We start from the raw sequence: 57,671 nt of genomic DNA, 5'->3' as shown, positions 1-57,671 counted from the left end.
CAGAGGAAGTTACAGTGATCGTCAGTATGCCCAAAATAGTGGCAACAGCACCGGCAGACATTGTACTTGGAATCACACCGCCAAAATAAATGACAAGATAGGATATTAAACCAACGACCATCGAAAGTTCTGCTGCACGGGCAGGTGCTTTTCGTTTCGCATATACCGCATGTAAAATAGGACCCATTGTACCGGCTGCAATACCGGAAATCCCAATCCACATGAGGTCACTCATATAGAGCGGTGGTTTCAAAACTAATAAAAACGATAAAAGCCCTACAATCGGTACAGAAGCACGACTAATACGAAAAGCAATTCGATTGGCTTTCTCTGTTTCAAGATTCACCCACTTCTGTTTGACAATCAGTTTTAAAAATAAATCATTCGCGAACACTGTAGAAATAGACACAAACAAGCCATCTGTCGTTGACATAGCCGCTGCTAATATAACGACACCGAATAAAGCAACAATCACAGCAGGAAACGCCCACTCTATATATTGTAGTAAGGCTAAATCTGAACTTGCGACTTGCCCACCCAATGCTACGCGACTATAAATACCGCCAAAAAGTACAAGTAAACATAAAGCCATTACAATGATATAAGTACGAATCATGCGCCCTAAATCTTTTTCACTTTTTAGACCTAAAATTTTATTAAACAAGTGCGGCGCTGACGCAAAAGCCCATTGAATAATAATCGCACCGATAATCATTGTAAAAGAATGAAAGTGAACGGATTCAGGATTAAAAACTTGGACTAAGTGATGATTTTGATGATCTAAGTTTTGTGCAATCCCTGAAAACGTATCATGGATGCTACCTTTCCAAAATAGCACAATGCCAGAGATAAAAATGGCAAGGCCAGCTACTGCCATAATGATGACTTGTATGGCATCGGTATAAATATCTGCTAGTGCACCACCTACGTAAACATAAATCACAACAATGACTGTGATTACAATCAAACTTGAAAAGTAACTCATACCGAGTAAATGTTTGAAAATCAAAGCGCCTGCTACAAGCTGACTTGCGATATAGAAAATATTAAATAATAAGATCATAGCCGTCCCAACACGTAAAATAGGACTGTCATAAAAATCGCCTAACCAATCTGGTAGCGAGAGGGATTGCTGCGTTGTATTTAATGATCTGACTCTTTTAGCGACCATTAAAACACCTGTAGGGCCACCGATAAACATCGCTAAAAACAACCATAAATTATTGAGTCCCCACGCATACGACCATCCCGGATAACCTAGAAAGGTTGCAGCACTTAAATACGTCGCTGCAAAAGACAATCCTAGCGTACGGGGGCCAATCCTTCCAAAGCCAGTCGCAAAATCTGAAATACTGTTCATCTTTCTAGAACTGACAAAGCCTACCGTAATCATGAACGCCATGAAAACAATAAAACCTATCCATGTATACACTTTAACGTCATTCATAATCATCCCCCTATATCTGTACTAAATTGGCTTTTTTATTTCGTGCAGGATGTGTCGGTTTCACTTTCGTATGGCCTTTGCCAAACATATTTTCACGTAAAGTTTCACCTTCATATTCTGTACGATATATGCCTCTTTTTTGTAATTCAGGAATGATTAAGTCCACAAATTCTTCAAATGTACCTGGTGAATAAGTCTGCGCAATATTAAAACCGTCCGCACCACCTTCATTCACCCATAACTCCAATTGATCAGCAATTTGTGTGGGTGTTCCGATGAATTTAGCCGTCCCATTACCTAGTCCGTGATTTTTCACCGCTTCTCGCAATGTCCATTTTCGATGTGGGTCTTTTGTATATAAATTGAGATTGCCTTGCATCGCTTCTGTCTCGATATTTTCGATATATTCATCTGGATCATATTGAGAAAAATCAATACCCGTATGTCCACTTAACAATGCGACTGAACCTTCATAGCTGACTTCATTTTGAAGCGCTTCATATTTTTCATAAGCCTCTGCTTCAGTTTCACCGATAATAGGTAAAACCATTGGAAAAACAAGTATATCTTCTCCATCACGGCCAAATTGTTGTGCTCTTGTCCGAATGTCTGTGACATATGCCCGTAACGATTCAATAGAGGTGTGTTTTGTAAACACAGCCTCTGCATGCTTTGCAGCAAATATTTTGCCTTTTTCGGAAGCACCTGCTTGAAATAAAACAGGCGTTCTTTGAGGGGAAGGCTCTACAAGATGCGGGCCGGGTATATCGAAAAATGTACCTTTATGATGAATCGCATGAACTTTAGAAGGATCAGCATACGTATCTGTCTCACGCGCTTTAACAACTGCATCGTCCTCCCAACTGTCTTCCCACAGCTGATAGCTCACTTGCAAAAATTCGTCAGCACGGTTGTAACGTAATGCTTTAGGCAAGCGTTCTTTTAAGCCTAAGTTCACTGCTTCGCTTTCTAAATAAGACGTCACAACATTCCAACCTAATCGGCCATTTGTCAGATGATCAAGTGTAGATAATTGACGTGCCAACTTATATGGCTGGGCATAGGTAGTAGAGACAGTAGGTGCAATACCAATATGCTCAGTTACCGCTGCAATGGCAGAAACGAGCGGAATAGGATCATGTGCGGGGAGTTGAACTGCGTGTTTCACTGCGGCGTCATGAGATTGGTTGTAAACACTATAAGTGCCCAACACATCAGCAATAAAAATACCATCAAATAAACCACGTTCTAAAGTTTGAGCAATATCCGTCCAATATTTTAAATTGTGGTGTGTCGCTCCTTTATCTTTTGGATGTTTCCATAAACCTGAAGCATGGGGAGAGGGAGAGTTTTGGACGAATCCGTTAAAATGAATTTGTTTTCGTGTCATGAACATTACCTCCTAAGAAATAGGAAGATAAGGCATAGCTGTAGTTGACTTATCTTCTAGCAATTGTGCTACTGGAATTGGCACAGTGAATTAATCCTGTTGCCGAGATTTCATCGGGCCAGTCCCTCCATCTCTCTTGATAAGACGATGATGTACACTCATGGGGTACTTTTTAATAAGTGAAAGGTAAAACACTGACCGGTAGAATAATCACTTCCTTCACATGGCGGCTTACGCTTTAAAAGCGCTCATGTCAATCTACCAGATCATGAATTTCCATTTATTTTCATTTTGTGCGACGCTTAAAAGTTAAATTTTGGCAAAGCCTTTTTCCAAATCTGCGATAATATCATCGATATGCTCAAGTCCTATCGAAAGACGAATCGTCTCCGGGGCAATACCTGCTGCTGTTTGTTCTGCTTCCGTCAATTGTTGATGTGTCGTGGATGCGGGGTGAATGACAAGTGACTTTGCATCTCCTACATTCGCTAATAAAGAAAATAATTCTAAGCCTTCAATAAACTTTTTACCTGCTTCGTATCCACCTTTAACACCAAAGGTAAAGATGGAACTTGCACCTTTTGGTAAATACTTCTCTTTTAACGCGTAATATTCACTCGTAGGTAAACCAGCATATTTAACCCATGCGACTTTATCATGCTTTTCAAGATATTGTGCAACTTTTTCAGCATTTTCCACATGACGTTCTAATCGTAATGAAAGTGTCTCTAAGCCTTGCGTTAGTAAAAATGCATTGAATGGTGAAATCGCTGCCCCTGTATCTCTTAAAATTGTTGTACGAATTTTAAAAGCAAGTGCGGCTTCTCCAAATTTTTCACTGAACACTAAGCCGTGATAAGACGGATCGGGTTCACTTAATCCTGGAAACTTGCCATTATCCCAATTAAAGTTACCTGCATCAACAATAACACCACCCATTGATGTTCCGTGCCCACCAATAAATTTGGTCGCAGAATGAACAACAATGTTCGCGCCATATTCAATTGGACGTAAAAGATAAGGCGTTGCAAATGTATTATCAACAATAAGCGGTATACCTTGAGCTTTTGTAATCGCTGCAAGTGCATCGAAATCCTCAACATTGCCTTCTGGGTTCCCAATGGTTTCTACAAATAATGCCTTCGTATTGTCTTGAATCGCATTTTCTATACTACTGACATCTTTCGTATCTACTAATGTGACATCAATCCCATATTTAGGTAACGTATGTGTGAAAAGCGTATGTGTTCCGCCATATAATGTGGAACTTGCTACAATATGATCACCCTTCTGTGCTACAGCTTGAATCGCATACGTGATGGCTGCCATACCTGAAGCAACTGCTACACCAGCCACACCCCCTTCAAGTTCAGCCACACGTGTTTCAAGCACGTGTGTGGTAGGATTCATCAGTCGTGTGTAAATATTCCCAAGTTCATCTAAGCCGAATAAATTCGCCGCATGTGCCGTATCATCAAAAGTAAAAGATGTCGTTTGATAAATCGGTAAAGCACGTGAATGGCTACTTTCGTCGACTTCTTGTCCTGAGTGCAATTGCAAAGTTTCAAATTTAAAATCACTTGTCATTTGACATTCCCCCTAATAATAAAAAATAAAAGCCTACCTGATAAAGATAGACTTTTACTAGAAGACTTATCTCTCAGGTTAAATCACCTGCAGGAATTAGCACCTAACTGAATAGGTTGCCTGGTTTCAAAGGGCCTGTCCCTCCACCAATCTTGATAAGTATGATTCAATTGTTAAAATGCAAGATGTATCGTGCAAATAGAACGGCCAATACAATAACCGTGCGGGTGTTTTATTGGCTTTTAATGATACCACAAGTCTATCTAACATCCTTAACGATGTCAATACACAAATCCGAATTTTCTTACAAATTGAAAAAATTTGAAAAATGTCTGTTCGTATCAACACGTAGCCTGTTTATTCAATGTAAATCGACTGGCTGATCATTTCGGTTTTAATAAACTGTTGGACATCAATGACACGTTGATTTAATGACCCTTTATAGGGCAAATTAGGTTGATATAATTTTTGAATGAACATGCCGTCTACAATGACATCAACTTGTTTTAATAACGCAGTCCGTTCATCATTCGCAAACCATAAATACTCAAATAAAAAGCCTGTCCAAACCCAAATTGATTTCCGGCTACCGTAGCGTTCTCGAAAAGCATGTACTAATGGGATAACAATATCTAAATTACAAAAAGGTTCGCCCCCTAAAATGCTTAATCCTGAAATATATTCCGGTGCACACGCATCTAACACTTCCGATATCAATGTTTCCGTTGCCCGTTCACCATATCGAAAATTTTGAGCTGCCACATTGTAACAACCTTCGCATAAAAATGGGCAACCTGAAACATAGACACTGCAACGTACACCTTCTCCATCGACGAAGCTTTGGTATTCGATTTTAGCGATATAACCTGCACCCTTTTTTATTTTTTGTGCAATCATGAGGGATTCGCTTTCATATGTTTCACACGTGCGCACATTTCTTTATGACGCCCTTCAATCATTGGCCGTTGCACAGGATTACCTAAATAACCGCATGTCCGTTTAACAACATCGACCGTTTCAGGATTATGGTTTCCGCAATGTGGGCAACTATAACCTTTTTCAGTTGTTTCAAAGTCTCCTTCGAAACCACAGTCATAACAACGATCGATTGGGATATTTGTACCTAAATAGCTCACACGATCGTATGAATAATCCCACACCGCTTCAAGCGCTTTCACATTATGGTCTAATTTAGGGTACTCACAATAATGAATATAACCACCGCTTGCAAAATGAGGATAATCTTTTTCAAAATCTAATTTTTCGAACGGTGTCACGTCTTTTCGTACATCGTAATGAAACGAGTTTTGATAATAACCTTTATCTGTAATATCAGGAATCGAGCCAAACGCCTCATAGTCTAAACGGCAAAATCGATCTGTCAAAGACTCACTTGGTGTGCTATAAATACTAAACCAAATGTCATGCGCTTCAGTCCAACTATATTGATAAGCTTGCATCTTTTTTAAAATTTCAAGTGTAAAAGCTTTCGCATCTGCGTTAGTTTCCCAATTAGGCCCAAAGAACACTGTCGCTGCTTCATAAAGTCCAATGTACCCCATAGAGACAGTCGCACGTTGCTTATTAAATAAAGCGTCCACCGAATCGTTTTCATCAAGACGGTATTTAAAAGCCCCGCGTTTGTATAAAATTGGCGCATTGTTTGGCACCGCTTCTTTCACACGTTCAATACGATAAGCCAATGCATCGTGTAGCACTTGCATCCGTTCATCAAATAAAATCCAAAAACGTTCAATGTCGCCTTCTGATTCAATCGCAATGCGTGGCACATTTAAAGTGACAACACCTAAATTACAACGACCACTATTTTCATATTCACCATTCTCATTTTGCCAAGCCGGTAAAAATGAGCGGCAACCCATAGGTGCTTTAAAATCACCAAGCAACTCTACAGTTTTGTCGTAATTTAAAATATCTGGATACATGCGTTTCATAGAACATTTTAAAGCCAATTGTTTAATGTCATAGTTTGGATCTGACGGTGCCAAATTCGTTCCTTTTTTAATTGAAAAGACAAGTTTTGGGAAAATGGCTGTAATTCGATCTTTACCTAACCCTTTAATTCGTGTTTTTAAAATTGCTGTTTGGACTTTGCGACTAAGTTCATCCGTACCAAGACCAAAGCCTAAAGTCACAAAAGGTGTCTGTCCATTAGATGTATATAATGTATTAATTTCATATTCTAGACTTTCAATCGCATCACTAATATCTTGTGTCACACGTTGATCGACATAAGTTTCAATATGCGCTTCGTCTACAAATTGCTGCGCAATATCACGATGTTTTTGTTCGTTATATTTCGCATATGTACTTAATAATTCGTCAACTCGATCAATCGTGCAACCCCCGTATTGACTGCTCGATACATTCGCAATAATTTGAACGAGTTGTGCGGCTGCTGTTTGTATCGATTTAGGAGATGTGACTTGCGCATTGCCAATTTGAAAGCCTTGCGCCAACATCCCTTTAGCATCGATTAAACAACAATTTGTTAATGGCTGAAATGGATGATAATCTAAATCATGAAAGTGTATTTCCCCTTTTCGATGTGCCTCTGCCACGTGTTTTGGCAATAAATAATCTAAAGCGTACGATTTTGAGACTACCCCTGCAGTCAAATCACGCATTGTTGAAAACGTTTCACTATCCTTGTTTGCATTTTCATTTACTATTGTAGGATCTTTTGTCATTAAACCAGTAAGTTCTTTTTCCAGTTGTGTCAAAATATCACTCTTTTCTATATATAGTATCTATAAATAATCATAAACACCATATATAGTGCTTTTCAAATGATAACTGACGGATTTACGAATTTGTCATTTCTTTTCAAACATTATGTGAACAAAATATTGCGTTAGATTGGATTGGAAATTATATTTCAAAGGGCTTAACTGATCCCAAGTTACTAGTCCAACTGCTATTTCAAAAGCTCGGTATGAAAAGACGAAATTTAACCTCCGTAATGATTTTAGTACGGAGGTTAAAACAATTTATGCGACTTTTGATGAATCACTATTTTTCTATCTTATTGTTTTCTTAACGTTGAATTTATCATTCATGAACCGATTTACGTTTTTGGAAAAACATCGCAATAGCACCAATAGCAATTATTGCAATAGTTAATCCAATAACTCCCAAGTATTTAACAATATTACCAAAAACAATACCAACAACTAAAAAGTCTGTATCTGAGAAAGTTGTCGACGCTAAACCAAGATCTCCTAAGAACGGTAAAAAAAGTAGCGGTAGAAAAGTAATGAGTATTCCATTCACCATTGAGCCCGCAACTGCACCTTTAACACCGCCCCGCGCGTTACCAAACACCCCAGAAGTTGCTCCCAAAAAGAAATGCGGAACAACGCCAGGTAATATGACCACTCCACCGATGAGAAACATGACAAACATCCCTAAAACCCCGGTTAAAAAGCTAACAAAAAAGCCAATTAATACCGCATTTTGCGCATACGGAAAGACGATTGGGCAATCTAACGCTGGCTTAGAATGTGGAACTAATTTTTCAGAGATACCTTTAAAGGCTGGCACAATCTCCGCGAGAATGAGTCGTACACCCGTTAAAATGATAAATACACCAGCTGCAAAAGTAACCCCTTGGATTAATGAAAAGACTAAGAAATTTTGTCCATCACTTACTTTATCATGAACATATCCCACACCTGCACACAAACTTGCAATTAAATATAACGCAATCATTGTAAGTGAAATACTAATTGTACTTTCTCTCAAAAAACTTAGTCCTTTTGGAAACTTAATCTCTTCAGTTGATTTTGATTTACCACGGAAGCATTTACCAATTTCACCTGCCGCCCAATAACTCACTGTTCCAAAGTGACCTAATGCCACTTGATCATTTCCTGTGATTTTCCGCATCGTTGGTTGAGCCAACGCTGGAAATACTGCCATAATCAATCCTAAAATAATTGAACCAAAAATAATCGTCCATGTCCCTTTAATTTGGCCAACAGTTAAGAGTATAGCTAAAAATGCTGCCATATAAAATGTATGATGGCCTGTTAAGAAGATGTATTTCAAATTTGTAAAACGTGCAATTAAGATATTGACTAACATCCCAAAAACCATAATTAGTGCTGCTGTCGTTCCATATTTTTTAAGCGCAATTGATATAATCGCTTCATTATTAGGAACAACACCTTGAACACCAAAAGCATGCTGGAATATCTTACCGAATGGCTCTAGTGATTGAACAACAACACCTGCGCCTGCACTTAAAATCAAAAATCCTAAAATTGTCTTTATCGTTCCACTCGTAATAACGGATGCGGGTTTCTTTTGCACTACTAAACCGATAAAAGCAATGAGCGCTACTAAGATAGCTGGCTGACTCAAAACATCTACAATAAAATCAAGTATCGCTTTCATTTCAAACACTCCTTGTATGATATTTAGGGTCCTAATCAATTAAATTAAAAGTTTTTAAGCGTTCAAGTAGCTTTTCTTCTAGCTCTTGCTTATCAAGAATATTATCTAGTACCAATACTTCTCCTAAACGCGAAGCATTTTCTTCAAGATCTCTACCACAAATAAATAAGTCTGCCATTTCTGGACTGGCTGTCATAATGTCACTATGTTCAACTTCAATGCTTTCATTAACACTTATGTTTTTTAATACATCCTGCACATTCATCTCAACCATAAAACTGCTTCCTAAACCATGACCACAAACAACTAAAATTTTCATTATTTATTTCCTCCTCTTAATGTTCCTAATATTTCATCTGCGTTTTGACAAGCCAATAATTCTTTAACTATTTCTGTATCGCCTAATATATGAGCTAAATCTTGTAAAATACCAAGGTGCGCTTGATGGTCGATAGCACTGATTACAAATATTAAGCGCGCATAATGACTATTTTCACCAAAGTTAATAGGCTGATTCAATTTCAACAAGCTTATGCCAACGTCATATACATCCTTACTTGGACGTGCATGTGCAATCGCTATTTCAGGGGCTATAACAATATAAGGCCCGAGACTTTTGACACTTTCAATCATTGCATCCACATAAGAAACATTGAAAAAGCCTTGCTCTAATAAAGGTTGTGAAGCCTCCCGTATGGCTTCATCCCAAGTGCTCACTCTTTCTTTTACGACAACCTTGTCCTGTGTTAGCTTTTCTAAAGACATTATTTGCCTCCTTTAATTTCTTTGTAAATATGCATATAACCCTTCTAAATTACCATTCAGCAGTTCATTTCTTATTGAAGAATGTAATAAAATATCGTTCAACTCCTTTAGTGCGTTTAAATGTATGTGTGGATGACTCGTTGCAAGTCCAATCACTATTTTCACAGGATCATAACGTTCATGTTGAAAATCGACACCTTGCTGAAAACAATATAATGTCATTCCCATTCCACTTTTGACGTGCTTAGAACTTGCATGCACTAAAGCAATATGAGGACTTATAACCATATAGGCACCAAATGCATCTAATTGATTCATAATCTCTTTTTTATATGAATCGTTCACTATTCCACTTTTTTCTAATGGAGCTATAACATGCGAAATTGCTTCATTTCGATTAAATTTCTCTTTCACGACGCCCAATCTTTCAGGTTTAAGAACCTCTCTTAGAGAAAAACCATGCTCTGAAATATCATCGACTAATCGTTCTCTTTTTTGGTTAATCAATAAGTTCAATTGATCTCTATCCTTTTTATCTAGAAAAGGACTCACTTTTATACACTGAATCGAACTTAATTCAATAGGTACTGTTGTGATGACATATTCTACACCGCGTCTTAGCAATTCCGACTCATCAATTTGATACAAAGAATAAGCGTCTAAAATATCAAATTCTGGATAGACTTTACTCAATTTTGCCTTTAACAACTGTGAAGTCCCTATTCCTGACCCACAAAGCAAAACTACTCTGATTTTATGTTCATTTTCACTCGTTAATCTTTCAAAACATGAAGCAAAGTGAATGACTAAGTATGCAATTTCATCCTCAGAAAATGAAACATGATAAAGCTCTTCAAAAATCCATATATGCTGCGTAATAACTTCAATCAATTCAGGATATTGAGTATAGATGTCATTTTTAAGTGGATTTTGTTGTTTCAAATTGTAAGTCATTCGATTCAAAGCAGGTGTAAGATGAATATATAAGCCATTAAGTAATTTACTGTCTTTAATTAAATCTACGCCCAGTGCAGCTCCGACTCTTTCGACGAATTGATAAATCAATATTTTAAGTTCGTCATTTTGTTCATCCTGATTACCAATTTTATTTTTTTTGGCTCCTAATAAATGTAGTACAATAAAAAGCGCTTCTGACTCAGGAAAATGAATTTCAAATGTTTTTTCAACTTCATTTTTAATCGCTTGTGAAATCTCGTAAGCGTCTGTGCCTTTATGAGCCTTCAAAAGGTCTGGAGGTCCTGATATTGTACAAGATGCTTTGACGCGTTGTATGGCAATTAATAGATGTATAACTAAACCGTCAATTGCAATTTGAAAAAGTGGATAATGGACTTCTTCTAACACACGTAATACAATTTCTCTAATTACTTGTAGCTCTTCTTCATCGAATAAATTTTTACGTATCAATTCACTCGTTGTTTTAAAATAAGCGTGTATAACTTCTCCATATGCTTTTCGATAACTGGCTTCTGAACCTTCAATGATAAAGCCTTTATTTTTTAAATAAGCCAAGTTTAAATGGTGTGCATATAACCACTTGGTCACATTTTTCAGATCGTCTACAATCGTGCGTCTAGATACATTCACAAGTGTGGAAAGCATTCTAGAATTCACAGGACTATTAGCTTCAAAAAGGAATAATAAGATTTGTAACTGCCGCTCATCTTTTGTATAGTGCACTTCTGGAAATATTGCTTCACTCATATGCGCTATCATATTTTCATCTAAGCACTTGATTTTGATTCCTTTTGATTTGCTTCGCTGAACTTGCAATTTCAACTTATCTTCCATAAATTCGATATATTCCAAGTCATACTGGATTGTACGCTCAGATCGATCAAAGGCTTTTGCTAAATCTGCAATTGAAATATACTCCTCGGCTTTCATTAATCGATTTAAAATCTCATATTGTCTATTAGTAAGCAAAATCGAACCTCCTATATATCTATTGTAAACGTTTGCATTTTACAGTAGATGTGCAATCTATTTCTTTAAATAAAACGAAAAATTTCATATGCAAAGCAATTTATATTATAAAGTACAAGTTGTATATGATTACTGTCATGCTTACTTATGTATAAAGTGAAAACCCTGTAGCTACTTGTATAAGTTATGCGCGTTCATATCACATTTCATCTTTTCTTTTTAATATGGGAAAGTGCTAAAAGTGTTGAACATAATAAAAAACGCTAGGACTTGTGGAGGATCCTAGCGTTTTATCTATTTATAAATTTATGGAAGGTTAGAGAAATATTGTTATTGAGAAATTATAATCTATCTTGTGGAGGGAAGCGTAAAGTGATTGTCGTTCCTTGACCATACGTACTCTCAACTTCGATATGACCACCGATTTGATGTGCCAATGTTTGAGCAATGTACAAGCCAAGTCCGGAACCACCTGTATCTTTGTGTCTTGAACTTTCGACTCTGAAAGTTCTTTCAAATATATTTTTAATATCTGATTCTGGAATACCCATACCTGAGTCAGAAATCGAAATTGCGATTTCATCATCTACTTCAAAGACCTCTACGGCTAAGGGCGAACCGTGTTCTGAAAATTTAAGCGCGTTGTCAATGAAATTCATGATGATGCGTTCTATTGCGCGCTGGTCTTGTGTGAAAGGTTTGATATTTTCTGCTATTTTTACGTCTAGTTCTCTTTGTTCATGTTGTAATCGTTGTGAGTAGACTTCAAAAATAGGGATTAATAGTTGATCAATGTGAATTTGTGTCAGTTCATTTTCTTGGTAGTTAACTGTGATGACGTCTGTGATATCATCAAACATTCTTGATAGTCGATCTGACTGATTAATTAAGATACTGTAGGCCTTTTGTGTATCTGATTCACTATGAATAATGCCATCTCGTAATCCCTCTGAATAGGATTTAATACTCGCTAAGGGCGTTTTTAAGTCGTGTGCGAGGTTTTGCACCATATTCATTTTTTCTTCTTGCTCTTCTTTAATTAAATTCATTTGCTCTTGAATTTTATCGACCATTTGATCAAAGGATTCACTCAATTCTTTTATTTCTTTAGGGGCATTAATTTTGAGTTTCTCCGTTTCAAATTGGCCTTTTGCGATTTTTTGCGTTTTTTCATTCAACTTTTCAATCTTTTTTATCATGGGGACTGTAAAAAAGATACCGATAATTAGTGTCATCATACCGGAAAGGAATGAACACAATGTCAAAAGAATGGTAAGTGGTCCGTCAAACCACATCAGTTTGTATAATGTATAAAATAAAAATGTCGTTGTAATAATCGTAACGATAAACGAATAGATTAATTGTTTACGTATCGTCATTTAAATCTGCCTCTGAAACTTATAGCCTAGACCCCATACCGTTGCGATAATATAGTCGTCATAGCCATATTTTTCTAGTTTTTCGCGAATACGATGGACATGAACATTAAGCGTGTTCATATCTTCATAGTACTCGTAACCCCAAACTTGTTCTAACAAATCTGTCTTGGACAATGCGACTGATTCATTATTTGCAAAATGCCATAACAATTCGAACTCTTTGATGCGGAATGGGATAAGTTCTCCCTCTAATTCTACGGTTTTAGTTAAATTATTTAATACGAGTTTTCCACAACGAATCGTGTCTTGTGTGGAAGGACTTGTGACGTTGACACGATGTAGAAGATTTTTAACACGTATCACTAATTCACGTGGGCTGAATGGTTTTTTGACATAGTCATCAGCCCCCAACATTAAGCCGAAGATGGTGTCATGTTCGCTTGTTTTAGCAGTTAGATAAATATATGGGATGTCGAGTCCTTTATTCTTCATTTCACGTACAACTTCGTAACCATTCATCTCGGGCATCATGATATCAATCACCATGACATCCACATGGGTATCCAACAATTCCATTGCTTCTACGCCATTAGATGCGGTTGAAACGTGATAACCTTCATATTCGAAATAAGTTTTACAGATTTCTCTGATGTCTTGCTCGTCATCAACTATGAGTATGTGCGCCATTTTCATCATTCCTTATATTTTTACGTTTGATGAAATGATTTAAACTAATTGCTGCTAACGTTTCTTTATTCATTAATAAAATGACAAAGAATAAAAGTTGCACTGGGTAAGTAAAAATCATATCAGCTAAAATATAATTTAACATAATGAACACGCCAAAGAAACTCGCAGTGTAAGATAACACACCTAAAATGAGACCTAAACCAATTGCAATCTCACCTAGTTGTACCATCCACTTGAAAAGTTCTAAATGATTTGCAACACCGAACTCGAAAAATGACTTAAACCATTGGGGGGAATCCTGGTTGTCACGTATAACTGAAACCAATCCGTCAATTGCAAATCCACCTGTTAACTTTTCAAAACCTTGCATCAGTATATAAAAACCTGATCCTAAACGAATAAGGAGAATTAAGACTTTATAAGCTATCGACATATCTTCACTCCTTTCTTATTGATGTTGCTTCTTGTTGATTACTTGATGTTATATCTTGATGATTATTTAAGTTTTGCAGAACCGAAAATAACGTGTGCTTTGTCACAGTAGATAGTTACTGTATCGTAGTCTTCTGCTTTAACACCTTTAAGATCAAAAGTTTGTGTAGATTCGTCATATTTAACTTCGTCTAATTTTTCACCTTTTTTGATGTCATTACCTTTTGTTAAGTAAACGTGTAAGTCTGGACCTTTTGATGATTCGTAGTCTGTTAACATTAACTTACCGTCTTTGATTTCAGCTTTACCTTTAACTGTTTCGTTGTTTTCGCCTTTAAAAGTACCTGATTTCATTACTTTTGAGTTATCTACATTTTTATCTTGCATAGATGTCTCAGCTTTGTTGTCTTCTTTTTTGTCCATGTTGTCATTGCCACAAGCACCTAATAAAAATGTTGTCGCTAATGCACCTGATACTAAAGCCATTTTTATATTCATAAATAATTCCTTCTTTCTAAATTGAGATTACATATATCATTGTAAATAACGCGATGGTTGATTGACATAAACTAGGTATTAATAATTCTTAAATAACTATTAACAGTCATTTCTTTTATATTTTACAATTATTTATATATATAAGAATGAAACAAAATATAAGATGATGCAGGTTATAAGTGGTGTAAATACCGCGTTTCCCCCTTTACTTGCCATGCAAATACATACACTCAATAATGTTCAGCTATTTTATTTTTGATTTATCTTATTAATTAGAGTTATCTTATGACAAAATATTTTATACTATAGAAAAAACAAACCTCACCGTTGAATGTAATGATGAAAAACTTCTGAAAAGAACACCCTATCAGTCATTACACGTCACGATCAGGCTATTTAACATTTTACTTCTTATATTAATAGATTACTTTCTCACAATAATACACTTCGAATTTTATATAAATATATTGCTAAAAATGACACTATTTTATTTCTTCAAAATACGAATAAACCCTATAAAATAGCATCATTCATAAATATTTTTAGGTTAGCCTAACTTTTTTATTTACAAAGCTAAAATTATATGCTATCTTAAAAGTGTTCAAATTGATATGCGTGAATAACAAGTGAATGTCCACTTATCATTTTTTTACAATGATTCATCTGGTCTCAAAGGCATGGTCTCATGCGTACTCTGTGATGACCGTATGAACGTTTTGAATAAATTAATGAAATCACGTTAATCTTTTGAACATGACAATTGAGATATTCATACTTTCATATTTTATGTTGGTAGTTATCTCGATTGCTATAGAAATCTAAATTTGTCGTCGTAATGACAATGAATGTGTGCACACAATTCAATTTGAAGCCATTTTAAACATGACTTACAAATTCGACATGATTTATTTTTCTATCGTATAGGTCACTTCAGCAAAGGGTCAAAATCATACACATATCAGTCATTCCTTAAAGGACAACAGTAGGCAAGAATTAATATTCCCTTAACAAGTAAAAGCCAAGTTGAACAATTTTAGACCATTAACAGATGGCGGATTGTTACAACAGAAATGTTTATCCTCCATAGCTAAAGTAAGATTAAACAACAGGTATGAACTCCTAGTGAATTGTCATAACAAAATCGCATGTCATCCCTCTAGTACATGTGATTCTACCGACAATATGATAATGTCACTAAGAGCACATGTATCATTATGTCAAATAGCCCTTAGCATAGTGATACACGATGGTCGTTACGTCATACCCCTATAAGCGTAACACCTCCAAATAATTACAACTTGATTCTATAGTAGCGCGGATTGTTGGTATATCGATACACTCCCTTTCGTATATATCAATAGTCTCGAAACATCTAGTATCATTTTTACAACTCTAGATAATTAAAAATCATCTTAAAATCTTAAAACCTTTATACCCCAGATGTGCTTCATCTCACATCTGGGGTCCCTTATTTTATCCGCCATTTGATTGAGTCGCCTTCTTGGATATTCCGACTTTTCACTTTACACCTGTTAATGACAGAGACTTCACGGTGAGAAGCGACTCGATTCTACCAACAACCTTTGAATACATCTCAATCGCTGCTATATATTGTTATTTCATGCATAAAAAAGAAGTGACACATGATCATAACTTCATTTTCAGAAGTCATTAAAAAACGACATGCCCCACTTCTTTAATATAACGTAAATTTATATTTCAAATTCTTCTTTTAAATCATCAAGATAAGGCATACCACCTTGTGCACCCATGCCAGTCACTGAATGACTTGCCGCTAAATTAGCAAATTCAATGGCTTTTGTCAGTGTGTATCCTTTTTGTAAACCGACTGCTAGCGCACCATTAAAAGTATCGCCTGCACCTGTCGTATCTTTGACTGTTCTTTTAAAACTTGGCACTTTCACAAGTGAATCTCCATTATGATAAATTGCACCCGCTGAACCTAATGTCACAATCAATTGATTAGGATATTTTTCAAGCGCTGTTTCGATAGGCGCGCCATCGAACATTTTGGCACTTTCAGTTTCATTAGGTGTTAAGTATGTCGCTTGTTCAACCATCTGTTGTGGAATCTCACGATAAGGTGCTGGATTTAGAATAGAAATCACTTCATGTTGATAACAATACGCAATAACATGTTTCACTGTTTCTTCAGGTATTTCTTGTTGAATTAACACGATATCTTTCGGTTTTAAACGCTCTAAAAAAGGTTGAATTCGCTGTGGTGTCACTTCATAGTTCGCAGAAGGCACAACAATAATACGGTTATCATTTTGAGAAAGTGTGATATGTGCGGTTCCCGTTGGCACGGAATCAATCATTTGAATGCCGTCCATCTGTACGCCATTTTGTTCAAAATTCTCTTTAAGTTGTGTTCCGAATGTGTCATTACCTACGCATCCAATCATGTGAACATGATCTCCTAACCTTGCTGCTGCGACGGCTTGATTTGCGCCTTTACCACCTGGAGTTGTGAAAAAATGCTCACCCAAAACCGTCTCTCCTTGTTCAGGTACAATTTCTGAAGACACAACCAAATCCATTGAAGCGCTTCCAATTACATATATGTGTTGCATAACGATTCCTCCTTGATGTTTCTCTTCTATTCCATCTTATCCATTTGCCCATCATTTTGCTAATATAACGATACCTATAAATTTAATTTTCAAATCAATTCTCGTGGTTTGTTTTTCCTACAACGGATATCTATATTATCTTTAGAAAGCGCCATCATATCGTCGCCTACGTTTCCGCTATTCTAGTGCGTTTTTTCCTTCATCATACTTCCAAAAACAAATTCATAACATCATTTAGTTTTACAGCACTCAAGCTTTCCGTTTTTATATTATATTCAATAATGATATATTGAATTTATATTACGACTACTTGAAAGGAGTTATCATGTATGACTGAATTTAAACTTGGCGCACAAATGCCTAACTTTGAACTTAAAGCAACAGACGATTCAACTTTTAATTTCCATCAATTTCAACAAGACCATCCAAATCAATGGTATTTTGTGATTAATTTCCGTGGTTCTTGGTGTCCAGTATGTATGGAAGAATTGGATCAATTAATTAAAAATAAAGGTTATTTTGAAGGAAAAGATATCAAAATTATCTTAACTTCAGATGATAGTGCTGAAAACTTACAAAAAATGGTAGAAGAAAAAAGCGTTCCTTATCCAGTTTTAGTAGATAACGACTCAAAATTTGCAGATACTTACGGCGTTTTCAAACACCCAGATGACTCTATTTATGATGATCACGGTTCACATAACGAGCCTGCTTATTTCTTAATATCTGAAGACAATCGTTTGTTATATCAACAAAAACAAACGAATCCATTCGGCCGTCCAACAATGACTGAACTTCGTAAAACAATTCAATATATTAAAAAAACATACCAAAGCCAATCATAAAGTATAGCTGAAGTATGCAAATACGTTTATTTTAAATTTGCACTACAACAATTGAACCGAGGCTGGAAATGACATCCCAACCTCGGTTTTTCTATTGTTTTCAATCTTTTTGTATGTTAATTACAATCTCATTAACATACATAAAAAATTCACCGTATCCATAGTTGACAGCTTGAGTGGTAAGGTGCATAGCATTCGTTTATTAATGCTTCAAACTTTTTATTGTAGTTCCATATATAGATTAGAAAATCTAAACTGATAATGTCTGGGTTATGACCAATTTGAGGCCTAAACTTATTTTTGACGTAACGATAGATTACGCGCAAAATACATTTCCATCTTGAATCAGTAAGCCAAATCAATAAATCCGCATTTTTAATCCGAAGTTCAAGCGTCTTCGAATAAGTACCGTCACAAATCCATTTTTCATTTTTAACTAAATTAACGATGCGTTGTTCTAAAACATGCGGTGCCACCAATTCCCCATCTTCCCAAGCAAATTGGTCTAAATGCGTTACAGGAATATGTAATCGCTCCCCTATTCTTTCAGCAAGTGTTGACTTCCCAGATCCCGGCATTCCAAGAATGACAATCCTTTGATACATCTCTCCCACTCCTATCTTCATATGAATAAACGTCTTTGTATTCCACATCCCGTCCTACATGTGCATATCATTATAACTCGTGGTGAAATTTCGAGTCAAAGCCATATTGAAAACGTACAGGTGGAAAATGACTTTATAAGATGGTATGCCTATTTTAAATACAAAAATTTTAAGTTTTAATTAACAACCGTACATTTATTTTCTTATCTTTTTTATTATCAAAAAATTCAGATTTATCTTTCGTGAATCCCTTGTTTTCTGATAGGAATTATTATAGTATAACTGTATCTTAATTGATGGAGGTTCTATTTATGGCACTATTTTTATTAGAAACACAAAATTTATCTTTTGCAAAATCATCAGTCGAATTAGATGAAAAGGTCAAATTTCTTTCTGAACAACCAGGACCAGAACTGATTGAAGTACAAGTGACTGAAGACCTGTCACATGGTTATTTTATTGTGGAAAGTGACAGTGAGGCAGAAGCAAAGCAATTTCTAGAAGATGCATCCATTCAAGTGAGTCTTGTTAAAGAAGTCCGCCTTGTAGGCAAAGACTTAGATGAAATTAAAAAAGGAGACGTTTCTATAGATTACCTCGTGACTTGGAATATTCCTGAAGGGATTACAATGGACCAATATTTAGAACGTAAAAAGAAAAACTCTGTTCACTATGAAGAAGTTCCTGAAGTACAATTTCAAAGAACGTACGTCTGTGAAGATATGACAAAATGCGTCTGCTTATATAACGCACCAAATGAAGATGCTGTTCGTCGTGCACGCGAAGCAGTCGATACACCTATTGATGATATTGAAAAAATTTAAAAATGCACTTCCTTACAGCCGGAGACGGCTACTCTGCGCATGACTTATTTTTTCTCGTTTTGTGCGCTTAAAAATCTCTTTACACAATTCAACTTCATAGACATTTCATTCTCAGGGAGTGGGACAATGGTTTTCATATTCAAGCCCACTCCCTCTACTCTAACTACAAAACATAGTATTCTTGTATGATTTAAGGAGGGTGTTCATGATTCAAATTCAAAGACTCAATCATTATTTTGGCGCACATCATGTGATTCGAGATTTTAATTTAACGATTCCAAAAGGTAAAATTATCAGTTTTATCGGTAAAAGTGGGTGTGGAAAGTCAACACTGTTAAACCTTATTGGTGGTTTTTTAGCCCCCTCACACCGGCCAAGTTACGATTGATGGTATACATAAAACTTCCCCTTCTTCAGACTGTTTAATGTTATTTCAACATCATAATTTATTACCTTGGAAAACCATTCATGACAACATTCAATTAGGTTTAGCACATAAAATTCCAACCGATGAAATGAATACGTATCTTGCGACGGTAGGTTTAGAAGGCACAGGGGCTCAGTTCCCAGATGCATTATCTGGTGGTATGCAACAACGTGTTGCCATCTGTCGTGCCCTTGTGCATCAACCTCGAGTGATTTTATTAGATGAGCCTCTTGGTGCTCTAGATGCATTTACACGATATAAATTGCAAGACGAATTGATTACCTTACGGACACATACTCATGCCACGTTACTTTTAGTCACACATGACATTGATGAGGCCCTTTATCTTTCGGACGAAGTTATCTTGTTAGGCGAGGGCTGTCAAATCATCAAACAATACCCTATTCAACAGTCACACCCAAGAAACCGCAATGATGATCAACTGCTTGCAATACGTAATCAAATCATGGAAGACTTTGCGATCAACCATCAGATGGCTGAACCTGAATATTACTTATAGCGAGGGATTTCCATGAAAAAGATGATATTATTTTTACTCATATGTACCCTCTTAGTCAGTGCTTGTGCACCTCAACAGCAGAGTCAGACATCGACACATACACAAAAGACAATAAAAATTGGCTATTTACCGATTACCCATGCAGCTAATCTAATGATGACCAAAGAGATTAACGAAAAAAATAAGCAGCGCAATTATAAAATTAAGCTCGTCCGCTTTAATAACTGGCCAGACTTAATGGATGCTTTGAACAGCGGACGTATTGATGGCGCTTCTACATTAATCGAATTAGCAATGAAATCAAAGTCGAAATGTGCGCCGATTAAATCTGTCGCGCTCGGTCATCATGAAGGGAATGTCGTTCTCGGTCAAAAAGGACATCATTTACATGATTTTAAATCCAATCGCGATTATTCCTTTGCGATTCCGCATCGATATTCGACACACTATTTATTATTAGAACGGATGAGAGAAAAACTTAATATACAACCGGGTCACTTTCATTATCATGAAATGGCACCTGCTGAAATGCCTGCCGCCTTGAGTGAAAAACGTATATCTGGCTATTCCGTTGCTGAACCTTTTGGCGCAATAGGTGAAAAGTTAGGAAAAGGGCAACTCTTGCAACATGGCGGTGATATTATTCCAGATGCTTACTGTTGCGTACTCGTACTTCAAGAAGATTTGATTCAGCATAATCAAAAAGCTGTGCGCCAATTTATGCGTGATTACAAACAAGCAGGGTACGACATGACGGACACTAAAAAAAGTGTTGATGTGATGGAAAAAAATTATAAGCAAAATCGTAAAATACTTGAACAATCGGCACAATGGACATCTTATGGCGACTTAACAATTAAGGAAAAGGGGTATCGTGACATCGCTAAAAGCGTCTCTGAACATCATCTATTCGAACCCCCTTCTTTTGACAGTTTTGTAGATCCATCATTATACAAGGAGGGTTAGTTCCTATGAGCAATAGTCGGTTATCTCAACGCTTTATACTCCCTTTAATTACTTTTGTACTTTTTCTTTTTATTTGGCAACTTGTCATTTGGATAGGTCACTATCCCCCTATCCTATTACCAAGTCCCTTACAAGTTGGGGCAAGCATTTGGAAATTCATTATAACCGGGGAAATTGGCATCCATCTCAGTATTAGTCTCTACCGCTTCGTCATTGGGTTTATCTTTGCGATTGTGTTGGCAATTCCTATTGGCATTTTATTAGGCCGCAATGATGCATCTTTTCACGCGATTGAACCTTTACTCCAATTAGTAAGGCCCATATCGCCTATTGCGTGGTCCCCTTTTATCGTCCTATGGTTTGGCATTGGAAACTTGCCAGCGATTGTAATTATTTTTATTGCTGCGTTCTTTCCAATTGTCTTTAATACGATTAAAGGCGTACGTACGATTGACCCGCATTATTTAAAAATAGCTAGCAATTTGAACTTAACCGGATGGAAGCTCTATCAAAACATTATTTTTCCAGGCGCATTTAAGTACATGATGACAGGGATACATATCGCTGTTGGAACGAGTTGGATTTTCTTAGTCTCTGGAGAAATGATTGGAGCGCAGTCTGGCTTAGGCTTCTTGATTGTAGATTCACGAAATATGTTGAATTTAGAAGATGTCTTATCGGCTATCTTTTTTATCGGGCTTTTTGGATTTTTAATCGATCGGCTCATTAGTTATTTAGAAAAATTAATGCTCAAGCACTTTGGGGAATCTTAATTTATAGGAGGCGTCACGCATGTCTATCGACACACTGATTGAAAATGAACTAGAACCTTATTTAATTGATATTGATTACGGTGATTACTATGCTAAATCATTCATCCAACAACTTTTCACAGAAGGCCATTTTTCAGAAGACAATCTCATAAAAAATGCACAGTCTATCGAAAAAGTCTCAGAAGCTTGTCTGACTACGGGCTTTTGTTTATGGTGCCAACTGGCCTTTTCTACTTATTTAAAACAAGCAAAACAACCCGCACTCTATCGCGATTTGCAACAGAAAATTTTATCAGGCGAAGTATTGGGGGCTACGGGTTTATCTAATCCGATGAAATCTTTCAATGATCTTGAAAGTTTTAACTTAACACATGTTGATCATGGCGATACAATCGTAGTCAATGGACAACTACCTGCCGTAAGTAATATTGGATCTGACCACTATTTTGGTGCAATTTCTCAACATCAAAATAACGGAGAACTGGTTATGTTTATTATACGTGCCAATACAGCAGGGCTCACGTTAGAAGAAAAATCAAATTTCTTTGGCGTCAATGGTTCTGCTACATATCGCATTACTTTTGATGAAGTCAACGTGACTAAAGACCAAATCATTACTAAAAAGGCCGAACAATTTGCTTCAGCGATACGTCCGCAATTTATTGCACTTCAAATTCCAATTGCACTTGGTGCGATTAAAAGTTCATTGGACTTAATCCGCCAATTTTCAAATGCACAAAACGGTATCAATGCTTATCTAGAATATGACGTTAGAGCTTATGAACAAAGGTATCGTCAGTTACATCAACAATTTTATACCTTACTTGAAAGCCATCAAGACACGTTACAAACACACCTTTTAGAACTCGTTCAACTCAAAAAAGCGCTAGGCTATCTTTTATTAGAAGTCAATCAAGCTTCCATGGTCAATGGTGGCTCTCGTGCTTATTCACCCAAAGCACCACAAGCACGTAAACTCAAAGAAGGCTTTTTCTTTGCCGCACTAACGCCTACATTAAGACATTTAGGCAAACTCGAAACCACGCTACAATCACAATAATACCGCTTCATCAACAATTTGAAGTCAACGGCTTCTTCCTCTATGGATGAATGACCATCACTGACCGGTTTGCGTATGGGATAATGTTCTACTTTACGTAAACCGAGTCATTCTTTTTAAATCACTCTTATCTCTTTATCCTCATAAATGTATGTAGATTAAGAAACATTTTTATCACGAACCCACTTACTGAATTCCAACGGAGACAAAGGCTCAACGACTCTATTTATGTCTATACTGTGACTAATATCTGAAAATAAAGTCTTTTTCTTTTTACAATTTTGTGAACTATGTTATATTTCATGTAAGGGTTTACATTATGTGTAAGGAGCTGTCGTAAATGAAACAATGTACTTGGGAAACGTTCAAAACATTGATACATGATGGCGATGTGATTGGTTTAGCTGCACTCACTGTTTCTAACCTTCCTACAGCTTTACTTTACGGATTAGCAGAGCAGTATGATGAAACAGCTTCACCTGCGCATCTCACTTTTATGTTAGCAAATGACATTAGTACAGGAGGCCATACGATTGATTTAGACCATTTCATTCAACGCAATATGGTCGATCGCATCATCATGAGTATAATGACGGCTTCCCCTTTGACAGCGCAGGCGATTCAATCGAATCAAGTTGAAGCGTATTTTTTACCACAAGGTGTGATTGCCACACATTACCGTCAAACCAATCATCTCACACCAGGTATCATTACTAAAATCGGTCTTCATACACATATTGACCCGCGATATAAAGGCGGTAAAGCTAATGAAAAAACACAAGAATCTTTAGTCTCTTTAATTAATATTGAAGGAGAGGAATTTCTTCATTATCATTTACCAGCCGTTAATATTGCACTCTTAAGAGGCACTTATGCTGATGAAAAAGGCAATATTTATATGGATGAAGAAGCGCATCTTGGTGAAAGTTACAGTGTTGCATTAAATGCCAAAGCCCATCACGGGACAGTCATTGTTCAAGTGAAAGCTATTGTTGATAGTCGTCAACAAAATCCAAATCATGTTTTTATACCAGGTTCTCTCGTTGATTATATTTATGTTGTAGAAGATATCGCCTATCACCGTCAATTGATTCAAACACAATATAGCCCTGCACTATCTGGGCAAATGCGTGTTGAATCTTTGCCGGAGCCCCCCTTACCGTTCAGCATACGAAAATTAATTTTACGTCGGGCGGCTCAATTTTTAACAACAGGCGATACGATTAGCATTGGCTTTGGCATCAATAACGAACTCACGAACCTCCTGCATGAGGAACGTGTGGAACATCTAGTCCAGCCGATTATGGATATTGGCATATTTGGTGGTTTTATCGGAAGTCGTGACTACTACGGTATGAATTTTAACGTTGATGCCCGTATGCGCCACGATTTAACTTGGGATTTTATTTATAACAGTGGTATTTCAATCGCATTTATGAGTTTTGCAGAAGTGGATCAATACGGTCATGTCAATGTCTCATATTTCGGTCATCGAATGAATGGCTGTGGTGGTTTCATCGACATTAGTCAGTCTGTCCAAAAAATTGTTTTCTCTGGCACATTAGTTGCTAGGGGTCAACTGAGCGTGTCAAATCAAGCCTTACATGTTGAACAACAAGGACAGACGCAAAAATTTGTCTCAAACGTATCCAATATTGACTTTAATGCGGATTACGCCAAGTCACTTCAGCAAGAAATCTATTATGTGACGGAACGTGCCGTCTTTCAATTAACTCAAGATGGATTGATGCTAATAGAAGTCGCACCAGGACTAGATATAGAGCGAGATGTCATTGCTCAAATGGGCTTTAGACCGCTCGTTTCCAAAAATCTGAAAACCATCGACACATCCATTTATCATCACGTATGGGGGGCGCTTTTAGATCGCATACAGACAGAAGCATGACGATCAAAAATGAAACAAGGGGGTATATTTATGAATTTCGACTGGATCAAAACACGCGCAGATTTTGATGTTGAAAAACCAGCTGTCATCGATCCATTTAAAGAGACACAATGGACATATCAACAACTCAATATTCGTGCGGATAATATGGCACATTATCTCGAATCACAAGGGATTCAACAAGGAGATGTCATTGGTATATTTGCACCTAATGATGTCGCCATATTGGATTTATTATTTGCCTCATTTAAAATGGGCGCAGTCTTTCTTCCTATCAATTGGCGACTTAATCCTAAAGAAATTGCCGGTGTTGTGTCAGATTCAGGTTTAAAAATTCTTTTTTACGCAGAAAGGCATTTGAGTTCACTTAATGAGATTAATCCTGATTATTTGCATATGGACATAGATTCAGATGCATACAATCAAATAGTTGACCCCTCTCAACATCATGTTTACAAAGCCAAAGCTGTTGAGCCAACAGATCTCGCTACATTGATTTATACAAGTGGTACGACAGGTGTGCCAAAGGGGGTCATGTTTTCATATGAATCGTTCGTCAATAACGGCGCAAATATTGAACTAACTTATAAATTTAACTCCGAGTATTTAACCATTATTTCAACACCTATGTTTCATGTGCTCGGTTTTAACGATACAGTTCTCCCTACTTTAATGTCCGGTGGCACGCTTGTTTTACAACGTTATTTCAATGGCGAGGCGCTCAATGACCTCATCGCACAATATCATCCAGACTTTTTGATTATGATTCCAACCATGTATTACAGTACATTGAACCAAAAAAACTTTAATCCTGACGATTTTAGAGCCATCAAGTTTGTTATTCAAGGCGGCTCGCAACCTTTACCTAGTATTCAACAAGCATTCAAAAAATATGGCATTAACATTATTAATGGCTACGGTTTAACCGAAGCCCCTCTTGTCATGGTCAATACACCTGAAAATGCACGTCATAAACCGATGAGCATTGGTAAATCGGTCATGTTTGTCGACGCAAAAGTGTTGGATGAAGATAAAAACGAAGTGGGCGATGGCGAAATTGGGGAGTTGGCCATTCGCTCTAAAAATGTGACACCTGGGTATTGGGGACAGCCTGAAGAAACGAAAAAATCTTTCCATAATCAGTACTTCTTAACGGGGGATCTCGCTAAAAAAGATGAAGATGGCGATATTTACATTATTGATCGTAAGAAAGAACTCATTATCACTGGTGGCGAAAATGTCTTACCATCAGAAGTTGAAAACGCCTTAGCTGAGCATCCATTAATTGATCGTTGCGTCGTCGTAGGATATGAACATCCAAAATATGGAGAATCTATCGCTGCAGCTATTATTTTACGAGAAAAAGTGCCCGACTATGTTGAACAATTGGACAAGCATATGCGCGAACGTCTTGCAGGCTACAAAGTACCACGGATGTATTTACCTGTCACACATATGCCACTGAATTCAACACAAAAGCCAGACAAACTCGTGATTCGTGAAATGATGAATTCAAAAGTGAATAAAGAAGCATCTTCCGAAGCCAATCACAATGCATAAGGGAAACATCGTATACGCAATTTTGAGGAGGAATGTCAAATGACTACTGAAAAAGAAGCAAGATTGAAAAAACTTTACCCTGAAGATATTTTAAGTATTTCCAAAATGTTAACCAATGGCGAATTGACATTACTTGAAGAGCTCAATCATCTGTTAGAAAGCAAATACCGTAAAGACATTAATCAACATTGGGTCAATGCAACTGTTCCAGAAGATTATTTTAAAGACATCGGTGACTTGAATTATTTTAGTCATCCCCTACTCTTTAAAAATCGTGAAAATGCAAAAACACCAAGCCAACTGTTCCAATTTTTCATGTCTTACACAATTGCACGCTTCGATGTTTCACTTGCTACTTTATTAGGGGTACATCAAGGATTAGGTCATAATACGTTTTTATTTGGTGGTAGCAAAGAACAAGTGGCCAAATATGTTCCTAAATTACAGTCTCATGAACTGAGAACTTGTTTTGCGTTAACTGAACCTGATCACGGTTCTGACGTTGCGGGTGGTTTAGAAACTGTCGCTGAGCAACGTGGTGATGAGTGGGTATTAAATGGTGCTAAAAAGTGGATTGGTGGCGCACATGTTTCAGATGTCATCCCTGTATTTGCGATTAATAAAGCTACAGGAAAGCCGCATTGCTTTATTGTGACACCTGATCAAGAAGGCGTCGACATTGAAATCTTAGAAAATAAAATTGCCTTACGTATTGTCCCTAATGCACTTATCCACCTTAATCAAGTGACGGTGAAAGAGTCTGACCGTTTACAAAACATTACAAGCTTTAAAGATATCGCTAAAATTCTTTACTCTACACGCGCAGGCGTCTCATATATGGCTACCGGCGCGCTTGCTGGGACATTGCGCGCCACACTCGACTATGTAAAAGAACGTCAACAATTCGGAAAATCAATTAGTCAATTTCAACTTGTTCAAGAGAAACTGGCGATGATTCAAGGTAATCTCACACACGCGATGGCGATGTGCGCACAGCTGGCACGTATGCAAGAAAATGGTGAATATGATGAGGTCGCAACATCCACAGCCAAAATGATGAATACGTTACGACTTCGAGAGTCCGTAGCGATGGGGCGCGGGATAACTGGAGGCAATGGTATTTTAGCAGACTCTTATGACATTGCACGCTTTTTCTCAGACGCTGAAGCCATGTACACGTACGAAGGGACACATGAGATTAATGCCCTGGTCATTGGCCGCGCATTAACGGGAACTTCTGCATTTATTTAAATCGCTTATGCTTCAAAATCCATCTATCACACAATGTCATATCAATTAAGTTTGAAATTGCTTAGAAATGGAGGAATGATGATGACGATCAGAAAAGTTACAATTCTTGGTGCTGGTACAATGGGCGCACAATTAGCCGCAGTATTAGTCAATGCAGGATTAAAAGTTAAATTATTAGATATCGTATTAGACAAATCCGATCCCAATCAAATTTCTAGAGCTGCATACGAACGAATCACACACCCTAAGAAACCGTTGTTATTCGATTTAGATTTTGCTTCAAATCTTTCTTATGGCAACTTTAACGATGACTTAGAAAATGATGATGCTGACTTGTATTTAGAAGCTGTTAAAGAAGACTTAAGCGTCAAACACGAAATATGGAAAAGTGTCGCACAGTCTGCACCAGCTCATGCTTACTTTGCAACGAACACATCAGGAATACCGATTGAGGCTATTGCTAAAGTTTTTAATGACGCAGACAAAGCGCGTTTTATGGGGTTACATTTTTTCAACCCACCTCGTATTATGAAATTGGTCGAATTAATACCAAATCAACAAACACGTAGAGAGATTATTGATGAGATGCATACTTTCACTGAAGATGTCTTAGGTAAAGGCGTCATTGTCGTGAATGATGTACCCGGATTTGTCGCAAACCGTGTCGGCACACAAACGATGAATGATATTATGTATCGCGCAGAACAACAAAATTTATCTATTCCTGAAGTTGATGCACTCACTGGACAGATTATCGGTCGTCCAAAAACAGGGACTTATGCATTGTCTGACTTAGTTGGTCTAGACATTGCCGTTTCCGTAACGCAAGGAATGCAACAATCAGAAAAAGAAAAACCCTACTTCAAAGATGTCACTTTAGTCAATCAACTCTATGAAGCGGGTGCACTCGGTCGAAAAACGAAGCAAGGCTTTTATAAGAAAGATAAAAAGCAGCATCAAAGACTTGTCTATGATCCAAAACAACAAGATTATATTCAAGTTGAAGCGCCTCAACTCCCAATATTGTCAGAATTCAACAAAGATTTAGCACACAATTTAGATGTCATCTTCAATGCGAAAGACCCTGCTGGACTGTTTTTATGGGAAACGTTGCGTAACAATTTCTATTATGCTGCGATTAATGTCCCTTACGCCACTAGTGATTTCCGTGATATCGATCGCGCTATTGTATGGGGATTCAACTGGAAACTCGGCCCATTTCAGCTTTGGGATTTAATGGGCTTTGAGCGTGTGAAAGCACGGCTACAATCTGAACTGGGTGACTTGCCAGAGTGGATTGAAGCACATGAAGAAGGTTTCTACCAAGAGGGCGAAACAATTGCACATGTGACACCTGTTTCAGAAATAATTGATGAAGTCATTTGGAATCGTGAGGATTCACAATTAGCAATTGTTAACAGACGTCAACTTTTATTTAAACTGCAAAGTAAAAATAACGTTATCACTGATGACTTTAATGATGATTTGGTCGAAGCAATTGACGTATTAGAAAACGAAGCCTACTCAAGTATGGTGATCTACGCAGAAGGACCCCACTTTAGTGTAGGCGCTAATCTCTATGCGATGAAAGAAGCACATGAAGCTCAAAAAGTAGAAGAATGGGTCGCACCTGCAATCGAAAAGCTTCATTCAAGTTTCAATCGCTTAAAATATAGTACGAAACCTATTGTGACTGCGGTTCAAGGCCGAGCATTAGGCGGTGGCTGTGAACTGGTGCTTCATTCTCCATTTGTCGTCGCGAGCAGTGAAACATATATCGGCTTAGTGGAGGCAGGCGTAGGTTTATTACCAAGTGGCGGAGGCCTTGCTGAATTGGCTGGACGTATTTTCCAAACTGACCACCTGTTTAATGATAAACAAGCATCTATGTTACAACTGTTACAAACAATTGGTCTTGCTAAAGTTTCTACCAATGCCTTTGAAGCACGCCGTTATGGCTTTTTAAAACCGACAGACAGCATTATTTTCAATCAAGATCGACGTGTAGAAGTCGCTTTAAAACGGGCACAATTCGAGGCTCATGCACATTACAGACCTGAACCTAAGCGTCAATACATTGCGTTAGGTCAAGATTTTCTCGCCTTAGCTAAAGGTCAACTTGACGCACAACGTGAGGGCCATTTCATTAGCGATCATGACTATGATATCGCGGTACGCATTGCAACAGTACTGTCGGGCGGAAACTTACCGCGCAACACTTATATCAATCAACGCTATATGCAAAAACTGGAAAAACAACATTTTATTGCACTTTTAAAATCAGAACCCACATATGACCGTATCAGTTATATGTTAAAAAATGGGAAGCCTTTAAGAAACTAAGTTTGTTGAGAAAGGATGATGAATATGCGTGAAGCCTATATTGTCGCATACGGACGGTCGGCAGCAGCAAAATCAAAAAACGGTGCTATGTTTCACGAAAGACCTGATGAAGTAGCAGCTCAAGTTTTATCAGGCGTCTTAAAACGGGTTAGCGGCCAATTTCGCTTTGATATGGTAGATGATGTCATTGTCGGAAATGCTTTTCCAGAAGGTTTACAAGGTCAAAACATCGCCAGAACAATTGCATTAAGAGCAGGTCTACCGGAGTCCGTGCCTGGTCAAACCGTCAATCGGTATTGCTCATCTGGATTACAAACAATTGCGCTCGCAGCCAATCAGATTATAGCCGGACAAGGGGATATTATTGTCGCTGGTGGCGTAGAACTGATGAGTGCTGTACCTATGGGGGGCAATGAACCGACAAACAACCCCATCTTAGAGGATCAAAATGTAGGTGTTTCAACTCCTATGGGACTTACAGCCGAGAATGTTGCACAAACATATAAAGTTTCTCGAGAAGACCAAGATGCCTATGCCGTACAAAGTCATCAACGTGCTGCACGTGCGCAACGAGAGGGTAAATTTGAAGATGAAATTATACCTATCGATATTCACAAGGTTGAATATCATGCTGATGGTCCACAGGTACATGTAGAAACGTTTGATCAAGATGAATTTATACGCCCTGATACGAACGTTGAAACGTTGCATCAACTACCAACCGTATTTAAATCAGACGGAACAGTCACAGCCGCAACTTCTGCACCGCTTTCTGATGGAACAGGCTTTGTCGTCGTCATGTCTGGGGAAAAAGTAAAAGCGCTCAATGTCAAACCTATCGCCCGATTTGTTAGTTTTAAAGCAGTCGGCGTAGATCCAAAACTTATGGGTATCGGCCCTGTTTACGCCATTCCTGAAGTGTTAAAATCTGCCAACTTAACGATTGATGATATTGATTTAGTTGAATTGAATGAAGCCTTTGCAGCCCAAACTTTAGCTTCTATGCGAGAAACAGGACTCAGTGCTGATAAAACGAATGTTAATGGTGGTGCCATTGCATTAGGCCATCCACTCGGTGCAACGGGTGCGATGCTTACCGCACGTTTACTCTCTGAAATGAAAAAACGACCAGACACACGTTACGGCATGGTGACGATGTGTATTGGTGTCGGCATGGGTGCTGCTGGTATCTTTGAAATGGTACGTGAATAAAGCACATTAATCACATTGGAGAAAGCCGAAAACACAAAAATAAAACGGAGTCAGGACAAGCTATGCGAATCAATCGCATAAAGTCTGACTCCGTTTGTTTATTGCATACGCCTAAGCAATTACTTTTGCCCGTATGCCAATTGATGGATTGTTTTAAATTGTTTAACTGTGATTTCGTTAGCATGTGTTTTTTGATAATTTTGGCGTACTTTAAAGTAACGCTTTTTCAAATGCACATCGCGCAATGCTTGTTTTAATTCTGCTGCTTCATCCTCTTTTGAGAATAAGTTTTGAGGTGCCGTATACGTGCGATTATGTGCAATAGCTGCATAGCCTAAAATCAGCATATCGTAATTGAAGGCTTTACGAACTGCATCGATAATTTCGCCACCTTCATTAATATCCAAATAAATGTCGCACTTTTGATATAACTTCTCGACTGTACTTAATTCAATCGCTTGATATAATCGAACATTTTTATAACGCTCAAGTTGAGTGAGTACCGACGACATCTCAGTGACCGCACCAATATGGAATGTCGCAAATGGACAGGCCTCTATGATTGAAGCGATATGATGAATTTGATCGGTGTTTGTCATTGTGAGAATTTGGGGTTGATATGTGTTCGTCTTTTCATATTGATACAAATAACCACCCTCATGAATAACTGAACATGCATCTTCATTAACCGCTTCAGTAATTGCTTCATATTCCTCTTTATGTGTCACTACAATTTGGAAATCTCTTTGGCCTGTATCGTTATTAAAAATTAACTCCATATTACCTGGGACATTTCCTTTACAATGTTCTTGCCAATAGAGGACATCTTGCCCTCTATGATTAAGATAATACAGCACTGAGAAAGGCGTTCCTAATGAGTTCACCACAAAGTGATTTAAGTCAATCTCCAATGCTTCTAAGAAAAAGGTTAAAAATGCGATATGACTTTCAAAGTGGTACTGCTCACCTTTCCAATTTAATACGACAGATTGCGCTAAGAAATTGTAATAAATTACATCTTTACCGTCTTGATCAAAATAGCGTCTAAAAATTATGTTTCTATTTAAATCATAAACCGTTTGTGCAAAAAGCACACCGTGTTGCGTATAATGATCCACGTACTGTAACTTTCCTTGCTGATTCAACCATTCAACATGACTCACATGACGGCGTTTTTCACCCGGCCTATATTGAATCATCGCACGTTTTTGACTCATATCTTTAACCCATGCTTCTTCATTATTCCCTTCTATTTCCCAAAATCTAGGGACAGGAATTTCATTGAAATAAAGCGGACGTCCATTTTTAGGTGCACGATAGTTCGCGAAAAATTGGTACGGTGTTATCATTCCTTCAGGCAAAAAACCATCATCTTCCAGCACAATTGTTGGCGCTTGTTCATCAGCTAAACTTAAAGAATCATATAATGCTTTTGTTTCACTATCAAAATGTTCGAACAAATTAACCATGTTGCACCTCTTCTACTAAATCTTTCCAATTTTGTTGAATATTTTCTAATAAGTAAGGACGTGCAATTCGATAAGAGGTATCGTGTGGCTTTTTAGGTCCATGATTAAAGTATTGCACCATCGCATCCGCAAGACGCTGAATAATCGCCTCATTGCCTTCTTCTTTGATATCAATCGGAATAAGATATCCATTTTTTCCATCTCGAATAAACGTAGGATTGCCGTAATTCACATCAAAACCGATCATTCCTAAACCAGAGCCAACCGCTTCCATCAACGTTAAACCAAATCCTTCACTCGTAGAAGCTGCCGCAAAGAGCTTATAATCTGCATAAACATCGTCTAATTTAACGTGACCTAACAAGCGAATATAATCTTCTGCTTGATGACTTTGAATTAAATCTTGAATCTGCACTCTTTCGCCACCTTCACCATAGATATCAAATGTGAGTTTCGGTACTTCTTTTTTAGCAATGACCGCTGCACGCACGAGCCAATCAATATGTTTCTCACTAGCTAATCTTGACGCTGTGATCATTGAATAAGGTTTACGCTTTTTGTTTGGCTTCCGCAGTTGATCTAAGCAGCCTACTGGGATTGTGAAAATTTTAGGCGTTGCATTTAAATATTTCTTAAATTGCTGAGCCAAAATATCTTTTTGACGTTCTGTTGCAGTAATATAAAAATCAACCTCTTTATGGTTTGTAAATTGATATTCATAATAGTTGTTCCACAAAATATGATGCTCGTCCGTCGCATTTTCACTGAAATGTTCCGCGTGTACAACAACCCCTAACTTACTGTCGCCACTATTTTGCATCATAGCTTGACCTACTTCAGTCGCGCGATCAAAAATCACAATATCGTCAGCTGTTAAATTTAATTTTTGGAAGAAATAGGCTACAAACGCTTCTTTAGTATAAAGTTTTGCATCTTTCATCGCATAAATATGTGTGCCACCATCAATATATTCTGTATAAGCTACTGAACCATCTTCATTGTAAAATTGACGCATAAAAAGTTTCGCTTTATTGTCATAAGGCGCATAATATTCTGAGAAAGTTCGCACATAACTATAATAATCTTTGCGTACGAGCTTGCCATTAATAACAAATTCAGCAAAATCAACAATATCCTCATGTTCATTTTTTAAATAACAAGTGACATAGCTATCCCCTTGTCCCAACGTCAGCCATCTGACCTTACCTTCTTGCTCTTCTTTCACCACATCGGCATGCATGCTTGCTTTAATATCTTCTAAAGTATAAGAAGTCGGTGCGATTTTAATATCTGTAAAATACTGATAAAGCCAGATTACTTCCTCATCTTTAAAACCTATATTTTCTGTAAGGGTTTGTATATTTTCAGAACTCATAAATTCTAAAAACACAAATTTTAAAGGCATTTTTAGTTCTCGTAGCAATTTGGCACGATACATTTGTGCATACTCGACACCGCTACTCGCCCACCCAATACCAAAATTAATGTTATAAATTGTCAATTTGAAATCACCTCTTCTAATTCGGAAAATGCACGATTAATCGTCCCTTCTCATCAAAACTTGTAATACTTTGACAAAGGTATTTCACGATGTCTTTTTGGATTGCTTCTCTCATCAACTCAAATGATTCGAGCGCGACACGATGATACTCAAAAATAGGATTACGTTTCCCGTTTTGACGTGCATTCACACTTGATTTTAATTTTTGTAAATGATCCACCTGTTTAATCCAATTACTATCCACTGCTTTTAAAATCGCCTTTTGTACAAATTGTGTGTACAAATACGTATTTAATTTCGCTTGTTGATATTGCAATTGCTCTTGAAATAATTGCATTAAATATTGAATGACCTCATTCGGGTTATTTAAATTCAGTGCTGATATTTCACTTGTAAACTGAAAGCTTAAATTTTTATAAATATAATCAATGAGCATCCTTTCAGACACGGTCGCTTTTTTAACAAGTGTGGTAAACACTTCATGCGCAATGCTTTCAAGTTGCTGATGCTCTATTTTGGTCATATTCAAAATGTGATTCCGCTCTTCATAAATCAATTCACGTTGCGCGCTAATACTTTTTTCAAATTCATTGGACGTCTCTCGTGTTTGTGTCCCTTGTTCTTCTGACACCCTTTGGGCACGTTGCACAATTTTTTTAATGCGTCGTTGAAAAACAAGGCTATTTTGAAGCGTATCGGTACCCATTTCCATCAGTTTGTCCATGTTTAAAGACTTTGTATCTCCCCATCGCTTAACCAAATAATCATCAATGGAAATGTAAATTTGAGACGTCCCAGGATCCCCTTGTCTACCTGAGCGGCCTCTTAACTGACGATCTACACGACTATTTTCCATATGCTCACTTATTATGACCGCTAAGCCCCCTAACGCTTTCACACCTTCAGCCAATTTAATGTCTGTCCCACGACCAGCCATACTGGTTGCTACGGTGACTGCTTTTAACTGCCCCGCTTCTGCAATCATTTGTGCTTCTTTCGCAACATTTTGTGCAATCAACAAATTGTTCGGTATATCTAGGTCAAAAAATGCACTTGAGAAATATTCTGCCATTTCTGCAGTACGTGTAATCACAAGGACAGGACGTTGTTCTTGATAAAGCGCTTGAACCCGTTCGATAATGGCGATATTTTTATCTTCGGCATTTCTAAAAACGCGGTCTGGAAAGTCTTGTCTCTGAATCGGCTTGTCAGTTGGAATTTGGACGACCACTTTCGTATATAAATCCAAAAACTCTTTTTCACCGAGTTTGCTTGTTGCGGACATCCCTGAAAAAACATTAAATTGCTTAAATAAATTTTGAAAAGTAATGGTCGCCATCACACTTCTATCCATCGTGATTTCAACATTTTCTTTCGCCTCTAACGATTGATGTAAGCCTGATTGAAGTTTTGTACCTGGCATCATGCGTCCAGTAATGCGATCTATTAATACGATGTCACCTTGAAAAACAAAGTAGTCAAAGTTATTTTCAAACAAATGTCGCGCTCTTAAAGCCAAGTTAATATTGCGCACTAAATCGAAATAAGGGGCATCAAAAATATTTTCAATACCAAAGTATGCATTCGCCGCATCAATACCTTGATCTGTCAACCAAATTTCTTTTTTTGTTTTCTTCATTTCGAAATGTTGCTTTTCCACAAGCGTTTCTACAAACGTTTTGACCACCTTAAACAAGTTCGATTGAAGACGAGGCGCACCAGAAATGACGAGTGGTGTTTGTGCAGAATCTAAAATAATAGAATCCACTTCATCGATAATGCCGTAATTCAGTTTGGGTAGGAATTTACCTTCTTTACTATCTGCTAAATTATCAATTAAATAATCAAAGCCAAGCCGTCCACCTGTCGTATAGATAATGTCATGATTATAAATCGCTTGCTTTTCGCCCTTTTCATATTGATGGTCTGGATCTTCAACAAAGCCTAAAGCGATAGTGATCCCTAACCATTCAAATAATGGTTGCATCTCTAGAAAATCGCGCTTAGCCAAATAATCATTGGTCGTAATAAGGTAAGCCCCTTTTCCAGACAATGCATTCAAGTACAAAGGTAACGTTGCTGTAAGCGTCTTACCTTCTCCCGTTTGCATTTCTGCGATATTACCTTCATGCAAAACAATCGCACCCAAAACTTGGACATCTTTAGGAAACATTCCTAATACGCGCCAGCTTGCTTCTCTCACAACTGCATAGGCTTCTGGCAAGAGGGCATCCAATGTTAACCCTTGCTCTAATTTCTTTTTAAATTCCATTGTTTTTTGTTGAAGTGCCTCATCAGGTAAAGCACGATATGCTTCTTGATAACGATTAATCCGGTTCAATATTTTTTTAAGCTTTTTTAAACGGACTTGGTTAATTGTTTCATGAATGCGATTTGGCATCATTGCTCACCTCCACACACCTTGGCAGTTTGTAACATGGCAAGATGTCGACTTGGATTCAATAGCGGTTCGACTAACTGAAATGCTCCAGTATCTAAATGGTCCTCCGTTTGATAAACGACAACATGCGCGACATCAGTATTCATTTCGACTTCATCATGATTTGGTCGTTGTGTCACAAATGCTGTGCCTTTCATATGCGATGCCATGACACACGCGATTACATTGGAACGTGAATGATAACCTATGAAATGAAGTGAACATTGCTTTCCTAACGCATTGATCCGTGCCGTCAAATTTGATACCACTTGCGCCATAGATGCTACGTCCCAATTGTGCACTGTGATGCAGTTTGGGAACTGGCGAAGCGCACTGTTGCTGACTCCATTTTTTTCGACAAATACGATATTCACTATAGGGAGATGTGACACTTTATTTTGGATATCACTGATGTATAGTTGATTATCCAGTTGCGCATCTTCTCCTTCTTTAATACAAATTTGACGAAATTTCACAACTTTTGAAGCAGCATTAATCATTTGAAGTTCATAATTAAATGCCTGTTGTGGCATTCGTACTTCCGCTTCATGTCCACGAATAATTTGAACATCACAGACCGTGTTATCTCGATGTTTAAAAATGATTTTAAAATAAATGCAATGTGAAGGCTCCACATCATAATCAAATTTGAAATGATAAGTCTGATCTTTCTTTAAAATTGGCAACGTGGGTATCGTTTTATCTTTCTGAAAATTTGTCATCATTTCCCATTGGTGAATGACGATTCCAGACGGCATTAATTCATTTTGAAAGACTGTCTCTGACGCATGAAATCGAAATTGTGTCCCATACATAAATGTATTGGACGTGATTTGTGTCCATCGAATATTAAAACTATCCTTTTCTTTCATGTGTCACTCTCCCAAATCGACTCTCAAGAATCATATTGTAAAAATTAACAAACCAGTTTGTAATCGTTGCAGAATCATCATTATGTCGCCCCGGTATACTGCGGCTCATCACACGGATATGCTGACGGGATAAAAGCGGCAACAGCATATTGAATGCTTCGATGTCATAGTCATCATCTTCCATATACGAGACAGCAACGGTGGTCTCTTTAATACTCGACTGCTCTAAAACATTCCAAAATCTCCGGTTGAGCCTTTGAATTGCATCCGCATCCATTGCTTTTTCATTCTTCATCAATACGTCAATCGCAGTTCCAAATTCTTCAGGTCGTTTTAAACGCATACATTCAGCGATAGTCCCAATATTCACCAGCGGCTTTCCAACAACGATTGCTGCTGGTTTTAACTGTGCACCATAATATAAAGCGCCAAATGACCCCATAGAAAGCCCAGATAAGATTAAATCATCATCTTTAAAACCAAGAAATTTCAACTTATCTTGAATCACTTTAATAATATTGGATTCAAAAGACTTTGAACCTAAATAAAATGCGCCTCCTTCTACTCTCGGATCAGCGATAAGCAGGAATGGCGTTTTAAATTTACGCATCATATAAAATCCTTCAAACCCTTCGGCAGTCCGATAACCACTGAAATAGACATTGAGGGGTGGCTTCAAATCACCGGGATCAAAATAATGAAGAAACTCTTCTCGATTTTCATCGACATAACGTTCTCCACCTAAAATACATTGTCCCATTTCCATTCGAGACCATCTTTTGTGTATCGCACCTACCCGTAAAGTTCCGCTTCCTTTCGCCTTTGCAGTAATAAGAATATACGCATTCTCATCTGCCACTGGTATCTCTAAAGGACGTTTTAGTTCTTCACCTTTTAAGACAAATTCTCGACTAAATTTTCCAGCTGTCCCAAAATCCAATAATCGAAGCGTAAATAAAACTTCAACACGGCCTGTGACAGTATACTCAGGCCATATTTGAATCACTTTCTCACGATCATAAACTAAATAATTTTGCCACGATAAAATAGGCTTAAAGTCTTCCCCAAAATCTCCAGTGAGCACAATCGCATGACTTCCATCATAGTATGCGTTACCTTTAAACTTTGAATTGACGATACAAGTGTGAGGCGCAATTTTATCCCCATACTGTCCTGAGAACGATAAGGCTAACAATTTATGAATGCATTCTTCCGAAGTCTTATATTGAAATGGACGAATCATCCGTTCACGAACCAGTGGCTCTGATTTAAATTTTGAGCCCCAAAATTGTTGATCAATATAAGTGTTGTACGGTGCAGTGATATTTTGTAAAGCCTTCATTAAAGGTTGCGAATAAGCAGTTTGTACAAAAATAAGGTCATATGCTTTATCATTCAAATATTCATCGTATGTCACTTTATCTTCTAACGCACGGGTTGTTAAAAATTGAAAAACAACTTCCTCTTTCGTTAAAAAGTGTGATGACAAATCATTACCGCCTATTTGTAAGACTTTATATTTACGCGCCATTTTCATCACCCACTATCCAATGCGCTAATTGTTTGACGATTTGATGAGATGCATAATGTTTGGCTAACTTCATCGAATAAGCAAAAGCACGGTTCCAATTTTTTAAATGATTTAAGAAGTAATCTGTCGCAATCGCCAAATCATCAATATGGTGAAGGAGATAGCCATTCACACCATGTTGTACATAGTCTGTGGGGTTAAGATTAATCTGTGGTAAACCTGCCCCAATTGAACAAATTTGTAGAAACAAATCTGGCTCGTCACTTAGATCAATAATGAGTCGCATCGTCGCAATTGCTTCAACAAGTTGATTTTCAAAAGGCACTTTTTTCAACACAACATATTCGATTGCTTCATCGCCTACAATATCGCGAATCATTTCAGGTGTTGAATTATTTCCACTCAATTCACGATTGATATGCTGCATCGTTTCATTAATCCATGAGGGTATCACATCATGTGTTTTACTCAACAATTCCACACGGACTTGAGGATGCTGTTGCATTTCCACTTTCAATTGCGCCATTGTGCGTTCGAATAGTAACGGATCAATCCCGTCTATCCATACACCTATCTTCATTTCATGAAGCTGACTACTGATATTTGCGTGAACTTGAACATCAAAAGGCGTAATACGCATCATTTGATTGTCACTTTGAAATTGCTTTTGATAATGCGAAAGACGTCCCTCATTATCAATAGTATCTACAAGCCAATAACGTCCTTTTTTAATTGAAGCAAACTCATTTTCAGGCTCTGCACTTTTTCTGCCTTGAAATATGGAAAAACAGAGCTGTTCACATGGAATGTGTGCCGCAACCAAATGATTATGGCGTATATCCGATGCAACAATCGCCGCTTCAATAGGTGTGTCCGCACGGTCTATATACCGTTGGAACCATTCATGAATAATGTCTGTCATATGTGCATAAGTGATTTGATTAAAAAGAGGTTGATATTTGTGATGAATTTCAACTTTTCCAGTAGCACCATCTTCTTTCATCACCCAGTCACCATCAAATGTCATATAAAGTTGATGATCAACTTGTCCTTTATCATCATAAATCATCACACTAGATAGAAAACCGCGATCATCAAAAATATAACGTCGGCGTTTCACATCGTTTTCATATGTCTCAATCCAAATGAGATAGCCCTCTTGACTAAAATAGATATTTGAATACTGAAACTCCGAAGTGATTGCACGAATATAAAATGGCATATATATAAATTCTGTCTCTTCAGGCCAATTGAGCTGTCGATAGTCCACAGATTGCGGCGTTTGATGTTTAAAACCTTGAATCTCATCAAATAATGACCAATAATGTGCATCAAACAAGTCATGTCGATGTAAAAACGTACGTAAATCAGGACTATAATTTAATAGCACAAGTACAAATGGCTGCTCATTTTTAAGATGCATGCCCATCAGACTGATTAAATCATCAAATTCTGTTTTAGATTTTTTAAAAAAGATGGGTTTGGCATGGCTTTGCCACCAATTCTCATCGCTATACCAAGCCGGGATAAAACATTTCATAATTGTCTCCTCACCAATATTGTTTTAAAACGTGTTGATACTTATCGAAATAGAGATAGGTTCTAAATGTATCTGCAATATTAATCGCAATATAAACTAAAATAATCAATTGTACGGCTAAATATATTTGTTGAGACAAATGTGGGATAAATAATGAGCAATACAACGGTATGCCAATGATAATCCCAACAATAAACGTTCCAAACCAACATATTCTTGTAGCCATACGATTGAGATAAGCGGATGTCTCTTTTCCAGGCCGCACACCTATAAAATAGTTTCCATTTTTTAAGAAGTTTTTCGAGTTTTGCTTCGTATTGATCATTAATCGTGACAGAAAATACCCTAATACGATTTGTATCAATAAATACGTACTGATGCCGATATAATTATCGAAAGAAAAAATTTTAATATGGGCAGTCTGCCCTATCGTCAAACTCAGTGCTAGATTTAACGTACTATTTAATAGTAGAAAGACAGATAAACTAATCATGATGGATAGACTTCCACCTGGATTGAGTTTCCATGCTAAATAATTCACCGTATTTTCTTTTGAAACATCCAAAATATCTTGATATTTTGTTCGGTATTCTATTAATTCAATCAGCAATAAAGTAAATAATGCTGCCACAATCAATACAGTGACAATGATGATTTCGTATGTTTCTATATTTAATTTAGGTCCATGCTGATTAAATATAGATCTCACAATGCTTAACATAACGATTGGCATTGGCCCGGCAACGCCATTTCTTACATTTTGATCGGCAAGCCAAACGAGCATCATTGAGCCCGCAATTAAAATTAATAATAAAAGCAATGCATTGGATTGTTTTAAATGACTATGATAAACGAATTGATTTAAAACAAAGCAGCCTTGCACAATACTCAAAATTAAAGTCAGAAACTTTTCTTTAAAATGCTTTTCCGCTCGTGTTTGTCTCATCGATTTCTCAATATTTTTGTAAGACCATAAGCTAATAATAAGCAATGCTGTTAACCATGGACCGAGTCCAAGTGAAAAAACATTCAATCTTGAAATATCTCCCCCCATATTAGAAACAGCTAGCCTATAAAACCCATTGCCCTGATGTTTCATTGCATGTGCACTGATGATTGGAACATGGCTTCCTAATATGTATATCAATAAAATAAGAATTGTGAACAGTATTCTTTTGTGTAGAATTTTGTATTCATATTGTTTAAAAATACGTTTAATGATATTACCTCTCACATTAACCCTCTTTTATATAAAACATGGGGTCAAAGGGGCTATCCCTTTGATTTTATTGTTCTAGCCCCTTCTACCATGTTTGAACTTAATTTTATTGTTCAGATGATTGGTGATCATCCTCTTTATCTTTTTTAGATTTTTTTAACAATCCAAGACCTGCAAACATTGCTGCAACCGCTGCAAACAAGCCACTTTGTGATGTTGTTTGACCCGTATCTGGTAATGTTTGTTCAGATGCTTTTGCTTGTTGCGTTTGCGTGTCTGATGATTGCATTGTTTGCGCATCCATCGAAGGTGTCGCATTTGTCATTGCATTCATAGCAGACGATTCGCTATCAGATGAAGTTTGAGACATTGATGTGCTCATTGACGTACTCGCTGATCCACTTGCTGTCACTGACGTGCTCATTGACGTACTCGCTGATTCACTTTCGGACAATGATGCATTCATTGACATACTTGTTGATTCGCTTTCTGACACTGATGTGCTCATTGACATACTTGTTGATCCACTTTCTGACGTTGATGCACTCATTGACGTACTTGCTGATTCACTTTCGGACGTTGATGTACTCATTGACATACTTGTTGATCCACTTTCTGACGTTGATGCACTCATTGACGTACTTGCTGATTCACTTTCGGACGTTGATGTACTCATAGATTGTGATTCTTTAACAGAAAGGCTCATTGATACACTTTCGTATGTTGACAAGCTATCTGATGCGCTTGTAGACATACTTACTGAATCACTCATATGACGAGATGCTGATAATGACGCACTTTCATCTGCATTTACAGACATTGCTTCTGATACAGATGTACTTGTTGAAGTACTCAACGAAGCACTTGTTGACGCGCTCGCTGCTTCAGATACAGCTTGATTTACACTTGCTGACAATGATGCATCTGTTGATGTTGAAGCTTCCGCACTTGCTATTTCACTCAATGATGCACTCATAGATTGACTATTCAAACGTGCTTCTTCTACTGAATGACTTAACGATGCTTTGTCAGAGTTCGATACTGAAATTGATACACTTGAAGCTGTACTCATCGATGCACTTGCTGATGCTTGTTCTACGATTGAAGTAGAAGTTGATGCACTTTCTGCAGCTTTTTGTGAAGCTTTTTCATATTCTGAAAGGCTTGCTGATTTGGAAAGTGATGCTGACTCACTTGTCGAATGTTGTACCGACTGATGCGCTGACTTAGATAATGATGCTTGTTCTGATTTCGACGCAATTTGTGATTGAGATGACGCATTTTTCATAGAAGCACTTTCAGATACTCGTTGGCTCATGGATGCTTGTTCAGAAGCACTCAATATACCCGATTGACTTGCTGATGTAGAAGCAACTGTTGAATCACTTGTCGAAGTACTTGCTGATAATGATGCTGACTCAGCTGAAGCCATCTCACTTGGTGTGTGATTTTTGTAGCTTTCAATTGCGCTTGTTGATAACGATGTGCTCATCGATGCACTAGCTGAAAGACTTCTGATGTCATTAAACATCAATGACACGCTTGTTGACGCACTCACTGATAATGATTGGATTTGTAAACCAAATTCAGAAACGCTTGTGGATACACTTGCTTTATCAGCATCTACTTTTGAATTCGATTCTGATGTGCTTGCTGACGCACTTTCTGATTGAGATTCTGCCAATGATTGTTTTTCTGACATTTGTGCAGACAATGAATCACTTAGAGAAGCATTCATCGATGCACTTGTTAATGTTGAAACAGAGTTTGCTTCATACTCAGAAGCAGCCATTGATGCCAAATTGCTAGTTGAAGTGCTGATTGACGTGCTCTTATCTGCACTTGCAGACTGACTCATTGTTGCAACAGTTTCATTAGATTGATCTGCTGACATGCTCATTGATTCAGACTCACTCATAGCACGACTAAACGAACTACGCTCTGATACACTTGTCGATTCACTCAACTGTTCAGTGGACTTAAGTTCAAGATTTGTAGACATCGCTGTTGATTGTGAATCAGAAGCGGATGTACTTGTTGAACTACTGCTCATAGCACGCATCGACGCACTAGTCAAACGTGAAGCTGACAATGATTGTTGATCTTTAAGACTCACGCTAGACGCGTTTGACATAGAATCAACGGTAGATTGGCTTGTTGATACACTTACAGACTCACTGATTAACTCAGATACATTAGTAGGAAGTTTATCAGACGTTGACGTACTCATTGATTCACTAATTACACCGATTGGTAAATCTGTTGTTAATGGTTTGCCTGTTGACGCACTCATCGATGTTGATGTGCTCGCTGATACTGACTCGCTCGCTTTGTTTGCCGACTCAGATGTTGATGCACTTACTGATGTCGATGTGCTCGTTGATGCTGATTCGCTTGCTTTGTTCGTCGACTCAGATGTTGAAGCACTCACCGACGTTGACGTGCTCGCTGATTCAGATGTTGATGCACTTACGGACGCTGACGCGCTTGCTTTATTCGCCGACTCAGATGCTGACGCACTCACTGATGTTGACGTGCTCGCTGACGCTGATCCGCTTGCTTTGTTCGCCGATTCAGATTCAGATGTACTCATCGATGTTGATGTACTTACTGAAACGGATTCACTCGCTTTGTTTGCCGACTCAGATGCTGACGCACTCACCGATGTTGACGTGCTCACTGATGTCAATGTGCTTACTGAAACGGATTCGCTTGCTTTGTTCGTCGACTCAGATGCTGACGCACTTACTGATGATGATGTGCTCGTTGATGCTGATTCGCTTGCTACTTGATTCGAATTTGATTCCGATTCACTTGCTGATGCTGATACACTCTTAGTTACTGACGCGGAAGCTGATTCACTTATAGATACAGACGCACTCTTTACTACTAATGTTGAAGCTGATTCACTCACCGATGTTGATTCACTTGTTGATGTCGACTCACTTGCTACTCGGTTTGATGTTGATACTGAATCACTTGTTGATGCTGATGCACTCTTAGCTACTGATGCAGAAGCTGATTCACTCACCGACGTTGATTCACTCGCTACTCGGTTTGATGTTGACACAGATTCGCTTGCTGAAGTTGATGTGCTAGTAGAAGTTGACTCGCTTGCTATTCTGTTCGAATTTGACACAGATTCACTTGTTGATGCTGATGCACTCTTAGCTACTGATGTAGAAGCTGATTCACTCACCGACGTTGATTCACTTGTTGACGTCGACTCGCTTGCTACTCTATTTGAATTTGACACAGATTCACTTGTTGATACGGAATCACTATTAGCCACTGATGCGGAATTTGAATCACTCACTGATGTCGATTCGCTTACTAATCGGTTTGATGTTGATACGGAGTCACTTGTCGATACCGATTCACTCTTTGCGGCTGATGCGGAATTTGATTCACTTACTGATGTTGAAGCGCTTGTCGATGTCGATGCTGAATCTGATTCGCTTACGGACGTTGATTCACTTGTCGATGTTGACTCGCTCGCTAATCGATTTGATGTTGAAACTGATTCGCTTGTTGAAACCGATTCACTATTAGCCACTGATGCGGAATTTGAATCACTCACTGATGTCGACTCACTTGCTACTCTATTTGAATTTGACACAGATTCACTTGTTGATGCTGATGCACTCTTAGCTACTGATGTAGAAGCTGATTCACTCACCGACGTTGATTCACTTGTTGACGTCGACTCGCTTGCTACTCGATTTGAATTTGAAACCGATTCGCTTGTTGATGTTGATGTGCTCTCAGCTGCTGATGCCGAGTCGGCCTCACTCACCGATGTTGATGCACTTGTTGAAGTTGACTCACTCACTACTCTATTCGAATTTGATTCCGATTCACTTGTTGATACGGAATCACTATTAGCCACTGATGCGGAATTTGAATCACTCACTGATGTCGACTCGCTTGCTAATCGGTTTGATGTTGATACGGAGTCACTTGTTGATGCTGACTCGCTCGCTACTCGATTTGAATTTGAAACAGACTCACTTGTTGATGTCGACTCGCTTGCTAATCGATTTGAATTTGACACTGACTCGCTTGCCGATACCGATTCGCTCTTAGCTAACGACGCGGAATTCGATTCACTTACTGATGTTGATTCACTTGTCGATGTCGACGCAGAAGCTGATTCTCTTACCGACGTTGATGCACTTGTCGATGTCGATTCACTCGCTAATCGGTTTGATGTTGACACAGATTCGCTTGCTGATGTTGATGTGCTAGTAGAAGTTGACTCACTCGCTACTCTATTCGAATTTGATTCCGATTCACTTGTCGATGTCGACGCACTCTTAACTACTGACTCGGAAGCTGATTTACTTTCGGAAACTGAAGTACTTGTTGACGCTGATTCGCTTGCTAGATGTGCAGAAGTTGATTCAGACTCACTTACTGATGTCGATTTCAATGCACTTATTCTCTCTGACTCTGCAACCGATTGACTTCTAACTACGCTTTCAGATTGCGCCTTAACCAATGAAGTAGAAGCATTACGGCTTTCTGTAATCGCCCTTGCTCCATTTGGATTATATTTTTTATATGGATCAATATTACTAACGACGTCTGAAAAATAGTTTTGTCCTCTTTTACCACCAATATCGTCGTAAGAAGCAAATGGTGTGAAGTTATAAGAAACGTCTCCATTAGGATTTAAAATTGGTACTTCAATAACAGTTGTTAAACCGTACCCTGCTTTAATCTGATCAGAATCCATTACACCTGATTGCCAATAATAACCATTCTTTGCATCCCCGCGTAAAGGATAGGTCTGATCCGTAGAGGCAAATCTAGTTCTCCAACCCCTTTCCGTAATACCTTGCGTAATTTTAGTTGGCTTACCATAATCTTTTCCTAACTTTAGCATGCCTATGTTTTTATCAGAGGTGTTTCTGACTTTTGTTCTCGGATAATATAAACTTGATGGAGAGTCAATTCCCGCTGTGTGTACATTGTCGTAAGATATTGTATACTTAAAGATTGCATTATGACCGTCACTATCAACTTGTAATTCATAGTAAACATTTACATTATTACGAGTATCTCTACCATCGCCTTGGTTTCTCTCTCTTTCAGAACGACTTGAAAGTGCCACTCTAAATGCTGTTTCTCCAACTTCTGTAGCGACTGTATGAACCGGAGAAATTGTTGAGTTTAACACAAGCGCTTCTGTATTTGCTAATGACTGTGATGACGCTTGAGAAGATGACTGCTTCTCACTTACAGATACACTTGCAGGTTGCATTGAATTTTGACTATTCTGATTAATTGACGCAGAAGTTTTGCCTTCACTTTTCGATGTGATTGCTTCTGAAGTTTCTGATGCTTTAGAAATAGATGTAGATTTTTCCACATTTGATTCTGATTGCTTCTCAGAATTTGAGACTTGTTTTTCATCTGATTGCTTATGCTTTGATGCTTGAGATACTGAAGTACTTGTTGAAGTAGAAGCAGATTCTGATAATGACACTGAGTCTGATTCCGATAAAGAAGTGCTTTCTATATCTTGTTTTAATACTTCACTTTCAGAAGTAACGACACTATCACTTTCAACAGTACTCGCGCTCGCCTCTACATTAGAAACTGAATTTTCAATTGCAATTGATGTTTGATCCCCAATTGTTTGACTCTTTGTTGCTAACTCTGAAGTCATCGGAGCATCTGATGCGGCAAATGCTTGTTGATCATGCAACATGTTAACAGTAAACATCCCTCCGGCGATTGCCGTTGTTTGCATTGCATGTTTTTTAATTTTTTCACCAAAACGCGTTGTAACTTCGCCATCTTCATTTTTTACAATATCTCTACTTAAAAAAGGTAAACCCATGGCTTTTAAGAGTTGAATCTCTTTAATACCGGCTTTTACCCATTCCTTTCCAGATTTGTATAGTTTCACTCTTGCTTTTTCTTGTCCTAAACTTTTTCTAAATTCCCTAAATTTTCTTGTCATTGCAAAACTCCCATTAAATAATTTCCATAAAACTTGAACTTGTCATCCCAGCCTATATAAGATAATAATACCTTTTATTTAACTGCGCAATAAAATATTAAATGAAATCTAGTTTGTAATATAATCTATTTCAGATTTTGAATACCTATTTATATAAAATTACTTTTTATTTGTTCTTATGGGAATTTGCATTTAAAAAGCATAGAGATGTGACTCTATTGAATTCTTTATTTTTAAAGGGTTTGTTAATCGAGGCGCTTCTGAAAGTTAGAACATTGAGGGATGCGTTATAAAAATTTTATTAAATTTAAACTAATAATTAATTGAATGAATTTAGCAAATAAGTAGAAAAATATTAATAAAGTGTTTCTTCATTCAATTGAGCCACTATTTTCAAAGTATTTTTACATCAATTTTTCAGATAAATGACGCTTTATCATATTTTCTACCTTAATCACATGATAAACACGCGTATTAATACAATAAATTTTAGAAATTACTACAAATGAATAGAAAAAGCATTGATTCATGACTTTAATACCATTATTATTGAAGTAACGCTTTAAAATTAGATGAATCAACCTCCAATTACTTTATTTTTTTATACGTGAGTTATTCGTTTTCGTTATGTATAAAAATGTATTATAATAGACTGTGGAGTAATTTTAAGGTCTGTGACATCAATCATATTTACTCAGGGATATTATGTTTATTCCTCACTATACAAACAATGAAAGGTGATTATGTATGCCAACACAATCAGATTCAAAAGACATCGTCATTATCGGTGCCGGTGTACTTAGCACGACTTTCGCCTCAATGATTAAAGATTTAGAGCCACATTGGAATCTTAAATTATATGAGCGTTTAGATCGTCCAGGTGTGGAAAGTTCAAACGAACGCCACAATGCCGGTACAGGTCACGCAGCACTTTGTGAATTGAACTACACTGTTAAACAACCAGATGGTTCAATTGACATCGAAAAAGCAAAAGAGATTAACGAAGAATTTGAAATCTCTAAACAATTCTGGAGCTATCTTGTTAAAAGTAAAAACATTGATACACCAAGAGATTTCATCAATCCACTTCCTCACATTAGTTTTGTAAGAGGTAAAAATAACGTTCAATTCTTAAAAGATCGTTACAATAAAATGAAAGCATTTCCAATGTTCGACAATATCGAATTCACTGAAGATATTGAAGTGATGAAAAAATGGATGCCATTAATGATGCAAGGTCGCAATTCTAGTGATATTATGGCTGCAAGTAAAATCGATGAAGGTACTGACGTTAACTTTGGTGAATTAACACGTAAAATGGCGAGAAGTATCGAAAAACATGAAAATGCAGACGTACACTACAACCATGAAGTCAAAGACTTTAACCGTCGTTTAGATGGTAAATGGGAAGTTACAATCATCAACCGCAACACTGGAGAAAAACAAGTTCAGCTTGCTGATTACATCTTCATTGGTGCTGGTGGCGGTGCGATTCCTTTATTACAAAAAACAGGTATCCCTGAAAGTAAACACTTAGGTGGTTTCCCTATTACAGGTCAATTCTTAATGTGTACAAACCCAGACGTTATCGAAGAACACGGTGTCAAAGTTTATGGTAAAGAGCCACCTGGTACACCACCAATGACTGTGCCTCACTTAGATACGCGTTACATTAACGGTCAAAAAGCATTATTATTCGGACCTTTCGCAAGCATCGGCCCTAAATTCTTGAAAAATGGTTCAAACTTAGATTTATTCAAATCAGTTAAACCATACAACATCACGACTTTACTTGCGGCAGCTGCGAAAAACTTACCATTAATCAAATACTCAATCGATCAAATCTTAATGACTAAAGAAGGTTGTATGAACCACTTACGTACTTTCTACCCAGAAGCTAAAGACCAAGATTGGGAATTATACACAGCTGGTAAACGTGTTCAAGTTATTAAAGATACTAAAGAATACGGTAAAGGTTTCATTCAATTCGGTACTGAAGTGGTTAACTCAGAAGACCACACTGTTATCGCTTTACTTGGTGAATCACCAGGGGCTTCAACATCAGTTTCTGTAGCACTTGAAGTGTTAGAAAGAAACTTTGCTCAATACGAAGCTGAATGGAAACCTAAGTTACAAAAAATGATTCCTTCATACGGTAAATCATTAATTGAAGATGTTGATTTAATGAGAAAAACACGTAAACAAACTTCAAAAGACTTAGAATTAAATTACTACGAGTAAAGGAGTTGCCAATATGAAAAAATTAGTTATCGTTGCAACTGTACTCACTGCAGCATTCGTCGCTTTAAAACGCTATCAAGAGCATGTTAATAAAATGCCAAATATTGAATACTAATTCAACCTATATTGATTGATAGTATTGAAAAGACGTTCAAATGAATTTTCATTTTGAACGTCTTTTTTTATCTCTTTTTATGCAGTTTCAAGTACCTCTTCACGTACGAGATCATTCATAATTCCCAGATAGAAACGAGCTAATTCTGCACCTGTATGATGGAAGTCTAATGTATCTTGTCCTGTGAAATCTGTATGATCCCATCCTTTCATCGTAGGTGTCACTTGCCAAACCCCTTTTTTAGGCGCTGTGTTATCATCAACATATTCAAAAGGTTCATTATCTGGATGTTGACCTGAAATCACAGAAACTAAGCCATCATTTTCTCTCCACGCTGTATCACGTGTTCGTCCTATTAAATCCCCTGTCACCTTATGTTCAATATTCATATGGACATCTGATATTTGAATACCTAATCGTGTTTTGTTCGTCGCAGATCCTGTATAGGTTTTATAGTAAATATTCGGATTAATATCTGTCCGTTGATTGATTTTCTTAGCACCTTCACGCGTCAAATCATAAAGAGCTGTATCTTCAGAAGTAAACAGTGGACTCTTACTTGCACGTTTCGCATATTCAGCAAATGTTTCACCTTGACGTTGTTCTAAGCCCCATTGTTTAAGACCATAATCTACAGCTGAATTTTTACGCCCTTCAAACAAACCGTAATCGTAAATGAGTCGCTTAATAATATCTTTATTACCTAATTCATCCGAAGCGACTGTACCATCGTGCGGTGTAGCTATTGTTGTAATTGACGAAATTAAATGATCGTGATTCCCTTGAAAAAGAGGACTTATCGTACCGCCATGTTGCTTTTGATACGCAATCTCTTCAGGATCTCCTTTTCGTAACAAAGACTCTAACATCCGAATCGTTTGTCCTCCCATACTATGGCCGATGAGATGAATTTTTTGTCCCGGTTGCCAGCCGGGTAAAATGCCTGGATATGATTTACCATATCGCGCATGTCCATATTTGTTTGCATGAGCTTGTCCATAATCGACGACACCGCCTTTGATATAAGTATAGAGCTCTACAGCACGATCCCAGTTACTCCCAAAAGCACTGACACTTGCTTCATAAACGTTATAACCTGATGCGCGCAATTGATTCATCATGTCGTATTTTTTACCACCCCAATAATGGGTTCCAGGAGGCGCATTATTACCTACAAAGCCCCCATAACCATGCACAAAAATGATGGGTTCTTTATTTTTATACTGTGCTTGTTGAGGCGCTTGTGTTGCCTTTTTCACAGATGCTTCCTTTGTTGACGCCACTTGAGGTTCACGAGGTTGCGTTTCTTCTTTTGCACTTAAATTTTGAGTCGTCGTTGATTTCTTATCATTATCGATCATTTCTAAATTAGGCGTATGCGCAGACTCTTTTTCATAATTAATTTCTTGTTTATGTGCATTCACGTTATTAAATTCAGGATCGACTTGATTGGGTGTTGTTTCAGCATTACGACGATCAATCACAGAAAATTCCGGATCTAAACCGGCATTTTGATTGTTTTGATGAGAAGCAACCTTTGGCGCATGAACAACATTACTTGGGTTAGATGTACTATTTTGTGCCTTTAGTTTTGTATCACTCGCAGAATGATTTCTTTCAGGTGCTGTGTTTTCTTGCGCTAAATGGTTATTCGTATATGTGACATTTTGTTTTAAAGTAGTTGTTTTCTGAGATGTTTCTGGAGTTTTTGATAATTCAACTTGTGAGGCATTGGTCTCATTGTTTTGTCGAAGGAGATTCCTCATCACGTTCTCACTTTCTGTGTGCAACGTTTGAGATGTATTAAGTGAATGACCTTGATGTACTTCATCTGCATACGCATCATGTCCTACCCATACGAATAAACTTGTAGCGAGCAGTATGGTAGAGATACTGACACTTCGTGTTCTTAAAGCATATATATGGTCTTGCTGATGATTAAACATAAAAACCCTCCTTAATAATCTAGTTTCTATAATCAATTTATCAATTTGTAACGTATATTATTTCATATTTGCCTACTTTATATTCTTCAATGCTTAACTGTTATCGAAATCAAATTCAATTCACACTTAATCATCAAAAATATCTTTTCTTTAATAATCTAATCGAGCGCATCGTCAACCTTCTTCAAAATCAAAAATTATAAATTTAATAAATAGTTAATAGTAATTTTTTGATTAACTGTTTATTATTAAAACGATGTCTATAACAATAGAATTAAAATTGAATATATTATTTTGGAGGACCTCATGACTTTAATTATTTTAATCATCTTTTTTATCATTCGCTTAGTCAGCCTTGCAATTTCCGTTAAACACGCGAAAAAGCTTGTACAACAAGGCGCAAAAGAATACGGTCAAAAAAATTCAAAATGGCTTGCACTCACACATATCTTAATCTACGTTGCGGCTGGGGTAGAAACTGTCATCACTCATGAAACATGGAGTTTCTTTAACACACTAGGACTAATCATTTTAATCGTTGCGTATGGCGTTTTATTCCATGTTATTAAAACATTAGGCCCGATTTGGACTTTAAAACTTTACATCTTACCAGAACATCCGATTATCAAATCAGGTCTATATCGTATTACCAAACACCCGAATTATTTTTTAAATATCATTCCGGAATTAATAGGGGTCATCCTACTTACACACGCTTCATACACTTCTTTATTGTTACTTCCATATGCCTACTTCTTATACGTTCGTATACAACAAGAAGAAAAATTAATGTCTTTATAAACAACAAAGCACTTCTAAGTAAAATCCATTACTTAAAAGTGCTTTTTATTTATGCCTTATTTAATTGCTTTAAACAACAAAATCTCATGCTTAATTGGTATTTGATGGTCCCCTAATAAAGGAATCGAAGACTTGATACGTCGTGCATCATTTACAGCATTTTTCATTATTTTTTCTAGCTCATATCCATGCTTCTGAAAAAAGCCAAGTGCACGCAGATTATCATTTGTAGTGATAACTTGAATCTCCTCAACAGGTGAGGCTTGTACTTTGAGTTCTAGTGCCTTCAATAACTTTGACCCCACTCCTCTAACCCCTTCAATATTATTAATTGAGATGATTTCAACCACTGTATTTCTAATCGCGTAAGTAAGTATACCGTAAACCTTTTCTTCAACAACACATACAAAACCTGGGAGTTTTGATAGATGATACACACCTGAACTCACTATCATACAATCATCATGCCAATAGTGGTTAAAGAAAGACTTCAATTGTGATTCTTCTAGTTGATCCATTTCGATAATATCCATCATAATCACCCACTTAATTAAAACGTTTAAAAAAATATATGCTTAATAACGTTAAAAGCAAAAAGAGAAATAATTATTATATAAACAATAGCCTTTCCCCAAGAAAAATTGCTCGTTTTTTTTGTATCTTCTTGAGAAGAATTTTGATATCTTAGCAACTCTTCTTCAATTTCTTTATTAATTTCTTCCATGTTTCGTTCTTTCAAAGTATTCAGCCTCTTTTTAATTTTATTCAAATTTTTTAGTAATAATTATTTAGTTTTAAAAATGCTTCTAAAGTTCTCTTTAGATATAGATCCAGCTTTTTTATGTTGCAGTTCTAATCTTTTATTAAGTTGCTGCTTATCTCTATTTACTTTATACAAGATCTCACTTAAAACTGAAGATTCATCAGTCGGTAAAATATTTTCACTTGCAGTTACAGCTATGTTATGTTTAATCTCATCGTATGATAGTATCAATAAATTATAATCATATGCAGCACGTACCGAATCCAATATTTCATTACCTCTATTGATATCTAAATAAATATCACAACTTCTATATAGTTCTATACATTTTTGCTTAGTTACATTTGGGTATAGATACACATTAGGATAATGTGAAAGATTCAATAATTTATTTGACATTGTAGTTACAGCAGCAATATGAAAGTCTAAGTTTTTATTTTTTTGTATAATTTCTTCTATATTTATTAACTGATCAGAGTTAGTTAAATTTAGGACTTGGTTTGAATAGTTATTCTCTTTTGTAAATTTATAAACATAACCTCCCATTAAGACATTATCTTTATATTCGTGATTTATTTTATTAATAAGTATTTCGTATTTTTCTGAATTAGGTATAATTATTTTTAAACTTCTATAAGGGTTCCTTAGTGCTTGGTGCATATGAGACACTATATTGTCATTAATATCTTCGTCCCAGAACAGTATATTCTCACCTTTCGTTTTAATATTGTTCACTATAGCTGATGATTTCAATAATGAATTAAATAAAAAAGACTCATTTTTCAAATCACTAACATCTATAAAAAAGTTCATAAAGTTTATTGTTGATGAAAAGTGAAATTCTCGGTTTCTCCATGTTAAAAATACATCATTAGTTATATAATTTTCAGTCATAAATTTTTTGCCGTGCTCATTATAATAAAACTTCATGATTCGTTTTTGACTATCAGAATCTAGTATCAACTGCGCATATTTAATTCCATATTTATTATAATAATCAATATACTGGGTATGACCCCCGCCATTCAACCATTCTACTCTTTCAATTATTCTATTTTTGAAATTTTTTTGATAGAAAATTTTAGCCTTAATTTTATTTTTATCTTTTACTAATCCACTTTCATTATTTCCTTCAATGGACCAGAGCCTTGGGATTTTTAATTGGTTAAAATATAATGGCTTTGTGCTTTTGTTAACATTTTCTGAAAAAAAAGCATACGGTGTTATTACATCATCTGGTAGGAATCCGGTTTCTTCTATTACTATTGTAGGAACTTTAAGATTTGAATACTTAAACGAATTATATAAAGTAACATTTTTTTTATTAAGTCTTTCAAAAAGATTAATCATATTTCACCTCATTTAATAGCCTTTTCCATTGTTTAGCAATTTGTTTTTGCAAGTAGCTCCTAGCAATTCTATATGATTCATTTTGTACACTTTTCATATCCATATTGAAATAACTGATTATCCCATTCGCTAATCTATCTACAATTATATTTTCATTATCCTTATTTATATCTATAGGTAATAATATGCCATTCTTTTTATCTTTAATAAAATTAGGATTTCCATAATTTACGTTAAACCCAACAATCCCTAACCCCGATCCCAATGATTCCATAAGTGTCAAACCAAATCCTTCACTAGTGGACCCAGATAGAAACAGTTCATATTTAGAATAAATATCATTTAAATTTACATGACCCCGCAACCTAATGAAATCATTCGCTTTATTGTTCTCTATTATTTGAATTAACTCATTTCTTTGTGATCCTTCACCATAAACATCAAAAGTTAAATCAGAAACCTTTGATTTAGCTTTAATAATTGCTTTAACTAGCCAATCTACATGTTTTTCTTTCGCTAAGCGAGACGCTGTGACTATTGAACTTTTTACTCTATTGGTTGAATATTTTAATTGTTCTAAATTACCGACAGGAATTGTGTATATTTTAGGACTGTATTCATAGTATTTTTTGAATTGACTAGATAAAATATCATTCTGTAATTGAGTAGCTGTTATAAAAAAATCTACCTCTTTTGCATTATTAAAAACATACTCATAATAATTATTCCATAAAATGTTTTCTTCTGTAGTCAAATTTGTATTATAATGTTCTGCATGTACTACTACACCAACTTTAGACTTAGCTCTATTTTCTAATATAACTTGTCCAAAATCTTTTGATCTATCTAATAAAAGTATATCTTTATCACTCAGTTTGAGTGATTTCAAAAAGTATTTTATTAACTCATGCTTAGAATACAACATAAGATCATCAAAAATAAACATACTGTCATTTTTACTTACATATTCTTTAAACGCTACATCTCCATTTTCATTATAAAATTCCCTCATGTAACATTTTGCTCTTTTATTCTCTGGTGCAAAATACTCAGAAAGAATGTGTGTATATGAATAATAGTCTCTTTTTATCAAGTTCCCTTTATAAATATGTTCTACTCTTTCTACAAAACCACTCTTACTTAAGTAAATCTTTAGGTAATTCTTATTTTGATCAAAAAATACTTTTTTTATATTTTCCTCATCTATAACTTTTGAAATCTCCTCGACTTTAATCACATCTTCGGCTTTAATAGTTGAAGGTGAAATTTTAATGTTAGTAAAATATTGGTATAACCAAATAATTTCACTATCTTTGAATCCTAAATTACTAGTTAAAGATTGAATATTATTATTTTCTATAAAATCTAAGAAAACGAACTTAGTTGGAACGTGTAATTTTCTGAATAATTGCAATCTATATGCTTGAGCATATTCTACACCACTACTCGCCCAACCTATACCTAAGTTAATATTATATACTGTCATTACAATTCCCTTCCTATTTTTACATTTTTCTAATTAATTTATATTTCACACTACTATTATAACCTTTCCTATAATCATTTAGTAAGAACAATGTTATTTAATTATATAAACTATATAGAATTATTAGAAATGTAACAATTGTATCTATAAATTTTAACTATAAACAAAACAAGCCAAGGATTTCTCCCTGGCTTATTTTTATGTCGAGACACTAAATCAATTATTCTTTACTTTGATTTTTTTCATTCTTATTTTTTCTCAATAATCCTAAACCTAGAAGACCTAGTAGTCCTCCTAGAATTCCTGGATTACCCGAATTATTCTCTCCACCAGTTTCAGGAAGTTGTTTATCTTCATTAATTGATTGGCTCTCGCTCAGTGACTCACTTTCCGAAATGGATTGGCTTTCACTCAATGATTCGCTCTCTGAAATGGACTGACTTTCGCTTAACGATTCGCTTTCAGAAATAGATTGACTCTCGCTCAATGATTCGCTCTCGGAGATGGATTCACTCTCACTTATTGATTCGCTTTCAGAAATCGATTGACTCTCGCTCAATGATTCACTCTCTGAAATCGATTGACTCTCACTCAATGATTCGCTTTCTGAGATGGATTCACTCTCACTTATTGATTCACTTTCCGAAATAGATTGGCTCTCACTTAATGATTCACTCTCTGAAATCGATTGGCTTTCACTTAATGATTCGCTCTCTGAAATGGACTGACTTTCGCTTAACGATTCACTCTCTGAAATCGATTGACTCTCGCTCAATGATTCGCTCTCGGAGATGGATTCACTCTCACTTATTGATTCACTCTCTGAGATAGATTCACTTTCGGAGATTGACTCACTCTCACTTATTGACTCACTTTCCGAAATAGATTGACTTTCACTTAATGATTCACTCTCTGAAATCGATTGGCTTTCACTCAATGATTCGCTCTCTGAAATCGATTGACTCTCGCTCAATGATTCGCTT

Annotated in this window: 42 protein-coding genes, 1 pseudogene and 2 riboswitches (1 of these 45 running past the window's edge); of the genes and pseudogenes, 14 read left to right on the top strand and 29 right to left on the bottom strand. The window is 36.8% G+C overall.

All coding sequences use genetic code 11. The annotated features are described in order from the left end of the window. From KM149_RS01610 to rbsK, 14 genes are all read right to left on the bottom strand, one after another. On the bottom strand, positions 1-1,447 hold the 5' portion of the coding sequence (locus KM149_RS01610; protein WP_214971119.1) for a sodium:solute symporter family protein. It extends 50 nt beyond the left edge of the window; only the first 1,447 of its 1,497 coding nucleotides appear in the window; the start codon lies at positions 1,445-1,447; its stop codon lies off the left edge, out of view. Between the two features lie 10 nt (positions 1,448-1,457). Further along, complete coding sequence (locus KM149_RS01605; protein ID WP_214971122.1) at positions 1,458-2,837, bottom strand: LLM class flavin-dependent oxidoreductase; 1,380 nt, start codon at positions 2,835-2,837, stop codon at positions 1,458-1,460. Positions 2,838-2,883: 46 nt separating this feature from the next. Beyond that, positions 2,884-2,983, bottom strand: a riboswitch (SAM riboswitch). 163 nt (positions 2,984-3,146) lie between these two features. Continuing rightward, positions 3,147-4,424: an O-acetylhomoserine aminocarboxypropyltransferase/cysteine synthase family protein gene (locus KM149_RS01600; RefSeq protein ID WP_165546038.1), complete on the bottom strand. Its 1,278-nt coding sequence runs from the start codon at positions 4,422-4,424 to the stop codon at positions 3,147-3,149. A 63-nt stretch (positions 4,425-4,487) separates the two neighbouring features. Next, positions 4,488-4,586: riboswitch (SAM riboswitch) on the bottom strand. 195 nt (positions 4,587-4,781) lie between these two features. Then, the gene (gene nrdG, locus KM149_RS01595) at positions 4,782-5,321 is read right to left on the bottom strand and encodes an anaerobic ribonucleoside-triphosphate reductase activating protein (RefSeq protein ID WP_165546039.1); all 540 of its coding nucleotides are present in this window, start codon (positions 5,319-5,321) and stop codon (positions 4,782-4,784) included. Further along, a complete protein-coding gene (nrdD, locus tag KM149_RS01590) occupies positions 5,318-7,168 on the bottom strand; it encodes an anaerobic ribonucleoside-triphosphate reductase (protein ID WP_165546040.1) in 1,851 nt (616 codons plus the stop codon). The genes nrdG and nrdD overlap by 4 nt, the downstream gene beginning before the upstream one ends. A 328-nt stretch (positions 7,169-7,496) precedes the next feature. After that, entirely contained in the window at positions 7,497-8,843 is a 1,347-nt protein-coding gene (locus KM149_RS01585) for a PTS ascorbate transporter subunit IIC (RefSeq protein ID WP_050329845.1), read from the bottom strand. 31 nt (positions 8,844-8,874) lie between these two features. Then, positions 8,875-9,162 (bottom strand): PTS sugar transporter subunit IIB, encoded by a 288-nt coding sequence (locus KM149_RS01580; RefSeq protein WP_165546041.1) that lies wholly within the window; start codon positions 9,160-9,162, stop codon positions 8,875-8,877. Then, a complete protein-coding gene (locus KM149_RS01575) occupies positions 9,162-9,608 on the bottom strand; it encodes a PTS sugar transporter subunit IIA (RefSeq protein ID WP_050329843.1) in 447 nt (148 codons plus the stop codon). Before KM149_RS01575 ends, KM149_RS01580 begins: the two co-directional genes overlap by 1 nt. A 12-nt stretch (positions 9,609-9,620) precedes the next feature. Next, complete coding sequence (locus KM149_RS01570; RefSeq protein ID WP_182308769.1) at positions 9,621-11,555, bottom strand: BglG family transcription antiterminator; 1,935 nt, start codon at positions 11,553-11,555, stop codon at positions 9,621-9,623. A gap of 341 nt (positions 11,556-11,896) precedes the next feature. After that, on the bottom strand, positions 11,897-12,934 hold the full coding sequence (locus KM149_RS01565) for a sensor histidine kinase (RefSeq protein WP_060829334.1): 1,038 nt from the start codon (positions 12,932-12,934) through the stop codon (positions 11,897-11,899). Continuing rightward, a complete protein-coding gene (locus KM149_RS01560; protein ID WP_016426001.1) occupies positions 12,935-13,621 on the bottom strand; it encodes a response regulator transcription factor in 687 nt (228 codons plus the stop codon). Continuing rightward, on the bottom strand, positions 13,599-14,057 hold the full coding sequence (locus KM149_RS01555; RefSeq protein WP_050329840.1) for a DoxX family membrane protein: 459 nt from the start codon (positions 14,055-14,057) through the stop codon (positions 13,599-13,601). The genes KM149_RS01560 and KM149_RS01555 overlap by 23 nt, the downstream gene beginning before the upstream one ends. 62 nt (positions 14,058-14,119) lie before the next feature. Next, positions 14,120-14,554 carry a DM13 domain-containing protein gene (locus KM149_RS01550; RefSeq protein ID WP_016425999.1) on the bottom strand — a complete coding sequence of 145 codons (435 nt, stop codon included), beginning with the start codon at positions 14,552-14,554 and terminating at the stop codon, positions 14,120-14,122. Between the two features lie 1,712 nt (positions 14,555-16,266). After that, a complete protein-coding gene (rbsK, locus tag KM149_RS01545) occupies positions 16,267-17,151 on the bottom strand; it encodes a ribokinase (RefSeq protein ID WP_214971128.1) in 885 nt (294 codons plus the stop codon). A 329-nt stretch (positions 17,152-17,480) separates the two neighbouring features. Between rbsK and KM149_RS01540 the strand changes: the two genes are divergently transcribed. Next, a complete protein-coding gene (locus tag KM149_RS01540; protein ID WP_165546045.1) occupies positions 17,481-17,996 on the top strand; it encodes a peroxiredoxin family protein in 516 nt (171 codons plus the stop codon). Between the two features lie 149 nt (positions 17,997-18,145). Here KM149_RS01540 and KM149_RS01535 read toward each other — a convergent pair whose 3' ends face one another. Next, positions 18,146-18,601 (bottom strand): P-loop NTPase family protein, encoded by a 456-nt coding sequence (locus tag KM149_RS01535; RefSeq protein WP_214971131.1) that lies wholly within the window; start codon positions 18,599-18,601, stop codon positions 18,146-18,148. Between the two features lie 311 nt (positions 18,602-18,912). Here KM149_RS01535 and KM149_RS01530 point away from each other — a divergent pair, with 311 nt between their 5' ends. The 10 genes and pseudogenes from KM149_RS01530 (at position 18,913) to KM149_RS01485 (ending at position 31,443) form a co-directional block, all read left to right on the top strand. Beyond that, complete coding sequence (locus KM149_RS01530; protein ID WP_050329836.1) at positions 18,913-19,425, top strand: DUF4242 domain-containing protein; 513 nt, start codon at positions 18,913-18,915, stop codon at positions 19,423-19,425. Positions 19,426-19,630: 205 nt separating this feature from the next. Then, positions 19,631-20,372 (top strand): annotated as a pseudogene (locus KM149_RS01525) (ABC transporter ATP-binding protein). A 12-nt stretch (positions 20,373-20,384) separates the two neighbouring features. Further along, the gene (locus tag KM149_RS01520) at positions 20,385-21,338 is read left to right on the top strand and encodes an ABC transporter substrate-binding protein (RefSeq protein ID WP_241415484.1); all 954 of its coding nucleotides are present in this window, start codon (positions 20,385-20,387) and stop codon (positions 21,336-21,338) included. A gap of 5 nt (positions 21,339-21,343) precedes the next feature. Continuing rightward, positions 21,344-22,111: an ABC transporter permease gene (locus tag KM149_RS01515; RefSeq protein WP_050329833.1), complete on the top strand. Its 768-nt coding sequence runs from the start codon at positions 21,344-21,346 to the stop codon at positions 22,109-22,111. Between the two features lie 19 nt (positions 22,112-22,130). Beyond that, positions 22,131-23,171, top strand: coding sequence for an acyl-CoA/acyl-ACP dehydrogenase (locus KM149_RS01510; RefSeq protein WP_165546049.1), 1,041 nt, complete (start codon positions 22,131-22,133; stop codon positions 23,169-23,171). Positions 23,172-23,511: 340 nt separating this feature from the next. Continuing rightward, entirely contained in the window at positions 23,512-25,077 is a 1,566-nt protein-coding gene (gene fadX, locus KM149_RS01505; protein WP_214971137.1) for a fatty acid degradation protein FadX, read from the top strand. 30 nt (positions 25,078-25,107) lie between these two features. After that, positions 25,108-26,637, top strand: a complete 1,530-nt coding sequence (gene fadD, locus KM149_RS01500) for a long-chain-fatty-acid--CoA ligase FadD (RefSeq protein ID WP_165546051.1) — start codon at positions 25,108-25,110, stop codon at positions 26,635-26,637. A gap of 39 nt (positions 26,638-26,676) precedes the next feature. Further along, positions 26,677-27,888 (top strand): acyl-CoA dehydrogenase FadE, encoded by a 1,212-nt coding sequence (fadE, locus tag KM149_RS01495; protein ID WP_165546052.1) that lies wholly within the window; start codon positions 26,677-26,679, stop codon positions 27,886-27,888. An 81-nt stretch (positions 27,889-27,969) separates the two neighbouring features. After that, on the top strand, positions 27,970-30,231 hold the full coding sequence (gene fadB / locus KM149_RS01490; RefSeq protein WP_214971140.1) for a 3-hydroxyacyl-CoA dehydrogenase/crotonase FadB: 2,262 nt from the start codon (positions 27,970-27,972) through the stop codon (positions 30,229-30,231). 24 nt (positions 30,232-30,255) lie between these two features. Then, positions 30,256-31,443 (top strand): thiolase family protein, encoded by a 1,188-nt coding sequence (locus KM149_RS01485; protein ID WP_165546054.1) that lies wholly within the window; start codon positions 30,256-30,258, stop codon positions 31,441-31,443. 119 nt (positions 31,444-31,562) lie between these two features. Here KM149_RS01485 and gtfB (KM149_RS01480) read toward each other — a convergent pair whose 3' ends face one another. The 8 genes from gtfB (KM149_RS01480) to KM149_RS01445 form a co-directional block, all read right to left on the bottom strand. Further along, complete coding sequence (gtfB, locus tag KM149_RS01480) at positions 31,563-32,912, bottom strand: accessory Sec system glycosylation chaperone GtfB (protein WP_214971143.1); 1,350 nt, start codon at positions 32,910-32,912, stop codon at positions 31,563-31,565. Then, the gene (gene gtfA / locus KM149_RS01475) at positions 32,905-34,413 is read right to left on the bottom strand and encodes an accessory Sec system glycosyltransferase GtfA (protein WP_214971145.1); all 1,509 of its coding nucleotides are present in this window, start codon (positions 34,411-34,413) and stop codon (positions 32,905-32,907) included. Before gtfA (KM149_RS01475) ends, gtfB (KM149_RS01480) begins: the two co-directional genes overlap by 8 nt. 16 nt (positions 34,414-34,429) lie before the next feature. Further along, on the bottom strand, positions 34,430-36,814 hold the full coding sequence (secA2, locus tag KM149_RS01470; RefSeq protein WP_241415483.1) for an accessory Sec system translocase SecA2: 2,385 nt from the start codon (positions 36,812-36,814) through the stop codon (positions 34,430-34,432). Beyond that, on the bottom strand, positions 36,814-37,725 hold the full coding sequence (gene asp3 / locus KM149_RS01465) for an accessory Sec system protein Asp3 (RefSeq protein ID WP_214971148.1): 912 nt from the start codon (positions 37,723-37,725) through the stop codon (positions 36,814-36,816). The genes secA2 and asp3 overlap by 1 nt, the downstream gene beginning before the upstream one ends. Beyond that, positions 37,709-39,256, bottom strand: coding sequence for an accessory Sec system protein Asp2 (asp2, locus tag KM149_RS01460; protein WP_214971150.1), 1,548 nt, complete (start codon positions 39,254-39,256; stop codon positions 37,709-37,711). The genes asp3 and asp2 overlap by 17 nt, the downstream gene beginning before the upstream one ends. Then, positions 39,246-40,796: an accessory Sec system protein Asp1 gene (gene asp1, locus KM149_RS01455; protein WP_214971152.1), complete on the bottom strand. Its 1,551-nt coding sequence runs from the start codon at positions 40,794-40,796 to the stop codon at positions 39,246-39,248. The genes asp2 and asp1 overlap by 11 nt, the downstream gene beginning before the upstream one ends. 10 nt (positions 40,797-40,806) lie before the next feature. Next, positions 40,807-42,015 (bottom strand): accessory Sec system protein translocase subunit SecY2, encoded by a 1,209-nt coding sequence (secY2, locus tag KM149_RS01450; protein ID WP_241415577.1) that lies wholly within the window; start codon positions 42,013-42,015, stop codon positions 40,807-40,809. 106 nt (positions 42,016-42,121) lie between these two features. Beyond that, complete coding sequence (locus KM149_RS01445; protein WP_241415482.1) at positions 42,122-47,986, bottom strand: KxYKxGKxW signal peptide domain-containing protein; 5,865 nt, start codon at positions 47,984-47,986, stop codon at positions 42,122-42,124. A gap of 747 nt (positions 47,987-48,733) precedes the next feature. Here KM149_RS01445 and lqo point away from each other — a divergent pair. Both lqo and KM149_RS01435 read left to right on the top strand, forming a co-directional pair. Next, positions 48,734-50,227 carry an L-lactate dehydrogenase (quinone) gene (gene lqo / locus KM149_RS01440; protein WP_182281336.1) on the top strand — a complete coding sequence of 498 codons (1,494 nt, stop codon included), beginning with the start codon at positions 48,734-48,736 and terminating at the stop codon, positions 50,225-50,227. A 13-nt stretch (positions 50,228-50,240) separates the two neighbouring features. Then, a complete protein-coding gene (locus KM149_RS01435) occupies positions 50,241-50,342 on the top strand; it encodes an SE2200 family small protein (protein ID WP_016425969.1) in 102 nt (33 codons plus the stop codon). 77 nt (positions 50,343-50,419) lie between these two features. Here the strand turns inward: KM149_RS01435 and lip are convergent, their stop codons facing one another. Next, a complete protein-coding gene (lip, locus tag KM149_RS01430; protein WP_241415481.1) occupies positions 50,420-52,288 on the bottom strand; it encodes a YSIRK-targeted triacylglycerol lipase in 1,869 nt (622 codons plus the stop codon). A 306-nt stretch (positions 52,289-52,594) separates the two neighbouring features. Between lip and KM149_RS01425 the strand changes: the two genes are divergently transcribed. Next, positions 52,595-53,089, top strand: coding sequence for an isoprenylcysteine carboxyl methyltransferase family protein (locus KM149_RS01425; RefSeq protein ID WP_050345089.1), 495 nt, complete (start codon positions 52,595-52,597; stop codon positions 53,087-53,089). Between the two features lie 56 nt (positions 53,090-53,145). On the opposite strand, the gene KM149_RS01420 is transcribed toward KM149_RS01425, so the two are convergent. From KM149_RS01420 to KM149_RS01395, 5 genes are all read right to left on the bottom strand, one after another. Then, on the bottom strand, positions 53,146-53,625 hold the full coding sequence (locus KM149_RS01420; RefSeq protein WP_241415480.1) for a GNAT family N-acetyltransferase: 480 nt from the start codon (positions 53,623-53,625) through the stop codon (positions 53,146-53,148). A gap of 23 nt (positions 53,626-53,648) precedes the next feature. After that, entirely contained in the window at positions 53,649-53,828 is a 180-nt protein-coding gene (locus KM149_RS01415) for a hypothetical protein (protein ID WP_214971380.1), read from the bottom strand. A gap of 45 nt (positions 53,829-53,873) precedes the next feature. Continuing rightward, positions 53,874-55,202, bottom strand: a complete 1,329-nt coding sequence (gene gtfB / locus KM149_RS01410) for an accessory Sec system glycosylation chaperone GtfB (protein WP_215021636.1) — start codon at positions 55,200-55,202, stop codon at positions 53,874-53,876. Further along, the gene (gtfA, locus tag KM149_RS01405; protein WP_214971386.1) at positions 55,195-56,688 is read right to left on the bottom strand and encodes an accessory Sec system glycosyltransferase GtfA; all 1,494 of its coding nucleotides are present in this window, start codon (positions 56,686-56,688) and stop codon (positions 55,195-55,197) included. The genes gtfB (KM149_RS01410) and gtfA (KM149_RS01405) overlap by 8 nt, the downstream gene beginning before the upstream one ends. 220 nt (positions 56,689-56,908) lie before the next feature. Then, on the bottom strand, positions 56,909-57,671 hold a 763-nt coding region (locus tag KM149_RS01395; protein ID WP_281070343.1), incomplete at its 5' end, for an LPXTG cell wall anchor domain-containing protein.

It is taken from the genome of Staphylococcus coagulans, assembly GCF_022557135.1.
GTDB classification, from domain to species: Bacteria; Bacillota; Bacilli; order Staphylococcales; family Staphylococcaceae; genus Staphylococcus; species Staphylococcus coagulans.
Note: the sequence above shows the minus strand (reverse complement) of the source record. Positions and strands in the feature narration are given on the sequence as shown.

Coding starts and splice junctions, on each gene's coding strand:
- KM149_RS01530 (WP_050329836.1), top strand. CDS start 18,913: ATGGCACTATTTTTATTAGAAACACAAAATTTATCTTTTGCAAAATCA.
- KM149_RS01515 (WP_050329833.1), top strand. CDS start 21,344: ATGAGCAATAGTCGGTTATCTCAACGCTTTATACTCCCTTTAATTACT.
- KM149_RS01560 (WP_016426001.1), bottom strand. CDS start 13,621: ATGGCGCACATACTCATAGTTGATGACGAGCAAGACATCAGAGAAATC.
- lqo (WP_182281336.1), top strand. CDS start 48,734: ATGCCAACACAATCAGATTCAAAAGACATCGTCATTATCGGTGCCGGT.
- asp3 (WP_214971148.1), bottom strand. CDS start 37,725: ATGAAAGAAAAGGATAGTTTTAATATTCGATGGACACAAATCACGTCC.
- asp1 (WP_214971152.1), bottom strand. CDS start 40,796: ATGAAATGTTTTATCCCGGCTTGGTATAGCGATGAGAATTGGTGGCAA.
- KM149_RS01540 (WP_165546045.1), top strand. CDS start 17,481: ATGACTGAATTTAAACTTGGCGCACAAATGCCTAACTTTGAACTTAAA.
- KM149_RS01565 (WP_060829334.1), bottom strand. CDS start 12,934: ATGACGATACGTAAACAATTAATCTATTCGTTTATCGTTACGATTATT.
- fadB (WP_214971140.1), top strand. CDS start 27,970: ATGACGATCAGAAAAGTTACAATTCTTGGTGCTGGTACAATGGGCGCA.
- rbsK (WP_214971128.1), bottom strand. CDS start 17,151: ATGCAACACATATATGTAATTGGAAGCGCTTCAATGGATTTGGTTGTG.
- KM149_RS01485 (WP_165546054.1), top strand. CDS start 30,256: ATGCGTGAAGCCTATATTGTCGCATACGGACGGTCGGCAGCAGCAAAA.
- fadX (WP_214971137.1), top strand. CDS start 23,512: ATGAAACAATGTACTTGGGAAACGTTCAAAACATTGATACATGATGGC.
- KM149_RS01580 (WP_165546041.1), bottom strand. CDS start 9,162: ATGAAAATTTTAGTTGTTTGTGGTCATGGTTTAGGAAGCAGTTTTATG.
- KM149_RS01520 (WP_241415484.1), top strand. CDS start 20,385: ATGAAAAAGATGATATTATTTTTACTCATATGTACCCTCTTAGTCAGT.
- fadE (WP_165546052.1), top strand. CDS start 26,677: ATGACTACTGAAAAAGAAGCAAGATTGAAAAAACTTTACCCTGAAGAT.
- KM149_RS01585 (WP_050329845.1), bottom strand. CDS start 8,843: ATGAAAGCGATACTTGATTTTATTGTAGATGTTTTGAGTCAGCCAGCT.
- lip (WP_241415481.1), bottom strand. CDS start 52,288: ATGTTTAATCATCAGCAAGACCATATATATGCTTTAAGAACACGAAGT.
- KM149_RS01425 (WP_050345089.1), top strand. CDS start 52,595: ATGACTTTAATTATTTTAATCATCTTTTTTATCATTCGCTTAGTCAGC.
- gtfA (WP_214971386.1), bottom strand. CDS start 56,688: ATGACAGTATATAATATTAACTTAGGTATAGGTTGGGCGAGTAGTGGT.
- KM149_RS01550 (WP_016425999.1), bottom strand. CDS start 14,554: ATGAATATAAAAATGGCTTTAGTATCAGGTGCATTAGCGACAACATTT.
- secA2 (WP_241415483.1), bottom strand. CDS start 36,814: ATGCCAAATCGCATTCATGAAACAATTAACCAAGTCCGTTTAAAAAAG.
- KM149_RS01555 (WP_050329840.1), bottom strand. CDS start 14,057: ATGTCGATAGCTTATAAAGTCTTAATTCTCCTTATTCGTTTAGGATCA.
- KM149_RS01600 (WP_165546038.1), bottom strand. CDS start 4,424: ATGACAAGTGATTTTAAATTTGAAACTTTGCAATTGCACTCAGGACAA.
- fadD (WP_165546051.1), top strand. CDS start 25,108: ATGAATTTCGACTGGATCAAAACACGCGCAGATTTTGATGTTGAAAAA.
- gtfB (WP_215021636.1), bottom strand. CDS start 55,202: ATGATTAATCTTTTTGAAAGACTTAATAAAAAAAATGTTACTTTATAT.
- KM149_RS01535 (WP_214971131.1), bottom strand. CDS start 18,601: ATGTATCAAAGGATTGTCATTCTTGGAATGCCGGGATCTGGGAAGTCA.
- KM149_RS01605 (WP_214971122.1), bottom strand. CDS start 2,837: ATGACACGAAAACAAATTCATTTTAACGGATTCGTCCAAAACTCTCCC.
- KM149_RS01445 (WP_241415482.1), bottom strand. CDS start 47,986: ATGACAAGAAAATTTAGGGAATTTAGAAAAAGTTTAGGACAAGAAAAA.
- gtfB (WP_214971143.1), bottom strand. CDS start 32,912: ATGGTTAATTTGTTCGAACATTTTGATAGTGAAACAAAAGCATTATAT.
- KM149_RS01575 (WP_050329843.1), bottom strand. CDS start 9,608: ATGTCTTTAGAAAAGCTAACACAGGACAAGGTTGTCGTAAAAGAAAGA.
- KM149_RS01420 (WP_241415480.1), bottom strand. CDS start 53,625: ATGATGGATATTATCGAAATGGATCAACTAGAAGAATCACAATTGAAG.
- asp2 (WP_214971150.1), bottom strand. CDS start 39,256: ATGGCGCGTAAATATAAAGTCTTACAAATAGGCGGTAATGATTTGTCA.
- nrdG (WP_165546039.1), bottom strand. CDS start 5,321: ATGATTGCACAAAAAATAAAAAAGGGTGCAGGTTATATCGCTAAAATC.
- KM149_RS01510 (WP_165546049.1), top strand. CDS start 22,131: ATGTCTATCGACACACTGATTGAAAATGAACTAGAACCTTATTTAATT.
- KM149_RS01435 (WP_016425969.1), top strand. CDS start 50,241: ATGAAAAAATTAGTTATCGTTGCAACTGTACTCACTGCAGCATTCGTC.